54 protein-coding genes, 1 tRNA gene and 1 pseudogene (2 of these 56 cut by a window edge) are annotated in these 54,905 nt (G+C 58.3%); 25 read left to right on the top strand and 31 right to left on the bottom strand.

Features of this window, described 5'->3' with window-relative positions; all coding sequences use genetic code 11:
- The 3 genes from ACQQ2Q_RS20530 to ACQQ2Q_RS20520 form a co-directional block, all read left to right on the top strand.
- Positions 1-112 carry the 3' portion of a hypothetical protein gene (locus ACQQ2Q_RS20530; protein WP_428188994.1) on the top strand. 812 nt of this gene lie to the left of the window's left edge, so the window shows 112 of its 924 coding nt (coding positions 813-924); its start codon lies beyond the left edge, outside the window; it ends in the stop codon at positions 110-112.
- Positions 109-645, top strand: a complete 537-nt coding sequence (locus ACQQ2Q_RS20525) for a hypothetical protein (RefSeq protein WP_428188993.1) — start codon at positions 109-111, stop codon at positions 643-645. Before ACQQ2Q_RS20530 ends, ACQQ2Q_RS20525 begins: the two co-directional genes overlap by 4 nt.
- Before the next feature lie 862 nt (positions 646-1,507).
- Positions 1,508-2,653 (top strand): reverse transcriptase domain-containing protein, encoded by a 1,146-nt coding sequence (locus ACQQ2Q_RS20520; protein ID WP_428188992.1) that lies wholly within the window; start codon positions 1,508-1,510, stop codon positions 2,651-2,653.
- Between the two features lie 129 nt (positions 2,654-2,782).
- On the opposite strand, the gene ACQQ2Q_RS20515 is transcribed toward ACQQ2Q_RS20520, so the two are convergent.
- The 4 genes from ACQQ2Q_RS20515 to ACQQ2Q_RS20500 form a co-directional block, all read right to left on the bottom strand.
- A tRNA-Met gene (locus ACQQ2Q_RS20515) sits at positions 2,783-2,859 on the bottom strand.
- 242 nt (positions 2,860-3,101) lie between these two features.
- The gene (gene mnmA, locus ACQQ2Q_RS20510; RefSeq protein WP_428188991.1) at positions 3,102-4,298 is read right to left on the bottom strand and encodes a tRNA 2-thiouridine(34) synthase MnmA; all 1,197 of its coding nucleotides are present in this window, start codon (positions 4,296-4,298) and stop codon (positions 3,102-3,104) included.
- Between the two features lie 316 nt (positions 4,299-4,614).
- Positions 4,615-5,949, bottom strand: coding sequence for a PQQ-dependent sugar dehydrogenase (locus tag ACQQ2Q_RS20505; RefSeq protein WP_428188990.1), 1,335 nt, complete (start codon positions 5,947-5,949; stop codon positions 4,615-4,617).
- A complete protein-coding gene (locus tag ACQQ2Q_RS20500) occupies positions 5,946-6,422 on the bottom strand; it encodes a DUF2231 domain-containing protein (protein ID WP_428188989.1) in 477 nt (158 codons plus the stop codon). The genes ACQQ2Q_RS20505 and ACQQ2Q_RS20500 overlap by 4 nt, the downstream gene beginning before the upstream one ends.
- 257 nt (positions 6,423-6,679) lie before the next feature.
- Between ACQQ2Q_RS20500 and dgcA the strand changes: the two genes are divergently transcribed.
- Positions 6,680-7,669 carry an N-acetyl-D-Glu racemase DgcA gene (gene dgcA / locus ACQQ2Q_RS20495; protein ID WP_428188988.1) on the top strand — a complete coding sequence of 330 codons (990 nt, stop codon included), beginning with the start codon at positions 6,680-6,682 and terminating at the stop codon, positions 7,667-7,669.
- A 67-nt stretch (positions 7,670-7,736) separates the two neighbouring features.
- On the opposite strand, the gene ACQQ2Q_RS20490 is transcribed toward dgcA, so the two are convergent.
- The 9 genes from ACQQ2Q_RS20490 to ACQQ2Q_RS20450 form a co-directional block, all read right to left on the bottom strand.
- The gene (locus ACQQ2Q_RS20490) at positions 7,737-8,426 is read right to left on the bottom strand and encodes a spermidine synthase (protein WP_428188987.1); all 690 of its coding nucleotides are present in this window, start codon (positions 8,424-8,426) and stop codon (positions 7,737-7,739) included.
- An 86-nt stretch (positions 8,427-8,512) separates the two neighbouring features.
- Positions 8,513-10,093: an FGGY-family carbohydrate kinase gene (locus ACQQ2Q_RS20485; RefSeq protein ID WP_428188986.1), complete on the bottom strand. Its 1,581-nt coding sequence runs from the start codon at positions 10,091-10,093 to the stop codon at positions 8,513-8,515.
- A 24-nt stretch (positions 10,094-10,117) separates the two neighbouring features.
- Positions 10,118-10,798 carry an HAD family hydrolase gene (locus tag ACQQ2Q_RS20480; protein WP_428188985.1) on the bottom strand — a complete coding sequence of 227 codons (681 nt, stop codon included), beginning with the start codon at positions 10,796-10,798 and terminating at the stop codon, positions 10,118-10,120.
- A 19-nt stretch (positions 10,799-10,817) separates the two neighbouring features.
- Positions 10,818-12,299 (bottom strand): mannitol dehydrogenase family protein, encoded by a 1,482-nt coding sequence (locus ACQQ2Q_RS20475; protein ID WP_428188984.1) that lies wholly within the window; start codon positions 12,297-12,299, stop codon positions 10,818-10,820.
- 191 nt (positions 12,300-12,490) lie between these two features.
- On the bottom strand, positions 12,491-13,489 hold the full coding sequence (locus ACQQ2Q_RS20470; RefSeq protein WP_428188983.1) for an ABC transporter ATP-binding protein: 999 nt from the start codon (positions 13,487-13,489) through the stop codon (positions 12,491-12,493).
- 11 nt (positions 13,490-13,500) lie between these two features.
- Positions 13,501-14,340, bottom strand: a complete 840-nt coding sequence (locus ACQQ2Q_RS20465) for a carbohydrate ABC transporter permease (RefSeq protein ID WP_428188982.1) — start codon at positions 14,338-14,340, stop codon at positions 13,501-13,503.
- Between the two features lie 3 nt (positions 14,341-14,343).
- A complete protein-coding gene (locus ACQQ2Q_RS20460) occupies positions 14,344-15,216 on the bottom strand; it encodes a carbohydrate ABC transporter permease (protein ID WP_428189008.1) in 873 nt (290 codons plus the stop codon).
- A gap of 228 nt (positions 15,217-15,444) precedes the next feature.
- Positions 15,445-16,758: an ABC transporter substrate-binding protein gene (locus ACQQ2Q_RS20455; RefSeq protein ID WP_428188981.1), complete on the bottom strand. Its 1,314-nt coding sequence runs from the start codon at positions 16,756-16,758 to the stop codon at positions 15,445-15,447.
- 152 nt (positions 16,759-16,910) lie between these two features.
- Entirely contained in the window at positions 16,911-17,864 is a 954-nt protein-coding gene (locus ACQQ2Q_RS20450; RefSeq protein ID WP_428188980.1) for a sugar-binding transcriptional regulator, read from the bottom strand.
- Positions 17,865-18,252: 388 nt separating this feature from the next.
- Between ACQQ2Q_RS20450 and ACQQ2Q_RS20445 the strand changes: the two genes are divergently transcribed.
- The 3 genes from ACQQ2Q_RS20445 to ACQQ2Q_RS20435 are packed head-to-tail and all read left to right on the top strand — an operon-like array spanning position 18,253 to position 20,474.
- The gene (locus ACQQ2Q_RS20445) at positions 18,253-19,020 is read left to right on the top strand and encodes an HpcH/HpaI aldolase family protein (protein ID WP_428188979.1); all 768 of its coding nucleotides are present in this window, start codon (positions 18,253-18,255) and stop codon (positions 19,018-19,020) included.
- Between the two features lie 32 nt (positions 19,021-19,052).
- Complete coding sequence (locus ACQQ2Q_RS20440; RefSeq protein ID WP_428188978.1) at positions 19,053-20,045, top strand: Ldh family oxidoreductase; 993 nt, start codon at positions 19,053-19,055, stop codon at positions 20,043-20,045.
- A 33-nt stretch (positions 20,046-20,078) separates the two neighbouring features.
- Positions 20,079-20,474, top strand: coding sequence for a VOC family protein (locus tag ACQQ2Q_RS20435; RefSeq protein ID WP_428188977.1), 396 nt, complete (start codon positions 20,079-20,081; stop codon positions 20,472-20,474).
- Between the two features lie 26 nt (positions 20,475-20,500).
- On the opposite strand, the gene ACQQ2Q_RS20430 is transcribed toward ACQQ2Q_RS20435, so the two are convergent.
- The 3 genes from ACQQ2Q_RS20430 to ACQQ2Q_RS20420 form a co-directional block, all read right to left on the bottom strand.
- On the bottom strand, positions 20,501-21,700 hold the full coding sequence (locus tag ACQQ2Q_RS20430; RefSeq protein ID WP_428188976.1) for a ceramide glucosyltransferase: 1,200 nt from the start codon (positions 21,698-21,700) through the stop codon (positions 20,501-20,503).
- Positions 21,701-21,795: 95 nt separating this feature from the next.
- Positions 21,796-22,404: a DedA family protein gene (locus tag ACQQ2Q_RS20425; RefSeq protein WP_428188975.1), complete on the bottom strand. Its 609-nt coding sequence runs from the start codon at positions 22,402-22,404 to the stop codon at positions 21,796-21,798.
- Positions 22,401-22,754, bottom strand: coding sequence for a hypothetical protein (locus ACQQ2Q_RS20420; RefSeq protein WP_428188974.1), 354 nt, complete (start codon positions 22,752-22,754; stop codon positions 22,401-22,403). The genes ACQQ2Q_RS20425 and ACQQ2Q_RS20420 overlap by 4 nt, the downstream gene beginning before the upstream one ends.
- Positions 22,755-22,893: 139 nt before the next feature.
- On the opposite strand from ACQQ2Q_RS20420, the gene ung reads away from it, so the two are divergent.
- The 5 genes and pseudogenes from ung to ACQQ2Q_RS20395 all read left to right on the top strand — a co-directional run bounded on the left by ung (position 22,894) and on the right by ACQQ2Q_RS20395 (position 26,432).
- On the top strand, positions 22,894-23,595 hold the full coding sequence (gene ung, locus ACQQ2Q_RS20415; RefSeq protein WP_428188973.1) for a uracil-DNA glycosylase: 702 nt from the start codon (positions 22,894-22,896) through the stop codon (positions 23,593-23,595).
- 104 nt (positions 23,596-23,699) lie between these two features.
- Positions 23,700-24,983, top strand: coding sequence for an NAD(P)/FAD-dependent oxidoreductase (locus ACQQ2Q_RS20410; RefSeq protein WP_428188972.1), 1,284 nt, complete (start codon positions 23,700-23,702; stop codon positions 24,981-24,983).
- Positions 24,984-25,068: 85 nt separating this feature from the next.
- Positions 25,069-25,458, top strand: coding sequence for a RidA family protein (locus tag ACQQ2Q_RS20405; RefSeq protein ID WP_428188971.1), 390 nt, complete (start codon positions 25,069-25,071; stop codon positions 25,456-25,458).
- A 176-nt stretch (positions 25,459-25,634) separates the two neighbouring features.
- Positions 25,635-26,030, top strand: a pseudogene (locus tag ACQQ2Q_RS20400) (DUF1236 domain-containing protein).
- A gap of 84 nt (positions 26,031-26,114) precedes the next feature.
- Positions 26,115-26,432 carry a hypothetical protein gene (locus tag ACQQ2Q_RS20395; RefSeq protein ID WP_428188970.1) on the top strand — a complete coding sequence of 106 codons (318 nt, stop codon included), beginning with the start codon at positions 26,115-26,117 and terminating at the stop codon, positions 26,430-26,432.
- Between the two features lie 17 nt (positions 26,433-26,449).
- Here the strand turns inward: ACQQ2Q_RS20395 and ACQQ2Q_RS20390 are convergent, their stop codons facing one another.
- Positions 26,450-27,031 carry an NAD(P)H-dependent oxidoreductase gene (locus ACQQ2Q_RS20390; RefSeq protein ID WP_428188969.1) on the bottom strand — a complete coding sequence of 194 codons (582 nt, stop codon included), beginning with the start codon at positions 27,029-27,031 and terminating at the stop codon, positions 26,450-26,452.
- On the opposite strand from ACQQ2Q_RS20390, the gene ACQQ2Q_RS20385 reads away from it, so the two are divergent.
- Positions 27,024-27,188: a hypothetical protein gene (locus ACQQ2Q_RS20385; protein ID WP_428188968.1), complete on the top strand. Its 165-nt coding sequence runs from the start codon at positions 27,024-27,026 to the stop codon at positions 27,186-27,188. The two genes, ACQQ2Q_RS20390 and ACQQ2Q_RS20385, sit on opposite strands and share 8 nt — an antisense overlap.
- 49 nt (positions 27,189-27,237) lie before the next feature.
- On the opposite strand, the gene ACQQ2Q_RS20380 is transcribed toward ACQQ2Q_RS20385, so the two are convergent.
- From ACQQ2Q_RS20380 to ACQQ2Q_RS20360, 5 genes are all read right to left on the bottom strand, one after another.
- Positions 27,238-28,644 carry an FAD-binding oxidoreductase gene (locus ACQQ2Q_RS20380; protein ID WP_428188967.1) on the bottom strand — a complete coding sequence of 469 codons (1,407 nt, stop codon included), beginning with the start codon at positions 28,642-28,644 and terminating at the stop codon, positions 27,238-27,240.
- Between the two features lie 4 nt (positions 28,645-28,648).
- A complete protein-coding gene (locus tag ACQQ2Q_RS20375; protein ID WP_428188966.1) occupies positions 28,649-29,962 on the bottom strand; it encodes a cytosine deaminase in 1,314 nt (437 codons plus the stop codon).
- On the bottom strand, positions 29,962-30,795 hold the full coding sequence (locus tag ACQQ2Q_RS20370; protein WP_428189007.1) for an ABC transporter permease: 834 nt from the start codon (positions 30,793-30,795) through the stop codon (positions 29,962-29,964). Before ACQQ2Q_RS20370 ends, ACQQ2Q_RS20375 begins: the two co-directional genes overlap by 1 nt.
- Positions 30,796-30,806: 11 nt before the next feature.
- The gene (locus ACQQ2Q_RS20365; RefSeq protein ID WP_428188965.1) at positions 30,807-31,631 is read right to left on the bottom strand and encodes an ABC transporter ATP-binding protein; all 825 of its coding nucleotides are present in this window, start codon (positions 31,629-31,631) and stop codon (positions 30,807-30,809) included.
- A 99-nt stretch (positions 31,632-31,730) separates the two neighbouring features.
- The gene (locus ACQQ2Q_RS20360) at positions 31,731-32,747 is read right to left on the bottom strand and encodes an ABC transporter substrate-binding protein (RefSeq protein WP_428188964.1); all 1,017 of its coding nucleotides are present in this window, start codon (positions 32,745-32,747) and stop codon (positions 31,731-31,733) included.
- Between the two features lie 183 nt (positions 32,748-32,930).
- Between ACQQ2Q_RS20360 and ACQQ2Q_RS20355 the strand changes: the two genes are divergently transcribed.
- A complete protein-coding gene (locus ACQQ2Q_RS20355; RefSeq protein WP_428188963.1) occupies positions 32,931-33,917 on the top strand; it encodes a LysR family transcriptional regulator in 987 nt (328 codons plus the stop codon).
- Here ACQQ2Q_RS20355 and ACQQ2Q_RS20350 read toward each other — a convergent pair.
- The gene (locus ACQQ2Q_RS20350) at positions 33,902-34,702 is read right to left on the bottom strand and encodes a creatininase family protein (protein ID WP_428188962.1); all 801 of its coding nucleotides are present in this window, start codon (positions 34,700-34,702) and stop codon (positions 33,902-33,904) included. The two genes, ACQQ2Q_RS20355 and ACQQ2Q_RS20350, sit on opposite strands and share 16 nt — an antisense overlap.
- Positions 34,703-34,826: 124 nt before the next feature.
- Positions 34,827-35,717, bottom strand: coding sequence for a DMT family transporter (locus ACQQ2Q_RS20345; protein WP_428189006.1), 891 nt, complete (start codon positions 35,715-35,717; stop codon positions 34,827-34,829).
- Between the two features lie 193 nt (positions 35,718-35,910).
- On the opposite strand from ACQQ2Q_RS20345, the gene ACQQ2Q_RS20340 reads away from it, so the two are divergent.
- The 3 genes from ACQQ2Q_RS20340 to ACQQ2Q_RS20330 all read left to right on the top strand — a co-directional run bounded on the left by ACQQ2Q_RS20340 (position 35,911) and on the right by ACQQ2Q_RS20330 (position 41,638).
- A complete protein-coding gene (locus tag ACQQ2Q_RS20340) occupies positions 35,911-37,209 on the top strand; it encodes an adenylosuccinate synthase (RefSeq protein ID WP_428188961.1) in 1,299 nt (432 codons plus the stop codon).
- 60 nt (positions 37,210-37,269) lie between these two features.
- A complete protein-coding gene (locus ACQQ2Q_RS20335; RefSeq protein WP_428188960.1) occupies positions 37,270-39,612 on the top strand; it encodes a hypothetical protein in 2,343 nt (780 codons plus the stop codon).
- Positions 39,613-39,721: 109 nt separating this feature from the next.
- On the top strand, positions 39,722-41,638 hold the full coding sequence (locus ACQQ2Q_RS20330) for a TIR domain-containing protein (protein ID WP_428188959.1): 1,917 nt from the start codon (positions 39,722-39,724) through the stop codon (positions 41,636-41,638).
- A 144-nt stretch (positions 41,639-41,782) separates the two neighbouring features.
- Here ACQQ2Q_RS20330 and rpoH read toward each other — a convergent pair whose 3' ends face one another.
- Together rpoH and ACQQ2Q_RS20320 are read right to left on the bottom strand one after the other, a co-directional pair.
- On the bottom strand, positions 41,783-42,685 hold the full coding sequence (gene rpoH, locus ACQQ2Q_RS20325; RefSeq protein ID WP_428188958.1) for an RNA polymerase sigma factor RpoH: 903 nt from the start codon (positions 42,683-42,685) through the stop codon (positions 41,783-41,785).
- A gap of 360 nt (positions 42,686-43,045) precedes the next feature.
- The gene (locus tag ACQQ2Q_RS20320; RefSeq protein WP_428188957.1) at positions 43,046-44,071 is read right to left on the bottom strand and encodes an RluA family pseudouridine synthase; all 1,026 of its coding nucleotides are present in this window, start codon (positions 44,069-44,071) and stop codon (positions 43,046-43,048) included.
- Positions 44,072-44,233: 162 nt separating this feature from the next.
- On the opposite strand from ACQQ2Q_RS20320, the gene ACQQ2Q_RS20315 reads away from it, so the two are divergent.
- Positions 44,234-44,620, top strand: coding sequence for a hypothetical protein (locus ACQQ2Q_RS20315; protein ID WP_428188956.1), 387 nt, complete (start codon positions 44,234-44,236; stop codon positions 44,618-44,620).
- A 9-nt stretch (positions 44,621-44,629) separates the two neighbouring features.
- Positions 44,630-45,460: a TrmH family RNA methyltransferase gene (locus ACQQ2Q_RS20310; protein WP_428188955.1), complete on the top strand. Its 831-nt coding sequence runs from the start codon at positions 44,630-44,632 to the stop codon at positions 45,458-45,460.
- A gap of 34 nt (positions 45,461-45,494) precedes the next feature.
- Here ACQQ2Q_RS20310 and ACQQ2Q_RS20305 read toward each other — a convergent pair whose 3' ends face one another.
- Together ACQQ2Q_RS20305 and ACQQ2Q_RS20300 are read right to left on the bottom strand one after the other, a co-directional pair.
- Positions 45,495-46,670: a hypothetical protein gene (locus ACQQ2Q_RS20305; RefSeq protein ID WP_428188954.1), complete on the bottom strand. Its 1,176-nt coding sequence runs from the start codon at positions 46,668-46,670 to the stop codon at positions 45,495-45,497.
- Positions 46,671-46,818: 148 nt separating this feature from the next.
- A complete protein-coding gene (locus ACQQ2Q_RS20300) occupies positions 46,819-47,352 on the bottom strand; it encodes a DUF1134 domain-containing protein (protein ID WP_428189005.1) in 534 nt (177 codons plus the stop codon).
- Between the two features lie 246 nt (positions 47,353-47,598).
- On the opposite strand from ACQQ2Q_RS20300, the gene chpT reads away from it, so the two are divergent.
- Both chpT and ACQQ2Q_RS20290 read left to right on the top strand, forming a co-directional pair.
- Entirely contained in the window at positions 47,599-48,246 is a 648-nt protein-coding gene (gene chpT / locus ACQQ2Q_RS20295; RefSeq protein ID WP_428188953.1) for a histidine phosphotransferase ChpT, read from the top strand.
- Between the two features lie 180 nt (positions 48,247-48,426).
- Positions 48,427-48,795 carry a response regulator gene (locus ACQQ2Q_RS20290; RefSeq protein ID WP_428188952.1) on the top strand — a complete coding sequence of 123 codons (369 nt, stop codon included), beginning with the start codon at positions 48,427-48,429 and terminating at the stop codon, positions 48,793-48,795.
- 204 nt (positions 48,796-48,999) lie between these two features.
- Here the strand turns inward: ACQQ2Q_RS20290 and ctrA are convergent, their stop codons facing one another.
- A complete protein-coding gene (gene ctrA, locus ACQQ2Q_RS20285; RefSeq protein WP_428188951.1) occupies positions 49,000-49,701 on the bottom strand; it encodes a response regulator transcription factor CtrA in 702 nt (233 codons plus the stop codon).
- A 445-nt stretch (positions 49,702-50,146) separates the two neighbouring features.
- Here ctrA and ACQQ2Q_RS20280 point away from each other — a divergent pair, with 445 nt between their 5' ends.
- Both ACQQ2Q_RS20280 and ACQQ2Q_RS20275 read left to right on the top strand, forming a co-directional pair.
- Positions 50,147-50,497 (top strand): flagellar export protein FliJ, encoded by a 351-nt coding sequence (locus ACQQ2Q_RS20280; RefSeq protein ID WP_428188950.1) that lies wholly within the window; start codon positions 50,147-50,149, stop codon positions 50,495-50,497.
- Positions 50,498-50,747: 250 nt separating this feature from the next.
- The gene (locus ACQQ2Q_RS20275) at positions 50,748-51,203 is read left to right on the top strand and encodes a paraquat-inducible protein A (protein WP_428188949.1); all 456 of its coding nucleotides are present in this window, start codon (positions 50,748-50,750) and stop codon (positions 51,201-51,203) included.
- A 12-nt stretch (positions 51,204-51,215) separates the two neighbouring features.
- On the opposite strand, the gene ACQQ2Q_RS20270 is transcribed toward ACQQ2Q_RS20275, so the two are convergent.
- Complete coding sequence (locus ACQQ2Q_RS20270) at positions 51,216-51,491, bottom strand: DUF1153 domain-containing protein (protein ID WP_428188948.1); 276 nt, start codon at positions 51,489-51,491, stop codon at positions 51,216-51,218.
- A 415-nt stretch (positions 51,492-51,906) separates the two neighbouring features.
- On the opposite strand from ACQQ2Q_RS20270, the gene ACQQ2Q_RS20265 reads away from it, so the two are divergent.
- Positions 51,907-52,635 (top strand): helix-turn-helix domain-containing protein, encoded by a 729-nt coding sequence (locus tag ACQQ2Q_RS20265; protein ID WP_428188947.1) that lies wholly within the window; start codon positions 51,907-51,909, stop codon positions 52,633-52,635.
- 50 nt (positions 52,636-52,685) lie between these two features.
- Here the strand turns inward: ACQQ2Q_RS20265 and ACQQ2Q_RS20260 are convergent, their stop codons facing one another.
- Positions 52,686-53,726, bottom strand: a complete 1,041-nt coding sequence (locus ACQQ2Q_RS20260; protein ID WP_428188946.1) for a DUF2793 domain-containing protein — start codon at positions 53,724-53,726, stop codon at positions 52,686-52,688.
- Positions 53,727-54,005: 279 nt separating this feature from the next.
- On the opposite strand from ACQQ2Q_RS20260, the gene ACQQ2Q_RS20255 reads away from it, so the two are divergent.
- Positions 54,006-54,905: the 5' portion of a sarcosine oxidase subunit beta family protein gene (locus tag ACQQ2Q_RS20255; RefSeq protein ID WP_428188945.1), read on the top strand. The gene runs 354 nt beyond the window's last position; 900 of the gene's 1,254 nt are visible here — the first part of the coding sequence; its start codon is at positions 54,006-54,008; the stop codon falls past the right edge of the window.

Genomic DNA, 54,905 nt, shown 5'->3' with positions numbered 1-54,905 from the left:
AGAGAGCGTTCAATATGGCTCAGATGGCCATCCGTCATTCGCCTCGATTAAATACGAGACTGAACAGATATTGAAAGATTTCCAAACAACTCTATCAAAGCCGAAAAAATGAAAGCCAACGTTTTTCATATAATCCAAGCGCATCTCGCCACCTTGAAAATTGATGGTGAAGCTCGGTATCATCGGCCTGATATCTTATTGTTTTTCATTCTGCCCCTTTTGATAGCTGTTATGGCATGGGCCTTTGGGGGATCAATAGAAAAAGATACCTTCAGCGTTTCAATTTCAGTTTTTGCTATTTTCTCGGCTCTGCTTCTCAATGTGCAGATCGCATTGTTTAGCATTTCGCAACGTGACTGGAAGCCCGAAGCTGATGCGCTGTCCAATGATCTCCGAAAGAAAAAGCTGGACGAGAGGCGCGAACTGCTTGGCGAATTGAATACCAATATCTCGTATCTGATTGTTGTATCGTGCTTGGCCGTGACGGTTTTTCTGATCTTCTATGTCATAAAGAAGACCGACTGCATAGAAACACCAATTTCCATTTGGCTATATGTACACTTTTTCCTGACGCTTTTGATGATAATTAAGCGCGCACACGCTCTCTTTCAGAAAGAGTATGAAGTCACCGGTCACCCGGAATGACTAGCCGGGCACCCTATGCACATGGACCAGCCAATGCTAACGCTCTGCTAGGCACGCGCACCATGGTGAGTAATCAACAGTTATTTTCCGAGGAAGCTTGCAACCAGCATTCCAATACTTATGTTTATTTCGTCCATGATTGTTTCGGGAAACCTCGAGAAGTTAGAAATAACAACTCAGATCGTGACCCGGAATCGTCTCGCCACCGTGGCTTTTGCCGCAGAGGTGTCTGTAGTCACAGCCTATCCGTGCGCAGTCGATGACCTGAGCCTGACCGTTGCTCGAACAGCTGTGAATACTGCACCTTGCGGTGTCCCCAAGGCAGCTAACAAGCAATTTTGTCGTCGGGCTGGGCCGGGGCCGAAAGCGCTTGACATTGCCAAAAACCAGCTATGCTGAAAGGTAGAGAAATGCGTGATTCAGCCCCCAAAAACCGGCTCGACTGAGCTGGCGTTCCGTCGCGGTCGCTTGCGCCCTCGTCGCCGCGTCCATGATTGTTTCGGGAAACCTCGAGAAGTTAGAAATAACAACTCAGATCGTGACCCGGAATCGTCTCGCCACCGTGGCTTTTGCCGCAGAGGTGTCTGTAGTCACAGCCTATCCGTGCGCAGTGGATGGTTTCCCCTCAACGGTCGGGATATGTATGAACTGGGGGCCCGAACGTAGAACCTATGAGAACACTTTTTGAAGAAGTCCGTTCCGAGCAAAACTATTTTCAGCTTGGCGCCATGTTAGGCGAAGCGCGCTTAACTCGTCCAACGACGAGATAAAGGGCTTTGCTGCCGAATTTGAACATCAGCACCAACGTCATCTTAAACGCATCGCACGGCAATTACGTGAAGAAACATTTAAGTTTGATGAAGTGAAAGGCGTTCTAAAGGACAGAAAACAACGAGAAAAGGTCGGCAAAGACCCGCGGCCTATTGCAATCGCCACCCTTAAAAACCGCGTGGTTCAGCGCGCAATTTTGCAGGTTCTTCAACCGCGAAAAGCTTCGGACGAACGTGATATCAACACAAAGTTCGAGCCGATTGAAGGCCCACGTTTAGGCACAATCAACCAAGTAAACAGATCCCGTTTCGGGGTTGGTGGATTAATGCGTCCATTTGGTGGAGTTCGTCCAGCGATCAAATTGATCATGGACGCAATGACCAATGGTGGCGATTATTATTACCAGTCAGATATCAAAGCGTTTTTTACAAAAATTCCTACTGCTGGCATCGTCACAAAAGTGCGATCAGAAACGGGGGATGAAAAACTAGCTGCTCTTTTCGCGAAAGGGTTAGAGGTCAATTTGGCGAACGAAGACGAGCTATTTTCGTATTCAAAACTTTTCCCTTCCAATGGAACCGGTGTAGCACAAGGCTCATCCTTGTCAGCCTTCGCGGGAAATGTTCTTTTGTTCGATTTTGATCATCAACTGAACGATATGGGCGTCACTGCGGTTCGATACATTGATGATTTGCTAATCGTTTCTAGTTCGGAAACATCACTAGATGACGCGATCTCGTTCAGCGAAAAATACCTAGCTTCGTTTGGCTTCTCGCTTTACCCCGCTGTAGCTGGCTCTGACAAAGCTGCCCGTGGCAAATGTAAGACGGGGTTCAATTTCTTGGGCTGCATGGTCCAAACCAACCGATGCGTCCCTAGTTCCGCATCAAGGAAAAAGGTGAGCGCCGACGTCAGTGAAGCAATATCCGCCTCAAGAAAGGCCATCAACGAACTGGTTCAGCAAGGAAAACAATTTAACCCGAAACACTCGCGAAGCACAGTAATACACACATTGGGGAAAAAGCTATTTGGCTGGGAAAAGTCTTTCGCCTTCTGCACTGACGCCCAAGCGTTCAAACTGGTTGACGCAGATGTTGCTGCAAAGGTTATAGATTACGAGCAATGGGTCCAGAGAAAGATAAAGGGGCTGTCTCCCGACATGATCATGCTCATTTTAGGAATTCCTATTACTGAACAGCTTTTCCACGCCGATATTGCTAAGCGGAAAGCCAGTTAACCGCATCCAATTCCACCCCACCGCATTCAAGCCCACGCTTTTGTCACCCAGAATGACACCCCGGACGTTCCACACGCCAGCATGCCCACTGGGCACGAGACCTAACCATCTACAATATTTAGGAATTTTTGGTAGCGGGAGAGGGACTTGAACCCCCGACACGCGGATTATGATTCCGCTGCTCTAACCACCTGAGCTACCCCGCCACATGCGCCGGATCATCTGGTTTTTCAACCGTCCGGCGTCAGGATGAGCGGCTTATAAAGGGCGGCTCCCCGGCCTGTCAAGCGCAAGATCGGCATTTTGCTGTGCTTTTGCCAAGCCTTTGTAAAAGGAGGCAAATGAGGCCGGAAAAGAGGAGGCAATAGCGGCAGAACAGCCGTCAGGCGGGTCACCGTCGCAGGCAAGCAGGGCCGGCAAGTGCGGGCGATGATGCCCGCTTTGACGCTCAGGCAGCGGCAGGGGTTGCCAGAAGCGCCCGCAAGGCCAGTTCTGCATCTTCCGCGCGCTTGGAGCTTTCAATGAAGCCGCCGCCATAGACGCGGGCATCTGCGCCTTCGCCGGAATAGAGCACGCAGGCCTGTCCGGGGGCGATACCGGCTTCGCCGATGGCGAGATCGACATAGATACCGTTCTCATCGGCATGAAGGGTGGCCTGTGCCGGCGGGCGGGTGGAGCGCAGCTTGGCATAGCATTCAAAGCCTGTGCGGGCAGTGTCCTTTATGGTTTCGTCGCCCAGCCAGTTCATGTCGCGCAGATAGACGCGGCGCGTGTCGAGCGCTTCCTTCGGGCCGACCACGACGCGGCGCGAGCGGGCATCGAGATAGATCACATAGAGCGGATCGCCGGTGGCAACACCCAGACCCTTACGCTGGCCGATGGTGTAATGCAGGATGCCGTCATGGCGACCGAGCACGCGTCCGTCCAGATGGACGATATCGCCGGCCAGCGCCGAATCCGGCTTCAGCTTGGTGATGATGTCGGCATATTTGCCCTGCGGCACGAAACAGATGTCCTGGCTGTCGGCCTTCTGGGCGACCACCAGTCCCATGTCTTCGGCCAGTTTCCGTGTTTCCGCCTTCGACATCTCGCCCAGCGGAAAGCGCAGATAGTCGATCTGTTCCTGCGTCGTGGCAAAGAGGAAATAGCTCTGGTCGCGTTCGCTGTCGATCGGGCGGAACAGGGCGCGGTGGCCCGGATCGTTTTCCAGCGGCACGGATTTCGAGCGGATGTAATGACCGGTCGCCAGCGCGTCGGCGCCCAGTTCCTTCGCCGTTGCCAGAAGGTCGGCGAACTTGACCGTCTGGTTGCAGGCAACGCAGGGGATCGGCGTTTCGCCGGCAATATAGCTGTCCATGAAAGGGTTGATCACGGTATCGCGAAAACGCTGCTCGTAATCCAGCACATAGTGCGGAATACCAAGCGTTTCGCAAACCCGGCGGGCATCGTCGATATCCTGGCCGGCACAGCAGGAGCCGGCACGATGAACGGCTGCGCCATGATCGTAAAGCTGCAGCGTGATGCCCAGAACGTCATAGCCCTCGGCTTTCAGGATGCCGGCCACAACGGAGGAATCCACGCCACCCGACATGGCAACGACCACGCGGGTGTCTTCCGGCTTCTTGTCGATATCCAGCGTGTTCACGGGGTCTCTCGCCAATTCTGCTTGTTGAACGTCACATTTATCATATCGGGCGGCATCGGGGCATTCTCTGCGCGGCAATGCGGCATATCATGGTGACAAGGCGTTTCTCGCCTCGACCGAATTGCTGAGGGATATAGAAAGGATTTGATGGCCGGACAAGGGGCTAGGCACGTCATTGACGGGCGAAGACCAAGGGAAATGACGAAAATCGCCGCGTCAGCGCCATCTTGGGGCGACGATGACGGTTCTGCGCGGCAGAAAGGAGCACGGTGCTGCTGCAAGCCGTACTCCTTCGAGCAATGCTGCCCATTCGCTTTCAATGCACGTTCTGGGCCGAGACGCGCCAGACCGTGTCTCCCAAATCGTCAGCCACGATCAGCGCCCCTGTCTTGTCGAAATCGACACCGACCGGACGCCCTCTCGCCTCGCTATCCTTGTTCAGGAAGTCGGTGACGAATGGCTCTGCCTTGCCAGCAGGCTTGCCGTTGGCAAAGGGCACGAAGGCGACCTGGTAGCCGTTGAAATCACCCCGGTCCCAGCTGCCGTGTTCGCCGATAAAGGCGCCGCCCTTGTATCTGGTCGGGAAACTGTCGCCAGTGTCGAAGGTGAGGCCAAGCGGGGCAACATGCGAGCTCAGCGCATAATCCGGGGGGATGGCCGAGGCCACCAGATCCGGTCTTTGCGGCTCGACGCGCGGATCGACATGCTGACCGTAATAGCTGTAGGGCCAGCCGTAAAAGGCACCGTCCTTGACCGAGGTCATATAGTCCGGAACGAGGTTGGGGCCGAGTTCGTCGCGCTCGTTGACCACCACCCACAGCGTATCGGTGCCGGGATAGAAGGTCAGGCCGTTGGGATTGCGCAAACCGCTGCCATAAATGCGATGGGCGCCGGTTTTGGCGTCCACTTCCCAGACGGCTGCCCTTTCCCGTTCAACGCCTTTGCCATTTTCCATGATGTTGCTGTTTGAGCCCACGCCGACGTAAAGCTTGGTGCCATCCGGGCTGGCCGTCAGGCTTTTCGTCCAGTGGTGGTCGATCGGCCCGCCGGGCAGGTCCGTCACCTTGGTTCCCGGACCGGTGATTTTCTGGTCGCCGTCATGATAGGTGTAGCGCATCAGGCTGTCGGTATTGGCGACGTAGAGATCATGGCCGACCAGCACAATGCCGAAGGGCGAGTGCAAGCCATCCAGAAACACCGATTTCTGGTCGTAAGTGCCATCGCCATTGCTGTCGTGCAGAATACTGACGCGATTGCCGCCTTTGGCACCTGCGCCGGCATATTTCTGCACCCAACCCATGATCAGGTCCTTCGGACGTTCGACCGGCTCAACGCCCGGACCGTTGGATTCCACCACCAGAATATCGCCATTCGGCAGAACATAAGGTTGGCGCGGATGTTCAAGCCCTGTGGCGATAGCGTCTATCTTGAAGCCTTGCGGCACGGTCGGATGTTCGCCCTTGGACCAGCCGATATCATGGGCCACATGCATGGGTGGCACGAGATAGGCATTGGGTGCTGGCAGCACCGGGTCGGGGCCTATCTGCGACTGTTTGTCGAAGGCTGCCGCCATCGCCGGCGCGCTTGCCATCAGCGAAGCCAGCAGCAGGGCGGTGGTCCCTGCCAAACGATTTGTCAGGTGACGGCTCATGACACATTCTCCCTATAGGCAAGGCTCACGTTCCGATAATGGAAGAACGCAGCGGCGATCATCAGGATGACGGTGAGGGCAGACAGCATCAGTCCGCTTGGCACCACCGAGGTCCAGGCATCGCGGCTATGAACCAGATTGTTGAAAAATGCGGTTGTCAGCGTGAGTGCGATGGCTGCAACAAACAGCCAACTGTTGACGTTGAGGGCAGGCCTTGGACCGCTGAAATAGGCAATGATGCCTGACAGTGCAGCCAGACAGGCAAACAGCATGCCGAAGGCCAAGAGCCACGCCGAGAAATTCGTCCATTGCATGTCGGGCGCGCTTGCATAGGTGAGATCTGTCAGAAAAGCGCCTGTAAAACAAACGGCTGGAACGGCTGCGAGTGCGGTCGTCATTCGGTCGAGAACGCCGAGTTGATAATAGACATGTGTCGAGGGATACGGCGCAATTACATCAGGTTTTGAATGCATGATTTTGCTCCTCCAAGAAAAACGATGCTCGTCATTCCATAGTCAAGTAAAAACGTGTGCGTGCGCCGGCCGTTCCTTGGAAATATCTTAAATCTTTGTAAGGTTTGACCTTGCTTGCACCGTGCGCTGATGCCGGTCCACAATTGAGCGCTCGACCGTCTTCGCCCTTGACCCCTCTGGTACGTGGGGTCAAAACAGGGGTGCTTACACACCGGACGATTTCCGAAAATCTCCCTTGCGCATTTGAAAGATAGGGCATGCCTGCTGCAATCCTTCTCGATGTCCGCGATGAGCGCTTTGCCGTCGCCGGTGCCTTTACCATTTCGCGGGGGTCTCGCACGGAAATCCGGGTCGTGACGGTCACGCATTCGCATGACGGCTCCAAGGGCCGCGGCGAATGCGTGCCCTATGCGCGCTACGGCGAAACCGTGGAGGGTGTGATGGAGGCAATCCGTGCGGTTGAGGGGGATCTGGCGGCGGGGCTCGACAGGCAAGGCTTGCAATCTTTGATGCCGGCCGGGGCTGCCCGCAACGCCCTCGATTGCGCGCTCTGGGATCTGGAGGCCAGGCGTGCGGGCATGCCCGTATGGCAACTGGCAGGATTATCGACGCCCAGACCGGTGGAGACGGCCTATACGCTGTCGCTCGGAACGCCGGAGGAGATGCGCGCGGCCGCCGCCCGGAATGCGACGCGCCCCTTGCTGAAGGTCAAGCTCGGCACCGATAGCGATCTGGAGCGGATCGAGGCCGTGCGTGCCGGGGCACCCGCTGCCCGCATCATCGTCGATGCCAATGAGGGCTGGACGCTTGCGCAGTATCAGGCGCTTGCCCCGGTCTTCGTGCGGCTGGGCGTGGCGCTTGTCGAGCAACCTCTGCCGGCGGGGGCCGATGATGCGCTGGCAAGCATTTCCCGTCCGCTTCCGGTCTGCGCCGACGAAAGCTGCCACGACCGGGCCTCGCTGTCGTCGCTGAAGGGCAAATACGATGTCGTCAACATCAAACTCGACAAGACTGGCGGACTGACCGAGGCGCTTGCCATGGCGCGGGAGGCAGAGGCCATGGGTTTCGAGATCATGACCGGCTGCATGCTGGGCACATCCCTTGCCATGGCGCCGGCCTTTCTGGTGGCGCAAGGGGCAGCATATGTCGATCTCGACGGACCATTGCTTCTGGCAGCCGACCGCGATGTGCCCGTGGAATATGTGGGGTCTCAGATGCAGGTGCCGCAGCGGGGGCTTTGGGGGTAGGCGTTTTTGGATGTGCGGTGCCGTCAGTCAGGCCAGGATTTCGTCGCTCTATCCGCATCGATTGCGACTAGAGCTTTTTCATCGTCCCATTGCCGGCAAGCCAGATCACATGCCGGGCGCCGCCGCGTTTGCCGTTGGCGCGGGTGTTGACTTCGCGCACGGTGTAACCGCTGTCCTTCAGTCTTCGGGTGAAGCGGGGATCGGGGCCGGAGGACCAGACGGCGAGCATGCCGCCCTTGCGCAGTGCTGCCTTTGAATATTGCAGGCCGGAGAAGCTGTAGAGCTGGTCGTTGCTTTCACGCGTCAGCCCGTCCGGGCCATTGTCGACATCGAGCAGGATGGCATCGAAAGTGTCGCGCGATGCCTTGATGAGTGCTGCGACATCGCCTTCGTGGATCGTCACGCGCGGATCGTCGAGGCAGCCCTTGAAGACCTCGGCCATCGGGCCGCGAGCCCAGGCGATGACGGCCGGCACCAGTTCGGCAACCGTGACGGTGGCATCTTTGGGAAGCACGGCAAGGGCTGCCCGAAGGGTAAAGCCCATGCCCAGCCCGCCGATCAGCATATGCGGTTTTCGGGTCGCTTCGATCTCGGCAAAGGCAAGTGTCGCCAGCGCCTCTTCGGACCCGCTCAGGCGACTGTTCATGAGCTCGTTTGAGCCCAGCATGATCGAGAATTCGGTGCCACGCTGCTTGAGCCGCAGCTCTCCGCCACCGCCTGGAATGCTGGCGGAATCGATCTGGGTCCAGGGGATCATTCGAGCTCTCACTATGTCAATGAACGGCAGCGCTCCGGTAGCATGGACGCGCGCGGGGTTCAACAAACGGCAATGGCCCTCGGTGCTCAGATGCTGTTGAGCTCGGCCCGGTGGCGCTGCATGGCGAGAAAGCGGGCATAGTCTCGCTGGTAGAGCCTTGCTGTTTCGGGGTTGGGCGCGCGGCGCTGTCCCTTTGGTCCCATGGCGCTTCCGGCGGCCGTGAGCGAGGGGTAAAGGCCAGCGGCGGCGGCGGCATTGATCGCCGTCCCCAGCAAGACCGCGTCATCGCTCTGCGGGATCACCACGTCGATGCCCGTCACATCGGCATAGAGTTCGACCAGCAGCGGGTTTTTCACATGGCCACCGGTCAGGTGCAGGCAGTCGCATGAGAAACCTGCTTTATCCAGCGTGTCGAGGATCTGTTTCAGACCCAGTACTATTGCCACGCAGGCGCGCCAGTAGATGCGGCACAGACCGTCGAAGCTCGTGTCGAGCGTCAGGCCGGAGATGACACCGGTGAGGTTCGGATCGGCAAAGGGCGAGCGGTTGCCGTGAAAATCGGGCAGGATATGAATGCCCTCGGCAAACTCGTCGCCTTGCTCCTTGCGCAGTTCCTGAATGCGCGCAATGACGGCGCGATGGTTGGCGACAGCCGATCCGCCGCCGGCGCTGTGCAATTCCAGCAGATGGCCGAGCAGGCCACCGGTTGCCGATTGCCCGGCCTCGACCAGCCAGAGATCGGCAAAGACGGCCTCGAAGTAAGGCCCCCAGATGCTTGTCCCGTGATGGGGTTCGGCGGCAAAGCCGATGATGCAACTGGATGTGCCGCCGATCATGGCGACCTGTCCGTCTAGCTGTCGCGGATCGCCTGCGGCATTGCCCAGTACACCCAGCGCACCGGCATAGGCGTCGATCATGCCCGCTGCGACCACGACGTCTGTATCGAGGCCCAGAGCTTCTGCTGCGTAGCCGCAGAGCGTCGCGATCGGTCTGCCGACCGCGACGGTGTCATCGGGCAGGCTGCCACGCCTTTTCAGATCTTCCAGACCGATCTCAGCCAGAAAATCATCCTGCCAGCCGGAGGGCTTGTGGGCGAGGAAGTTCCATTTGGCAGTCAGCGTGCAGCGCGAGCGGCTTGTGGTGCCGGTTGCCTTCCAGGTGAGGAAATCGGCAAGGTCGAAGATGTAGCCCGCCCGCTGCCACAGATCCGGTCGATTGCGCTTCAGCCACATCAGCTTTGGCATCTGCATTTCCGGCGACATGATCCGCCCGGAATGCTTGATGGCCTCGTGGCCGGTGGCTGTGCATTGCTCGGCTTCTGATCCGGCGCGGTGGTCCATCCATGCGATGGTGTCAAAGGCGGTCTCTGCCTCTTTAGCCAGTGGCAATGGCGCGCCATTGGCGTCGCGCAGCACCAGCGAGCAGGTGGCATCGAAGCCGATGGCGGCAATGCGTGCCGAATCCATGCCTGCCTCTGCCAGAGCCATGCGCACGGCCTTGCAGCAGGCGGCCCAGATGTCTTCAGAGGCGTGTTCGGCCTGTTCGGCATCCGCTCGGCGCATCAAAATGGGATGTTCGCAGCGTGCCAGAAGTTTGCCAGCGCGATCCACCAGGCCTGCGCGCGCGCTGCCCGTTCCAACATCGACGGCAATCACGTGATCGCGCATTCTTGCTCGTTTCCGTCCCTGTTTTTAGTTTTGCCTGATAAGGTGGAGCAATTCGCCCATCGCGTCAAATGTCGCATCGGCACCCAGCGAAGCAATGGCCGATCGATGTTCGGGGGCCGCGGCGTGACCGCCGCCGGTGAAGGCCAGAACCCGCATGCCGGCGGCTTTGGCTGCCTGAATTCCAGCGGGGCTGTCTTCGATCACCACGCAGTCTTCGGGGGCACGGCCCATGCGCTTGGCGGCAAAGAGGAAGAGATCGGGAGCGGGCTTGCCGTTGGCCACCATGCTGGCCGAATAGATTGGCGGATTAAAGCGAGGCTTGAGCCCGCAGACCTTCAACGACAACTCTATGCGCTCGATCTGCGAGGAGGAGGCGACGCACCATTTCAGGCCGGCCTGCTCCAGTGAGGCGATGGCATCTCCAACGCCGGGGACAGGTTTGAGATCCGTGCGGAAGCGCTCGTATAGGGCCATCCGCATGGTTGTCAGAAAGCTATCGCCAAGGGCCAGTCCGTGTTCTGTACGGGCCGTTTCAATGACGGTGGAGAGGCTGCGGCCGAGAAATCGCTCTTTGGCCGCCTCTTCATCGATCTCGATGCCCACGTCGCGCAAGGCCTTTACCAGCACCTCCAGCGAGATCGTTTCGCTGTCGACCAGAACGCCGTCGCAATCGAAGATCACTAATGGTCCCGTTGCCGCGTTCATCGTTCCGCATCCTCTCGCTTCAGGTCAGCCCACCGGAAAGGTAGAGCTTCAGCGTTTCTGCTGTGCCAATTTCATGAAGCGATTGCAAGGCGTTGGTGAAGCGCTTGACGAACAGCGGGTTGGAACCGACGCTGCCGAAAATGTCGACGATGCCGATAAAGGCGTTCGGATCATCCTTGGCCTTGAGTGCTGCCGCCTGCAGCCGCTCGGCATTGCCGTCGTTGAATTCGATTGCCTTGCCAGTGTCGGACACACCTTCGAAATAACGGCACCACAGTGCCGAAACGAGGGCGAGGCCGACAACGTCGAGGCCCTTGGCCATGCGGTCGGATGTGGAAGGCAGGATGAATTTCGGCTGGCGGTTGGAGCCATCCTGAGCGAGGCGCGGAATGGTGTCGCCGATCTTGGGATTGGCGAAGCGATGTTCGATCAGATTGAAATAGTCGGCAAGATCTGTGTCCGGCACAGGCGGTACGATGGGGATGATCTCGTCCTCTTCCAGCTTGCGGAGGAAGTCACGGATCAATGTGTTTTCCATGGCTTCATGGACGAAGTGGATGTCCATCAGGGCGGCTGGATAGGCAATGGCGGCATGGCCGCCATTGAGGATGCGCAGTTTCATCAGTTCATAAGGGGCGACATCGTCGACGAAAGTCACACCGACCTTTTCCAGTGCCGGACGACCCAGCGGAAACTTGTCCTCCAGTACCCACTGCTTGAATTCCTCGCAGAAGACCGGCCAGTTGTCCTCGATGCCATAGGTGTCCCGGGTGATGGTGAGCTCGCGTTCTCCGGTGGCCGGCGTGATGCGGTCGACCATGGCGTTGGGGAAAGCGACGTTTTCGTGAATCCAGTGCGCGAAATCAGGGTCCGACAGTTTTGCCAGTCCGCACACAGTCGCCTCGGTCACTTCGCCATTGCCTGGAATATTGTCGCAGCACATGACGGTGAACGGAGCCAGATCCTTCTCGCGGCGGGCCTTCAGGCCGGCGATGATCAGGCCGAACACGGTCTTCGGGCTTTTCGGGTTTTCCGCATCGGCGACAATGGCCGGATGTTTGGGGTCGAATTTTCCCGTTGCCGGATCGATAAAGTAGCCGCCCTCCGTGATCGTCATCGAAACGATTTTGATCGCAGGGTCCGCGAGGGCGGCAATGATCTTGTCGAAATCCGGGGCGGCGATCATGTCGATCATCGGGCCGGTGACGGTGGCGCTGGAGCGGTTATTGTCCTGCTCGACAACGGTCGTCAGATAATTCTGGGCCTCTAGCTTTTCCTTCATCAGGTGATCGTTGGGCATGACGCCGGCGCCCAGGAGCGCCCAGCCGAGATCCAGTCCCTGGTTGAAGAGTTCATGCAGATAGACGGCCTGGTGGGCGCGGTGGAAATTGCCGACGCCGAAATGCAGGATGCCGGTCGACAACTGGTCGCGCCGGTAAAGCGGCACGGCTGCGGTCTTTGCGGCATCGTCCAGGGTTGCGAGTGAAAGTTTGCAGGTCATGTCATCGTCCTCGATGGGGAGAGCGTGCTTGGGGTCAGCTCATCCGGTTGCCGCCGTCGACTTGCTGAGTCTGGGCGACGATGTCGTCGGTCCCGCCGACGAGTGTGTTCCGCTCGCCGGCCGGAGTGTTTTCATGTTCGGCAAAAAAGCGCGCTCGCACCCGTCCGTCGATTGTGCGGACAGGCACATGGTCATTTCGCCATGCCTTTTTCGTCAAAGCGGTGCATGCGCTCTTCGTCCGGGGTAATGTAGACGGTGTCACCGTGGCGAACCGGCAGTTCGCCGCCGACGCGCGCAGTCAACAGGCCCACACCCTCGGTCTGGACATGCAGGAAAGTGTCAGAGCCCAGGTGTTCGGCGACCACGACCTTGCCCTTCCATGTGCCTTCCGTCGTCGACAGCGCCACGTGTTCAGGACGAATGCCGATGGTCGTGGCACCGTATTTCGCCGCAGGTTCACCCGACAGCAGGTTCATCTTCGGCGATCCGATGAAGCCGGCGACGAACAGGTTGCGTGGATTGTGATAGAGATCGAGAGGCGACCCCACCTGTTCGATATTGCCCTTGTTGAGCACCACGATCTTGTCGGCCATGGTCATGGCTTCCACCTGATCGTGGGTCACATAGATCGAGGTGGCACCGAGCTTGTGGTGCAGTTCCGTGATCTCCAGACGCATGTTGACGCGAAGAGCCGCATCCAGGTTCGACAGCGGTTCGTCGAACAGGAAGCATTCGGGGGAGCGCACGATGGCGCGGCCGATGGCGACGCGCTGACGCTGACCGCCAGAGAGATTGCGCGGCTTGCGCTCCAGATAGTCGGTGAGGTTGAGGATTGCTGCCGCATCCTCAACCTTCTTGTCGATCTCCGCCTTGTCCATGCCGGCCATCTTCAACGGAAAGCCGATATTGGAGCGCACGCTCATATGCGGATAGAGCGCATAGGACTGGAAGACCATGGCGAGACCGCGCTGCGACGGCTGTTTTTCGGTCGCGTCGACGCCATCGATCATGATCCGTCCGCCGGAGACGTCCTCCAGCCCGGCGATCAGCCGGAGAAGGGTGGATTTGCCGCAGCCCGACGGGCCGACGAAGACGACGAATTCGCCATTGTTGATCTCGAGGTCGATCGAGGGGATGACGACGGCTTCGCCGAAAGCCTTGGAGACCTGTTCAAGCTTGATGCTGCCCATTGTCTAATTCCTTACTTAACAGCGCCGAAGGTGAGGCCGCGTACGAGTTGCTTTTGGCTGAACCAGCCGAGAATGACGATTGGCGCGATGGCCATGGTCGATGCCGCCGAAAGCTTGGCATAGAACAGGCCTTCGGGGCTGGAATAGGAGGCAATGAATGCCGTCAGCGGCGCCGCATTCGAGGTGGTCAGGTTGAGGGTCCAGAAGGCTTCGTTCCAGGCCAGGATCACGTTCAGCAGAAGTGTCGAGGCAATGCCGGGAACGGCCATCGGGGTGAGCACGTAGATGATTTCCTTGATCAGCGATGCACCGTCCATGCGGGCTGCCTCCAGGATCTCGCCCGGAATTTCCTTGAAGTAGGTGTAGAGCATCCAGACGATGATCGGCAGGTTGATCAGGGTGAGGACGATCACCAGACCGATGCGGCTGTCGAGCAGGCCCATGTTGCGGAAGATGATGTAGAGCGGCACGAGCACGCCAACGGGCGGAAGCATCTTGGTCGACAGCATCCACATCAACACATCCTTGGTGTGCTTGGTTGGCGAGAATGCCATGGCCCATGCTGCAGGGATCGCGATGATCAGGCCGCAGATGGTGGAACCGAGCGATATGACCACCGAGTTGGTGAAGTAGTGGAGATAGGTCTCGCCACGGGTGCTGGTGAGGATGTCGTGGTAGTTTTCCATCGTCCAGCGGAAGAACAGGAAGGAGGGCGGGGAGGCAATCGCCTCGCCCTCGGTCTTGAAGCTGGTGAGGAAGGTCCAGAGGATCGGGAAGAAGATCAGGAAGCCGACAAGCCAGGCTATGACGGTCCACATGATCTTGCGGTTTGTGGAAATTGCGCGTGCCATGGTTCAGCTCTCCAGATTCTTGCCAATCAGGCGGATCAGGAAGAAGGCGACGATGTTGGCCAGGATGACGGCGACGATGCCGCCTGCCGATGCGCCACCCACGTCGAACTGCAACAGAGCCTGGGCATAGATCAGATATGTGAGATTGGTGCTCTGCGTGCCGGGGCCGCCATTGGTGGTGACCAGAATTTCGGCAAAGACGGAGAGCAGGAAGATGGTCTCGATCAGGATGACCACGGTCATGGCGCGCGATAGATGCGGCAGGATGATGTAGATCAGCTTGGAGATCGGACCGGCGCCATCCATTTCGGAGGCTTCTTTCTGCTCCTCATCGAGCGACTGCAGCGCGGTGAAGATGATCAGCGTGGCAAAGGGCAACCATTGCCAGGCCACGATGATGATGATCGAGGTCAATGGCGCCGTGGCGAGCCAGTCGATCGGCTGCATGCCGAGCGATTTGGCGATCCAGGCAAACAGGCCGTTGACCGGGTTCATCAGCATGTTCTTCCACACCAGGGCGGAAACCGTCGGCATGATGAAGAACGGGGCGATGACGAGAATGCGTACGAAACCCTGGCCGAACATCGGCTGGTCCAGCAGCAGTGCCAGCGCGATGCCGCCGATGACGGTGATCGCAAGCACGGAGCCGACCAGAATCAGTGTGTTCTTCAAGGCCGCGAAGAAGGCGGGATCGGTCAGGAAGTACTTGTAGTTCATGAAGCCGGCAAATTCTTCCATGCCGGGCATCAGCAGATTGTATCGCAGGAACGAGAAGTAGATGGTCATCGCCAGTGGCACGATCATCCAAGCCAGAAGCAGGAGCACGGATGGTGCTATCATCAGACGTGCCGCAGAATGTGTGTGGGTGGTCGCCATTGGGACTGCGCCTTTCGTCATCAACTGTTGATGAGGCTGCGGTTTTTGCGGGTGGCGAATATTCGCCTGACCCTTGAACCTGACCGGCACCGCAGCCGATCCGGCCATTGTAATTTCAAAGAAAAAAGGGGGCGGCAACCTGCTATGAGCTTGTGATCAAGCCGGCTCCCGCCCCAGTTGGGACAGGGAAACAAATGCTTCCCTGTTCCGTGTCTTCGAGGAGAACTGTTACTTGATGTAACCGCCCTTGGTCATCTCACGGGTGGTGAGCGCCTGAGCATTCTGCAGAGCCTGGTCGACCGAGACCTGACCGGCGAGGGCTGCAGAGAACTGCTGGCCAACCGCTGTGCCGAGACCCTGGAATTCAGGGATCGCGACGAACTGGACACCTGTGTAAGGCACCGGCTTGACGGTCGGGTTCTTCGGATCCGCCGAGTTGATGCTGTCGAGCGTCATCTTGGCGAAAGGAGCGGCTTCCTGGTATTTCGGGTTCTCATAGAGAGAGGTCCGCGTGCCCGGAGGAACGTTTGCCCAGCCATCGGTTGCGGCAACAAGCTCTGTGTAGTGCTTGGATGTTGCCCAGCCGATGAACTTTTCGGCAGCTTCAATCTTCTTGGAGCCAGCCGGAATGGCCAGGTTCCAGGCCCAGAGCCAGTTACCGTTCTTGTCCACGCCTTCCTTGTGGGGAGCAAGCGCAAAACCAACCTTGTCGGCAACCTGCGAGTCCTTCGGGTTTGTCACGAAGGAGGCCGCAACCGTCGCATCGATCCACATGCCGCATTTGCCGGTCTGGAACAGAGCGAGGTTTTCGTTGAAGCCGTTGGATGACGCACCGGGAGGTCCGGATTCGTTCATCATGTTGACGTAGGTCTCAAGCGTGTCCTTCCACTCTGGCTGATCGAACTGGGGCTTCCAGTTCTCGTCGAACCAGCGTGCGCCGAAGGAATTCGACATGGCGGTGAGGAACGCCATGTTTTCACCCCAGCCGGCCTTGCCGCGAAGGCAGATGCCGTAGACTTCATTGTCCTTGTCGGTCATCTTTTTCGCCGCTTCGGCGATGAAGGACCAGGTTGGGCTGTCAGGCATTTCAAGCCCGGCCTTTTCCATCAGGTCCTTGCGGTACATGATCATCGAGCTTTCGCCGTAGAACGGTGCTGCATAGAGCTTGCCGTCTTCGGTGAGGCCCGACCGGATGGCCGGAAGCAGGTCGTCGACATCGTAGTCAGCGCCGAGATTGTCGAGCGCAACCAGCCAGCCCTGCTTTGCCCAGATCGGCACTTCATAGGTGCCGATGGTCAGGACGTCGTACTGTCCACCCTTGGTGGCAATATCGGTCGTGACCTTCTGGCGAAGCACGTTTTCCTCAAGTGTTACCCACTCAAGCTGGATATCGGGATTGTCCTTGGTGAAGTCGTCCGTCAGCTTTTGCATCCGGATCATATCGCCGTTGTTGACGGTGGCGATGGTGAGGGTTTCAGCGGAGGCCATACCGGCCATCGCCAATGCCGAGCAAGCGCCCAGCAGAACGGTTTTCAAATTCATGATCTTCCTCCCAGAAGAGAAGTGAGCATTCGCTTTGCTCGTGGGCAATTACTCATTTTCTAGCGTCGAAAGTCAATGGCAAAAGAATGCTGCAGTGCCGAAGACCTGTGTCATCGCACGGAAACTTAACGATAAAAACTGATGTTAAGAGTTTATTTAGACAACAGGAAACGGGCTGTGTCTTCATCGGTAATGAGCGCATTTACGCGTTTACCGTGCAGTGCGGCACGAATTGCCCGGTGTTTGCGGCGACCTTTGGCAAGGCCGATCACGCAGGACGTGTCCCTCGAGGGGATGGCGATACTGGCAACCCGCTGGTTGACGTCATTGTCCAGAAGCTCGCCTTCGGCATCGAAGATCCAGCCGCAGATCTCGCCTATGGCGCCGGCGGCCAGAAGGGCATCCATTTCCTGCGCGTCGAGAAATCCATCGAGCAACAGGGGCGCTGTCTGGTCGAGTTCGCCAATACCGACGAAGGTGACGTCGGCGCGGGCGCCCAGCTCCAGCGTCGGCAAAACCAGCGGCTGTTCGTGCAAGAGGTCGCGCTCGGCTCTGGTCGACACCAGAACCGGAAGCGGCATGGGAAAATGGCGCGCCTTGATGGCGTCGGCCATGGAGTAGATGACGTTGTAATAGGCCGCTGATCCGTCCGGACTGATATTGCCCGTCAGCGAGACAATGCGGTGCTGGGGACACTCCATCGGCTGAAGCTGATCGACTGCCGCGCGAAGGGTACGTCCAGTTCCCATGGCAACCACCAGCGGTTCGGAATGCATCAGCCAGCGCTCGATTTCGGCGGCGCCCGCTTCGGCAATGCCGGCAGCGCTCGAATCGGAGCCGGGATCTGCGGGCACGACCTCGACCTGCCGGAGGTCGTATTTCTCCTTCACGGCCTCGGCCAGTTCCAGACATTCGGCGATCGGATGCTCGATACGCACCTTGACCAGCTTTTCAGCGACGGCAAGCGAGACGAGACGCTGGGCGCTCTGGCGTGAAATGCCCATGGAGGAGGCAATCTCGTCCTGGGTCCGTCCGGCGACATAGTAAAGCCAGCCGGCGCGCGCTGCGTCGTCAAGCCGTCCGGTGCTGCCTATACGTCGTGCCATGGTCTCTCCTCTGCGAAATTGAGTAGCCGCGAGGGGAGGGAGTGTCAATTGTCACGCAGGCATGGGCCTGTCAGTACCGCTATCCCTGACGACAGGGAGCATGCCATGGGGGTGAAGGGACACAATCGTCTTCCAAACCCTGCATGTCCGTTCTCGTGCCCGGCTTCCGTCCAGACCACCGATTCCCGATCGGTTGCGAGATATCCTTGCGCTGATCTGAGCCATAGGTGACAGGATGAAGACGGCATCGCCAGCTGCGCATTGTTTCAATTCAAAAAGAGCCGTCACATCGACCGCAAATGGTACTTGTCAGACAACTAAGCATACTGCATCAATGTCTGCTTTCAGGCGCCTGATCGAAAAGGCGCACCGCAGGAGAGGAGACACCATGCCCGCACCCGTCAACACGTTTAAGAAGGATCTTCTGGAGGGGCAGACCGTCTACGGTCTGTGGGTCGGTCTCGCCAATCCCCACGCGGCGGAAATTTGTGCCGGTGCCGGTTTTGACTGGGTGTTGATCGATGGCGAACATGCGCCGAACGACATTCCGATGATTGCGGGCCAGCTTCAGGCGGTCTCCGCACAGCCGGCCCATGCCGTGGTCCGTGTGCCGGTCGGCGAAAGCTGGCTGATCAAGCAGGCGCTCGATATTGGCGCGCAGACGCTGATGTTGCCGATGGTCGAGACAGCCGAGCAGGCAGCCCAGCTTGTCAGGGCTTGCCGTTATCCGCCGCACGGCATTCGTGGCGTGGGCGCTTCGCTTGGTCGCGCCAGCGATTTCGGTCGCGTCTCCGATTACACCACGACCGCCGATGAGCAGATCTGCATCGTGGCGCAGATCGAAAGCGTCTCTGCAGTCGAGAATATCGAGAAGATTGCCGCTGTGGAGGGGGTCGACGTCCTCTTCATCGGTCCCGCCGATCTGGCAGCGGATATGGGCCATTACGGCGATGTCAGCGTGCCGGACGTCATGGCTCTGGTGGAAAAGGCGATCAAGACCATTGTTGCGCTGGGCAAGCCTGCCGGCATCATGACAACAAACACGGAATTGCAGCGTCGGGCAAAGGCAGCGGGGGCGACCATGCTTGCCAGCGAAAGCGATGTCGGGCTCCTGATGCGGGCAGCGGCTGCGCATTGCGACAGCATGAAGGGGTAAGCCTCGATCGACTGCGTAGAGAGGATATGGCGATGACAAAGCTGACATTGGAAGAAGCGCGCGAACTGGTGATCGGCGCGCTTCTAAACAGCGATGTCTCGCGCGAAAATGCTGGCATTGTTGCCGATGCACTGGTCGCAGCAGAGGCTGCCGGACAGGGCGGACACGGGCTTCGTCGAGTTCCCGCCTATGCCGCCCAGGCCCGTGCGGGCAAGATTGCGGGGCACGCCAAGCCTTCGTCCTTTCGTGTAAGACCCGGCGTGTTGCGCATCGATGCCCAGAACGGTTTTGCTTATCCTGCATTCGATCTGGCGCTTGAGGAAATGCCGGGCATTGCACGGGAACAGGGGATTGCTCTTGCTGCCATCAACCGCTCGCATCATGCCGGTGTGATGGGGCTGACGGTCGAGCGTTTTGCAGAGGCAGGGCTCGTTGCCATCATGGTGGCCAATGCGCCAGCGGCCATGGCACCGTGGGGCGGCCATCGTGCACTCTACGGCACCAATCCGCTGGCCTTTGCTGCGCCGGTCGAAGGCGATTTGCCGATTGTCATCGATCTGGCGCTCTCCAAAGTGGCCCGCGGCAAGATCATGGCCGCACAGCAAAAGGGTGCGGCCATTCCCGATGACTGGGCCTTTGACGTCAACGGCAATCCGACGACGGATGCGGATGCTGCAATGGCCGGCACCATGGCGCCTCTTGGCGGTGCCAAGGGAGCGGCGCTTGCGCTGATGGTCGAACTGCTGGCTGCAGGACTGACGGGTGCCAATTATGCTTTTGAAGCGTCTTCCCTGTTTACCGATCAGGGACCTCCACCGTCACTTGGCCAGACCATTATTGCGATCGATCCCGGTGCGAGTGCGGATGGGGTTGCCGGGCGCATGAAAGAGATGGCCGAGGCGATCTCCAATCAGGAGGGAGTGCGTATTCCCGGACGGCGCGGACAGGGCCAAAGAGCTTCAGCCTTGCGCGACGGTCTGGATATCGACGACGAGGTGGTCGCGGCCATCCGTGCGATCGGCTAAGAAGCCTCAGACGAAAATTTGCAGGAGGTCCCCATGGCCAAGATGATCCACTCGATGATCCGCGTGCTTGAAGAAACGCGTTCGGTCGATTTCTACAGGAAAGCCTTCGGGCTGGAGATAGCCCAGCGGCTCGATTTCGAGACGTTCACGCTGGTTTATCTGAGCAATGCAGAGACGCCGTTCGAACTGGAACTGACCGTCAACAAGGGGCGGGAAGAAGCCTATAATCTTGGCGACGGCTACGGTCATCTGGCAATCTCTGTCGATGATCTCGACGCGGAGCATGCCCGCTTTGCCGAGCTTGGCCTTTCACCCAACAAGATTGTCGAGTTCAATCGAGATGGCACGTTGTTTGCCCGCTTCTTCTTCGTCACCGATCCCGATGGATACAAGATTGAAGTGCTGCAGCGTCATGGACGCTTTCTCTGACATTCCTGCCTGGTGCTTGGTGCATTTCAGCGCCAGTGAGCTGCCATGATCCGTGCCTTGGCCCGGGTTCGTTCATAGGCATGGCGGATGCGCACTGCCGCCGTGCCTGCGCCGTGGTGCTGTTCGACGGCCATCTGGTTTCCGCGCCAGACGAAGCCGTTGCCGAACCAGGCTGCGGTCCACAGTGCCGGTAGTGCCAGATCGCGCAGCATGATCGCGCCGGGTGTCTTGATCGACAGGGGCCAGCGATAGGCGCGGATCAATAAGAGTTCTGCGCCATACCACAGTGTGACATAAGCGAGCATCGACCACGGAGACCAGTCGCCGGCCAGTGTCAGTGCAAGTGTCGTTGCGATGGGGAAGAACCCGCCGGAAAACAGTTCCGGCACGAAGAACAGCGGGAAGGATACGCGTCGCAGCCGTGCCCAGCGTAGTTGTCTGCGCCAGATGCTTGCGAAATCGCGTTGACCCAAAGGCTGAGGGAAGGGGCGTTCGACCAGACGCACCGACAGGCCTGCCGCGCGCACAATCTTGGTGGACGCTGCATCTTCGGCCACTTCGTCGGCCAGCCGCTCAATGCCGCCGGCATTGTCGATCAGATGCCTGTTGACCAGCATGGTCTTGCCCTGGGCAAAGCCCATTCCGATTTCGTCGGCCAGCAACTGCCAGCGGGCCTGAAAACTGTTGAGCCAGGCGCATTCCAGTTCGGCCGCGAAGCCTTCAGGCGCGGAACCCACAGGCGGAGAGCAGACCATGCCGGTTCCCGGCGTCATGCGTTCAAACAACAGGCTCAAATAGTCTGCGGGCATCAGCACATTGCTGTCTGCCATCACGATCCAGTCGTGGCGTGCGGACTTCCAGCCCTTGACCAGATTGTTGAGCTTGGGATTGATGCTGACCCGGTCGTCGCCGACCAGAAGCCGCGCCTCCATGTTTGGATGGCGGTTCATCAACTTTTCGACCAGCGGAACAGCCGCATCGGTCGAGCTTGCGACGCAAAACAGGATTTCGATCTCGGTTGGCCAATCGAGCTGGAAGGCGCTTTCGAGCGTCGCCTCGAGATTGTTTTCAAGGCCGCAGACCGGACGCAGGATGGTCACCGGTGGCGAGATCGTCTTGGAGGTTTCGGACACTGCCCGTCGTTTCAGCACACGTTGAATGGTAATGGCGATCGTTGCGAGCTGGATGAACAGAGTGGTTGCGCAGAAGGCCGTAAAAGCGACCATGGCCGAGGTCTCCTAATGTCTGCGCACTAGGTGACAAGTCTGTGTAACAGGCGTGTGACGGTGGACAGGGCTTGCCGCCCCTGCGGTCGTCGCTCCTACCGCTGCTTCTTGCTGTGGCGCGTCCTGCGGGCGGAGATCAGTTGCCATCCGAGCAGGCCCGCAATCGTCGCGGCAACCAGAAAGCCGGTGGCGTTGCTGGCGAATTTGGCGATGGCGATCACATGGTCGCTGAAGAAGAAGCCGAGGCCGACATAAACCATCACCCAGATGGTGTTGCCAAGGCAGCTCAGCAGGAAAAATGCGGGCCAGCTGAACCGCGTGACGCCGGCAATGAGATTGACATATGGCGCGAGCGGGCTGAGCAACCAGTGGCACAGGAATATCGCGAAACTGCCATGCCTGGCCATGGTGTCTTGGGCCTTGGTCAGGGTCTTTTGTCGGGTCGGATTCTGGCCGACGCGCTTGAGGATTGCTGCACCTCCGACGCGCCCGACGACGAAGCCGATCTGATCTCCGAAGAAGGCGGCGGCCAGCGCCGTCAGGAACACAGAGGTCAAAGAGAACTCGTCTGCGGCGACGAGCGAGCCCATGACCAGCAGCACAAGCGAGGAGGGGACCGGCAGTGCCAGGCAACCCAGAACAGTGACGAGGGCGAGCAGCGGTAGGCCGTAGGTCGGAACGAGTGCCAGGAAAGCTTCACTCAACGGGTCGCACCTCCCTGCCGGATGCCGGCGATGGCACCGTCTATGCGAGCCTTCATGGCGTCGAGCGCGATACCGTTTTCCTTGGCGATTTCGCTGATGGTTCGTCGCTTTTCCGGCAATGGCTCAAGGTCCAGCTGTTCGGCCAATGCCTGCGGGGGCACATGATAGGAATGCGCGATGTAGCGCATGGTCATCCAGCCTTCGAGCGGTTGATCGCGATGGGCCGGATCGTGCCAGTAGAAAGCGAATAGCAGAAAGCGGATCGCGAAGATGGCCGCTACAATGCATGCCGCCAGGAAGGCTGGAAAAAGCAGTCGGTCAAGTCGCCAGCGTTTGATACTCTTCGTCATTGTCATCCCGTTCTTGTTTCGACCTGACCCACATGATGTGTTGTGTCCGATCGCATGTTGCGGGTGTGTCGGGCTTGACTTCGATTGGTGTGCGTTTTCAATCACAATGAGCTTTAACCGGAAAAGGCACAGCGCGGCAATGACGATCACAGATGTAAGGCTCGACGAAAGCTGGAAACAAGCCTTGGCAGCTGAATTCGAGAGCGCCTATATGCGCCAGCTCAAGGCGTTCATTCTGGCCGAAAGAGAGCAGGGCAAGCATATCTTTCCCAAGGGGGCGGACTATTTCAGGGCGCTGGATCTGACGCCGCTTGCTCAGGTGAAGGTGGTGATCCTGGGGCAGGATCCCTATCACGGCGCCGGACAGGCGCACGGGCTTTGCTTCAGCGTGCAGCCGGGCGTGAAGGTGCCGCCGTCGCTGGTGAATATCTACAAGGAGCTCCAGGGCGATCTCGGCATATCACCTGTCCGTCACGGCTTTCTCGAAAGCTGGGCGCGGCAGGGGGTGTTGTTGCTCAACAGCGTGCTGACGGTAGAGGAGGCGCGTGCCGGTTCACACCAGGGGCGCGGATGGGAGCGCTTTACCGATGCCGTCATCCGTGTGGTCAATGACGAGTGCGATCATGTGGTCTTCATTCTGTGGGGTGCCTACGCCCAGAAGAAAGCGTCTTTCGTCGACGGCATACGGCATCTGGTGCTCAGGGCGCCACATCCGTCGCCCTTGTCGGCGCATGCCGGTTTCTTCGGCAAAAAGTACTTTTCCAAGGCCAATGCTTTCCTCGAAAAACACGGAAAGTCTCCGATCGACTGGCAACTGCCTGAAGTTCCTCCGCAAAGTTGATGCGACGTCGTATTTTCACTTGACCCTAAATTTCTATTGGTTTTGATTGCAGCGGTATTCTGGTTGCAAATTGACACTTATCAACTCATTCAAGGCACTCTTTCATGTCGCCGACGTTCAGCGAGCCGGTCTGGATAAGCCCTGCGCGCGCCTATACTTTCGATGCCAAAATCGACGCAGACGAGGCCGTGGATCTTGCTGTCATCGGCGGCGGGCTGCAGGGTCTTTCGACCGCTTTTCATGCTGCCAGTGCCGGGCTCAAGGTCCGGGTCGTCGAGGCCAAGCAAATCGGCAGCGGTGCTTCCGGGCTGAATGGCGGTCAGGTTATCCCTGGCCTCAAATACGATCCGGAATGGCTCATCCAGCATTTTGGCGAAGAACGGGGCGGCAAGCTTACGGATTTCGTGGCGTCGGTTGCCGATTTCACGTTCGGCCTGATCGAGCGCGAAGGGCTTGATGTCCAGCATAACAGAAGCGGTTGGATACAGGCCTGTCATACAGCTGAGGCCATCAGGCGGGCTGAGGAACGGCACCGTCAGTGGTCTGCCATGGGTGCTGATGCGCAACTCCTGAACGATGCCGATATAGCCTTGATGACGGGGGCGAATGGCTATGTCGGCGGCTGGCTCGATCGGCGCGCAGGCGTGGTCAACCCGCTGGCCCTGACAATGGAACTTGCACGCCTTGCCTGTCAAAGCGGCGTGCGCATTCTTGAAGGCAAGGCGGCGACACGACTTCGCAGCAGCCTCGGTGAATGGCAGGTGGAGCTTGCCGACGGTTCGACCCTGAAGGCGAAGAAGGTTCTGGTTGCCACCAACGCCTATTCCAGTGATCTGGTGCCCGGATTGGCACAGAGCCTTGTTACGCTTCATTCCTTTCAGATCGCCACCGCACCGCTGCCGGCTGACCTTTCAGATGCCATCCTCCCGCACGATCAGGCGGTTTCCGATTCCCGTCGCATTCTCGTCTATTACCGCAAGAGCCCGGACGGGCGCCTGGTGCTCGGCGGGCGTGGACGCATGGGGCATCCGAAGGGTCCGCAAGACTGGGCGCATCTGCATCGCGCGATGCTTCGGCTCTATCCCGCGCTGGAAGGCGTCGCAATTGCAAAACGATGGTACGGACGCGTTGCCATGACCCCCGATCACCTGCCGCATCTGCACGAACCGGAACCGGGCCTGATGATGATGGCCGGCTGTCAGGGACGCGGCGTGGCGCTGATGACCGCCATCGGTGCGCCACTTGCCGCTTATGTACAGAGCAGCGACAAGGGCCGACTTCCCTTTCCGGTCTCGCCGATCCGGCCCATCCCGTTCCACCGGTTCCGTAAACTCGGTGTGACGGCCTTGATCACCTGGTACAGAATGCTCGACAGTTTCGATCGCTGATCCAGGCGCTCGGCTTTCCATATGTGCATGGTGGCGATAGGGTTTCGGCGGGAGAAACCTCTCGTGACAGGAGCATCGAATATCCGTGAAACGCAGCTTCAATCCGCCATCGGTCCGCCGTCCGTTCGGGCATTATAATCATGGTCTGCTGGTGCCGCCGGGCGCAAGCCTTCTGGTCACGTCCGGCCAGCTTGGCATTGGAACCGATGACAATATTCCAGAGGATGTGACTGGCCAGGCCGAACTCTGCTTCGAGGCGATCAAGGCGATCCTTGAAGAGGGCGATATGAGCTTTGCCGATGTGATCCGTATTTCAGGCTTCGTGACCAAGCGAGAGGATTTTGCCCCTTATATGGCTGTGCGCGATCGCTATACGCTCGATCCGAAGCCCGTCTCCACGCTCCTCATTGTCGGTGGCTTCACGCGCGCCGAGTTTCTGGTCGAAGTCGAGGTCACTGCGGCAAAGGTGTTTTGAAGAACCTGTTTTACGCAGAAAAATTAGCACCTTAAAGTTCTAATATGCTAACTTTAACATGTCCTTGAAGTATCCAGTTCGCCGGTCAGGTGAGCTGGATACGCTTTGACGTGTGGAACAAATCGCGTCTGACTTTGTTTTCCTGCCGAGATTATTCGACAGGAAAGGCAATCGCCATGAAGACGAAGATTATTGCACTTGCAGCTCTTGCCGCTGCTTCCCTTTCAAGCGTTGCTTTCGCCCAGGAAGGCACTGTGACCGGTGCCGCCGGCGGTGCCGTAACCGGTGCGATTGTGGGCGGTCCTGTCGGGGCTGCCGTGGGTGGTATTGCTGGCGCCATCGCCGGTACGGCGATCGATCCGCCGCCGCCGCGTGTCGTTGAATATGTTCAGGTTCAGCCAGCTCCAACCGCACCTGTTGTCATTTAGCAGCCGATCGCAGTGGGTGAGCCCTTGCCGCAGACAGTCGTTCTGACGCCGGTGCCGGAAGATCCGAGCTACGCCTATGCCATTGTCAACAATCAGCGCGTGATCGTCGATCCGCAAACCTATGTGGTCGTTGGCGTTTACTGATTGCCATTCGATATCGTGGGGTCGCTGGTGGCGACCCCGTTTCATCAATGCCAACCATCCTTGAATGAACAAGGGGAAGTGAAAATGAAAACCGTCCTGCCTGCCATTGGAATGTCTGCTCTGTCCGCCCTGATCATGGGTGGGGCACTTTACCTCGCCGTTGACAACGCAAGCACGGATGCGACTGCCTCTGAAGTGTCCGATCATGCGACGCCGCAGCAGGTGGCGATGGTTTTCGATGAAAGTCCGGCAGTCGATCCGGTAAAGCATGACGAGACCGCTGAGGCCATCGTGTGGAAGCCGCATGATATTCCAAAAAACCGGCAACATGTTCGCCGCGTCGGTGCCCGTTTTTATCCCGATCCCGACAACAAGCTCAATCTGATGCTGACCGGCTTTTAAGGTAAGTCACGGTCTGATCAGAAATTCTCCATTTCCTTGCGCACCTTTTCCATGAAGGCAGCGCGCGTTTCGGGCGTGCAGTTGTTCATGTCGTAATGCGCCATGAAGCGCACCGGTGCGCCGATCTTCACCTGTCCACGGATGACACGGTGAATGACTTTCTTCGGCGGGTTTCCAGCCAGTGTGGCACGCCATCTGGTCGCACCATAACTCATCACGGCCGCCACCTTGCGGATATGGCGCAGTGTCGGCGTGAGCTTTCCGTCCTCCAGGTCGAATGAGACCCCCATGGTCCAGACGCGATCGAAATACCCTTTTAGCATGGCCGGAAACCCGAAGTTCCAGACAGGTGTGACGAAGACCAGTGCTTCTGCTGCGCGCAGGCGATCGACATAGGGCTTCACCAGTTCGGTATTCTCGGGATAGCTGTGATAGATGCGCCGATCATGGGCTGACATCACCGGGTCGAACCCCTCGGCATAGAGATCGCAGGCGTCGACGTCGTGGCCGGCCTTTGCAAGGCTATCGCACACCAGCTTGAACAGCGCCTTGTTGAAGCTTTCTTCAACGGGATGGGAATGGATCACGAGTATGCGCATTGCTGAAAAGCTCCAGGGCAAGGCTTCGCAGCACGCCCGCGAAGCGAAGTTGAAATTTTTCCGCGCCGTTTGTCCCACTGATTTCAATATCGCCGCCAAGCCGATGTCGAAACCATCATCGCGTTTAAGGCGATGGGCCGGCGCAAACCGCATTTGACTTGCGCCGGACGGGAGTACCTTCGGAACTCGTTTAGTCTTCTGGCGGGTCAGGCCTCCGTAAAGGACTGAAGGCCGGGGAAGAGATAGTTCTTGCCAGCCTTGAAGTCGAAATCGGGATTGTCCCAGGCAATCATCTTGCCGGGATTGAGCAACCCCTTGGGATCGGTCTCTTTCTTGAACGCCAGCTGAACCGTGTCGGTCTGCTTCATTCCGCCTTCTTCCAGCGTATAGCGGTGCGGGTTGAAGATCGGGCAGCCGTTTTCCTCATGCAGACGGATGATCTCGTTCAGCCGCTCTTCTGTGGTGTAACGCACCAGCGGCAGGCCGGAGCACTGGATCTGGCCATCGAATTTCAAAAATTCGAGGTGGCCGAACACTTCGCCGGGGAACATCTCGACCATCTTTTGAACCTTGGCAACGTGATCGGGACCCGGATATTGCACCTGAAGATAGGTAAAGCCGGTGTCGAGCTTGAGCGCGCGCAAGGTCGTGTGGTTCCAGGCAAGTTCATAGGCATGCGGGATGCCCTTCATGCTTTCGACAGTGTCGGAGCGGAAGCGAAGATCGGCCTTCATCTTGTCGGCATAAGCAAGGAAGGGTTCCATGGAATGGGGGGCGACCATGAGGACTACAATCGACTGGCCTTCCTTCAGCCACGGCTTGTGACGGGTGAAGTAGTCATAGGGGATCGGCGCGGTGATCGGTGCGACTTCCTTCAGAAGAATACCGTTGCGGCGGCAGATGCCATCGGCGAAGCGCACCGCGTCCATGTAGTCGTCAAAGCCGACAATCACATCCACCCAGTCATAGGCGGGCGCAAGCGGCATTTCGATCTCGGTGATGATGCCGTTGGTGCCATAGGCGTGGGAAACCTTCTGCAGATCCCAGGCCGACAGTTCCAGCACGCGCGGTTCGGCTTCCATGGTGACGACGCGCAGGCGCAGGATATTGCCGAGATCGCGCAGTCCGCCCCAGGTGATGGAGCCGACGCCGCCGGAGCCGCCTGCAATGAAGCCGCCAAGCGTTGCCGTCTGGGCAGTCGAGGGATGGAAGCGCACCTCCTGTCCGGAATGCTCTTTCAGATATTTATCGAGCTGGGCGATGATGATGCCGGGCTGGCAGATCACGCGACCGGGATGCACTTCCTTCACCGCGTTCATCTGCATCATGTTCAAGATGATGCCCCCCGACAGCGGCATGGCCTGGCCGTAATTGCCGGTGCCGCCGCCACGGGCCGTCACCGGTGCACCGTGGGCATAGGCGACTTTGAGAACCTTGATCAGCTCTTCCTCGGTTTTCGGCGACACCACAATGTCAGCCGTCACATGGTCGAGCTGTGCCTTTAATATCGGCGAATACCAGTAGAAATCGCGGCTCTTCTGCTTCACCAGTGCCGGATGGTCTTCGATGTCGATGCCGGCAAGTTCTGTCTTTATCTGGTCGTAATCGGGCATGGCTTCAGTCCATCATCAGCGGGTCAAGGTCACGGTAGTCCGGCAGGCTGCGGTCGATGCCCATGCCATTCCGCATGACAATGCGGTCGGCCTGCGGACGGGACAGGAATTCACTCCAGCGGCGGGCGCTGAACAAGACGAGATCGGCGGGGAGACCGGCCGCGATACGGCCGATATCGGGACGCCCGAGAATTTCGGCAGGCGACCGGGTCACGACGCGGGCTGCGTCGTCCAGCGGATGGTCGAGATGGAGAATGCGAACCGCTTCGCGGAAGACTTCGACCGCATCGAGATCGCCATAGGCATAGAAGGGGTCGCGCGTGTTGTCGGAGGATACCGCTGTGGCAACGCCGGCGGCAGCCAGTTCTTTCAACATGGTGACGCCGCGATAATGGGGCGTGCGCCCCGGTTCGCGGTCCTGCAGATACATGTTGCACATGGGGAGAGACACGACGGAGATGCCGGCTTCTGCCACCTTGTCGATGGTGTATTTCGCGACATCGGCATCCTGCCGTGCCAGCGAGCAGCAGTGACCGACGGTGACTGCACCTTCGAACCTGTTGCGCAGCTTTGCCTCGGCGATGGATTTCAGCGTCAGGACTTCCTTTTCCTGGGTCTCGTCCACATGGAGGTCTATGTCCAGACCGTTGTCGGCTGCCGTGCGAAACAGAAGATCAAGGCCGTTATCGAGTGCGCCTTCCATGCGGGTCACGCCGCCGAGCAGGCCCTTATGGGCGACGACGACCTCGACCAGATCCTTGAAGAAGGCCTCGTTGTCGATTTCATCGAATGGGAAGAGGGCGACGGCCTGCAGATCGACCTTGCCGGCCCAGGCATCGCGGACCTCGGAGAATACCTCGAAGGAAATACGGTGCTGCGGGGCGAGGCTATCCAGATGGGTGCGGATGAGTTTGGTGCCATGGGCATAGGCGCATTTGAGCGCAAATTCCATGCGGGCACGCACGTCTGCCGCATTCCAGTGGGCCTCGCGGTCGGCACGCACGGACGAAAGTGCGCCCATGAAATCGCCGGTCGGGTTGGGGCTGCGCGGCCAGATATGGCCCTTGTCGAGATGCGTGTGCATATCGGCGAAACAGGGCCAGACCATTCCCTCGTCCAGATTGGCAGCGGGCAGGTCGGCAGGCGCTGTGCCGGATGGCAGGATGGCCTCGATAATGCCGTTGGCAATCACGATATCGGCGGCGACAAGCCCTTCCTTTTGCGGCGCTTCAAATCCATCCACCGTGACGGCGGGAAGCGTGGCATTGGTCAGGGCATAGCGGTCTGCAACCGGCAGGCTTGGAGAATGGAATGACATCAGTTTTCTCGTTTCAGGCTGCTTTCATGCCAGCGATGCAGGGCAAGCCATGAAATGAAGGAGGTAATGGCGAAGATCACCACGCCGAGCAGCGACAACAGGAAGAGGGCTGCAAACAGGCGCGGGATGTTCAGGCGGTATTGGGATTCCAGCAGGCGGAAGGCGAGGCCCGAGCCTGCCCCTGCCGAACCGGCTGCAAATTCCGCAACAACGGCTGCAATCAGTGCCAGACCGCCGCCGATGCGCAAGCCGGTCATGAAATAGGGCAGCGACGCCGGAAGCTTCAGATAGATCAGTGTCTGCCAGCGCGAGGCGCCGTACAGGTCGAACAGATTGAGCAGGTTGTGATCGACGCTCTTCAAGCCTTGCGTCATGTTCGACAGGATGGGGAAGAAGGCAACCAGAAAGGCGCAGATCAGCAGGGCGATCTGGGTCGTTGGCGTGTAGATCAGGATCAACGGCGCAATCGCCACGATCGGGGTCACCTGCAAGATCACCGTGATCGGGTAAAAGGCCGTCTCGATCCATTTCGACTGGATGAGGAAGATGGCAATGCCAACCCCGCCGATCAGGGCCAGTGCCAGTGAGGCCAGGGTAATCTTGGTCGTGACCAGCAGAGCCGGCCAGAGAATGCTCCAGTCATTGTAAAGGGCGCCTCCAACATCGACCGGGCTTGGCAGGATGTATTTCGGTACTCCTGTCACGACGACGCCGATATACCAGAACAGGATCAACAGGACGATCACCAGGATCGGGATGGCGATGCTCAGGATCGTGTCGCGGTGGCGGGAGAAGACGGTCTGTTTCGGAGCTGTCGGCAATGTGCTCTGCATGTCGTTGCTCATCAGTGTTCCTCCCCGCCCATGGCGTCCAGCAAAGTCTTGGACACCGTTTCGCAGGCCTGTCGGTATTCTTCGGACGTGCGGTAATAGGCGTCGCGCGACAGGCTGGTCACCAGCGGGAAATCGGCATGAACGCGTCCGGGCCGGGCCTTCATGACGACGATGCGGTTGGAGAGGTAGGCGCTTTCGAACACGGAATGGGTGACGAAGATCACGGTGATCCCGGTCTCCTGCCAAAGCCGTAGCACATCGTCATTGAGCTTTTGCCGGGTGATTTCGTCGAGGGCGGCGAAGGGCTCGTCCATCAACAGAAGCTTCGGCTTGGTCACCAGTGCGCGGGCAATGGAGACACGCATTTTCATGCCGCCAGAGAGTTCGCGGGGATAGGCATCGGCGAAGTCTTCAAGGCCGACGGTGGCCAGTGTTTCCATGATGGCGTCGCGACATCCCGATTTTGGCACGCCGCGCAGCTTGAGCGGCAGATAGACATTGCCGAACACGGTCTGCCAGGGCATCAGGGTGGGCTCCTGGAACACGAACGAGATATCGCCGTCCGGCAGGCCCTTGGAATTGATGCGCGAACTTGGCCAGTCGATCGTGCCGGTCGAGGCATCACCAAGACCTGCGATGATGCGAAGTGCTGTGGACTTGCCGCAGCCGGATGGGCCGAGCAGGCTGACGAATTCGCCGCTTTCGACCTTGAGCGACATATCCGCGAGCGCAAGGGTGCCGTTCGAGAAGATTTTCGAAACGGATTTCATGTCCACCAGCGGACGCAGTCGCGTGTCGCCTTTCGGGGTGGTCGACGGACTAACCGTGGTCTGCATTGCGAGCCTTGATTGTTTCACTTGAAAGATTGCCCCTCGTCACAATCAGACGCGGAAGGTTGGAAACCGCGGCCACAGAGACGAGGGGCAAAAAGCGTCTTACTTTTTGAGGTCCATGCCAACGCCCTTGCAGACGAATTGCGTGGTGTAGGCCTTCTTGTAATCGAGGTCGGCTGGCTCGATGCCGATCTCAACCATGTTGTCGAAGAAGGATTTGTACTTTTCGTCGGTCATGCAACCGATACCCTTTTCAAGCGTCGTGCCGGAATCGACGATGCCGTATTCCTTCATCTTCTCGAGCGAGAAGGCGAGCTGGCCATCGGTCATTTCCGGATTGTCTTTCTTGATCAGGTCATTGCCGGCGGTGTTGTCGCCATAGAGATAGGTGTACCAGCCTTCCAGCGAGGCATCGACGAAGCGCTGCACGAGATCCGGATGCTCTTCCACCATCTTGGTCTGGGTGGTGATCATGGTCGAATAGGGATCGTAACCATGGTCCGCCAGAAGGAAGACCTTGGGTGCCCAGCCAGCCTGCTTTTCGATCTCATACGGCTCGGATGTCAGGTAGCCCTGCTGAGACGACTTCGGATCGGCCAGGAAAGGAGCGGGGTTGAAGGTATAGGGCTTGAACTGGGCGTCGCTGAATCCCTTAAAATTCTTCTTCATCCACTCGAAATAGGTGACATAGCCGTCCTTGCTCATGAAGATGCTGTCGAGCTTGGCGAGATCCTCGAATTTTTCGATGCCCTGGTCCGGGTGCGCGATCAGGATCTGAGGGTCTTTCTGGAAGATGGCTGCAACGTCAACGAGCGGGATGCCCTGCTTGACGGCATCCATTTCGCCCAGCGGTCCGCCCATATAGAAGTCGACCTTGCCGGCAATCAGGAGCGAACGGTTGGCTGACTGCGGACCACCCTGAACGATGGTGACCTTCAGGCCGTATTTTTCATAGGTGCCATCGGCGACGGCCTGATAAAAGCCGCCATGTTCGGCCTGGGCCAGCCAGTTGGTGCCATAGGTGACCTCGTCCAGAGCGAAGGCGGGTGCGGATGCCATGACGGCGCCTGTCAGGCTGAGCGCGGTGATGAACGTCTTGATCTTTGAGGCGTTTTTCATGGATAGCGGTTCCCCTGTTAAACCTTTACGGCATCGTGAGATTGTTCTTCTTTTGGCATTTGAGCGGTTGCGTTGCGCTTTGAAAAGCATCAAAATTCGTTCGCATTGATGCCTTTCAGGCATCGCTCGGTACTTTGTTTGTGCATTGTGCGTTATGCGTAAAAATTAGGCAATGATGACGGTATGCTTCACTCTCGCAAGCTTCAATATATTGACGAAATCGCCCGTTGCGGTTCGATCCGAAAGGCAGCTGCGCGGCTGAATGTTGCCTCTTCCGCCGTCAACCGGCAGATCCTGGCACTGGAGGAGGAATTCGGCGCGCCGATCTTCGAGCGATTGCCGCGGGGCTTGCGTCTGACCGCTGCCGGAGAGCTGTGTGTCGAACATATCCGTGAGGTGCTGAAGAACTACCAGCGGCTGGAATCGCGTATTCGCGGCCTGAAGATGCCGCAGGTGGGAAAGGTCTCGCTGGTGGCAACGGTCGGGCTTGCCGCCGGTCCGCTGCCCTCGATCGTGGCGCGGTTCATCGAAAAGCATCCGCGCGTCCATATCTCCATGCGCAATGATGGCGGCACCACAACCATCAATGCTGTTTTGACCGGCGAAGTCGATATCGGCCTCGGATTCAATATTCCGGCGACACCGGGCATTCGCACGCTTGCCAATTTCGATATCCCCGTCGGGGTAGTCTTTCCGCCCGGTCACCGCCTGGCCAAGGAGGAGGGGCCTGTCGATCTGGTCGATGTCGTGCAGGAGCCGCTGGTGCTGGCGCAGCAGGGGACGAGCTTGCGCAATGTCATCAATCTGGCACTGGCGCCTGTGCCTTTGCCGGTGGAGCCGATGCTGGAGACCAATTCATCGGAAATGCTGAAACAGCTGGTGATGCTGGGCACGGGGTTGACCCTGCTTAATCCGCTGGATGTGATCACCGAGTGTCGGCGCGGCGATCTGGTTTTTCGACCCATCGCCGATCCCTATACGCGCCACCAGCCGATGAAGCTGTTTGCCCGCGCCCGTGCGCCGCTCGATGCCACCACCAGCATGTTTGTCGAATATCTGATGCAGGAGATGATGGTGCTCGTGGGCGAGCTTCAGGCAAAGGGCCATCTGCCCAGCCCTGAACGGGCAATGGGTATCACGCAGCCGGAAGGCTATCAGGAGGGTGTGTAGAGGTTTGACAGGGGGTAGGCTTGCAGATCGCGCAGCAATTCGATGAAACCTGCCACCTGATGCTTGCAAATCGCCTCGCCCTTTTCGACCGTCCCCTTGGAGGCATCGCCAACGACACCGTCCGGGTTGAGGTCGTGGGCGATCCAGGCCAGTGAATGTGGGGGCAGCGGGGTAAGGAATTTCGAGCTGGCCTTCATCTCTTCGGCCTTCGACTTGAAGTTCTTTGCATTTTCCATCCGCACCAGTTCCGGGCGGAAATACAGCATCAGCGATGTTTCCACTTCGCCGCCATGAATGCCGAACTTCGTCTCGTGCTCGGAGATCATGCCGTCCGGATTGCCAAAACGACCCCACTGGGTGGAGACGACCGCCATCTGGTGGCGTACGCGCAGTTCACGGGCAACGATGCTCATGATGTCGACATTGCCGCCATGGGAATTGACGATCAGCATCTTGCGGACACCAGCTTCGGCCACTTTTGCGCCGATTGCGGTCCAGGCCGGGATCAGGACCTCGGGGGGGAAGGAGAGGGTGCCGGGACCGAAGACATGTTCATTGGCCTTGCCGATTTCCTGGACGGGGAGCACGAGAAAGTCGATGTCATCCGGGCGCTGACGCTTCAATTCGTCCAGCATGCCTTGCGCAATCGCTACATCGGTTGCAATCGGCAGATGGGGGCCATGCTGTTCTGTTGAGGCAATCGGAAGGATCGCGATGGTCTTTTCCGGGTCGAGCTTCGCAAAGTCCGCCGTGTTGAGTTCGTTCCAGTAAAACGGCTTGGACATGCATGCTCTCCTTGTTTCCAGACCTATCGATTAGGCAATTCTGCAAACGTGGAAAAGCATCAATTTGTGGTCGGCCTGCTGCCTAAAAGCGTTCAGTCTGGCGAGGCGACGAGGGCGGTGGCGCTCAGCGGTCCTTTGTCGGCTTTCCCCGTTCGGCAATGGCAATGCCGCCCAGCACCATTGCGAGCGCGAGGATGTGGAAAAGCTCCAGATGCTCTCCCAGGACGACGATGGACAGCAGTGTGCCGAACACAGGTACCAGATTGATGAACAGGCCCGCCCGGTTGGCACCGATGATCTCGACACCCTTGATGTAAAGGATCTGCGAGATCAGCGAGGGGAAGAGCGCCGCATATATGATAATGCCGAGGCCTGTGGCGTCCGGAAGAATCAGGGCGTTGCGGCTTGCTTCCCAGCCGATCAGGGGGATGGCGGCCAGCATGGCGCCGAGTGCTGCCCCCGCCATCATGCTTTTCCAATGGATCTGCGGTTTCCAGCGCAGGGCGACGGAATAGAGCGAGTAGGCCAGCACGGCCAGAAGCAGAAGCCCGTCACCGAAATTGAGATGCAGGTTCAAAAGCGTGGCCAGATCGCCATTGGAGACCGTCAAGGCCACGCCAATGAAGGAAATGATGAAGCCGACGATCTGCACGATGGTCACGGGTATGCGGAAGATCAGGAAGTTGATGATGAAGATCAGGACGGGAATGCCGCCCTGTTCGATCGCGCCATTGACCGCGCTGGTATATTGAAGGGCCGAATAGAGAAAGGCGTTAAATGCCGTATAGCCGATGGCACCGAAGGCCAGCAGGCCCAACCAGTTGGCGCGGATAAGCGGCCAGTCCTTTTTCAACTGCGGCACGGAAATGGCCATGATCAGGCAAAAGGCAATTGTCCAGCGGCTGACATTCAGCATCATCGGGCTGACATGCCCCACAGCCATCTTGCCCACCATCGTATTGCCGCCCCACAGCATGGTGGTGATGACGAGGTAGAAATAGGCTTGGAAGGGCATGACGGGGACCATAATACTGAACTCGGCGTGACAGCGAGCGCTGTGCAATGCCTCCGCAATAGGCAACGGCCACAGTTTTGTCACGCAAAAAGCCTAAGCGCCCGGACAAACGGGTCGCTTTCCGCAAAACAACACAGTATAGATGCGCGGGTTTTTTGTAGGCGCGACAACCGCGCATAGACGGGATTTGGAAATGACGAATGTAGTGGTGGTCGGCTCACAGTGGGGCGATGAAGGCAAAGGCAAGATCGTGGACTGGCTGTCCGAGCGCGCCGATATCGTCGTGCGCTTCCAGGGTGGCCACAATGCCGGTCATACCCTGGTAATCGACGGTATCAGCTACAAGCTTTCGCTGTTGCCCTCCGGTGTCGTGCGCCCCGGCAAGAAGGCCGTTATCGGCAATGGTGTGGTCATCGATCCGCATGCGCTGGTGGCTGAAATTGAACGGCTGGCAAAGCAGGGCGTTTCCGTCACCCCGGAGAACCTGCGAATCGCCGACAATGCCACGCTCATTCTGTCGCTCCACCGCGAGCTCGACGGCATGCGCGAGGATGCCGCCTCCAATAGCGGAACCAAGATCGGGACAACCCGTCGCGGCATTGGCCCGGCTTATGAGGACAAGGTCGGTCGCCGTGCGATTCGCGTGATGGATCTTGCCAATCTCGATAGCCTGCCGGCCAAGGTCGATCGTATCCTCACCCATCACAATGCTCTGCGTCGTGGTTTTGGTGTGGCCGAAGTCAGCCACGAGACGATCATGGAAGAGCTGACCTCGATTGCCGATCGCATGTTGCCTTTCATGGAAACCGTCTGGGCCATGCTCGACAAGGAGCGTCGCAAGGGTTCGCGGATCCTGTTTGAAGGTGCGCAGGGCTCGCTGCTCGATATCGACCATGGCACATATCCGTTCGTGACGTCGTCGAATACTGTCGCTGGCCAAGCATCTGCCGGGTCTGGAATGGGTCCGGGTGCGCTCGGTTATATCCTGGGAATCACCAAGGCCTACACGACTCGCGTGGGCGAAGGACCGTTTCCGACTGAGCTTCATGACGAGATCGGTCAGTTCCTTGGGGAAAAAGGTCATGAATTTGGAACCGTTACAGGGCGCAAACGTCGCTGTGGCTGGTTCGATGCGGCGCTGGTTCGCCAGTCGGTTGCCACCAACGGCATCACCGGTATCGCGCTCACCAAGCTCGATGTTCTGGATGGTCTGGATGAGTTGAAAATCTGTGTCGGCTACAAGCTGGACGGTCAGGAAATCGAGCATTTGCCGGCCAGTCAGGGTGCGCAGGCAAGGGTTGAACCTATTTATGTCACGCTTGAAGGTTGGAAGGAATCAACCGTCGGCGCGCGCAAGTGGGCTGATCTTCCGGCACAGGCCATCAAGTATGTTCGTCAGGTCGAAGAGCTGATCGGAGCGCCGGTTGCGCTGCTTTCGACCAGCCCTGAGCGGGATGACACCATACTTGTGACTGACCCGTTTGAAGACTAAGCTCAGGATTTGTTAAGGATTGTGTAATCGTCGTGTTGCGGCGATCAAGAGAAAGTGCTGATGGCTGATTTTATCGCTGTTATTCGGCGGGCGGTGTCCGGTCTGTCGAACAATTCTCCGGAAATGCGGGTCAAGGTCTATGAAAAGGCCCGGGGCGCAGTCATGCGGCAACTGGAGAATATGTCGCCGCGTCCATCCGAAGAGATGTTTCGGCGTCAGATCGATAAGCTGGAAACAGCTATTCGCGAGGTCGAGGCGGAATATGCGCAGGCATTGCCCGCCGAGGACGACGTGCCGACGGAAGCCCCCGTCATCCTAGAGGATGCTGCGCCGGAAGATCCCGTCGCCGTGCAGAGCGAAGCTGTGGCCGAGGAACAGCCGTTCCCGGCCGAGGCGGATGCTGTCGAGGCGCCTGAAGAACCTGTCGCCGATTGGCAGGAGCCGGCCGCCGTTGCGGAAACCTCCGCATGGCAAGCCGATCAGGCCGAGCCGGACGCGCCTTTGGAAGACGATGACACGTCCGAGCCGGAAACGGTCGAGGCCGAGCCCGTCCATGAAGGCCCACAGGAGGAGATTTCTGCTGCGGCGGATCCTCTGTCGGCCGAACCTGTGGACGCGCCCGTCTATTCTGAAGAGCCGGTTTACTCTGAAGAGAGCGGCTACGAAGACGAGGGCGAAACCCTGCCGGTGGAAGAGCCGACATGGGCCGATCAGCCTGCTTCGCTCGATCCTTCCGGTGCGCCGATTGCTGAAGACTACGAGTATAACGGCGAGCCGGAGACCACGGATGATGTTGTGGCGCTGCCGCAGGATGAGGCTTTGCCTTATTCGACCGAGCCCCATGTCGAGCCAGATGCTCCCTATGTGGCACCTGTTGCGTCCGATGCGAGTGTCGATGAACAGGTCTCGTGGTCTGCGTATGAACCCGGCACGGTCGAACCTGTTGCGGGCGATGTGTCGTCCTCGCTGGATGATGTTGTGACGGCTGATGAACATGCGCGCGCGCTTGATGACGAGGGTGCGCGCGATGAATTCGTGGCCCTTGCGCGTGGCGATCATGCGGCAGCTGAAACCTCCGATACCGAGGAGCTCCTGCAGTGGGAGCCGACAACGCCGCCTTCTGCCGATACATCTGGGACGGGTGAAGCCGATGACGGTTTCGATGCCTGGCTCACAGGTGGAGAGCCGTCACGGGCCGAGCCAGAGGATGTCGATCAGGCGCCACCGCGTGCGCCTAGGGTCGACGATACGGATCTGAGCGCATTGTTTGCGGGCGTGGAACCGTTTGTGCCTGCAGCGCAACGCGATGCCGAGCCGGACAGCGAAGAGCCGCGCGACGAGACCGCTTTCGACGAGTTTCCTGTCGGGACTCAGACCAAGGCCTATCGGGTGGAACCGCGCCAGAAGCGCAGTTTTGCGCCTCTGGTTCTGGGCGTTGTCGGCCTGCTGGTGGTTGCCGGCGGCGGATATGCGTTGTGGATGAACAGAGATAGCGTGAGCGAGCTCGTCGACGATGTCGTCAGCCCCGTGGCTGAGGTGACGCCGGCTGCGACGGATGAGCCCGCGACGGAGACGCCGGAGACGGAGGTTGCCGCCACGCCGGCTGTTGAGGAGCCTGAAGCAGAAACACCTGCGCCCGCTGACGGAAGCGCCAGCGGCTCCAAGTTTACCCAGCGTCTGTTGTCCGATGGGACAGAGGTCGATCCCGGCGAAGCGCCGGCGTCCGACGGGTCTACAGGCCGGTCTGTGTCAGAGCAGAATGTCGCTGCAGCCGGAGAGGCGGCCAGCGCCGGTACGGCGGCCGAGCAACCCGCCGCGTCCGCGTCAGCCGATGCGGCCCTCCCGGCCGGTGGCGAGAAGGCCATTGTCTATGAAGAGCGTCTCGGTCAGGCAACGCCGACGGCGATCAATGGCAATATCGTCTGGGCGCGTGTGGAAGAACAGGCGGATGGAAAGCCTGATCCGGCAATCCAGGGGCGTCTGACGATCCCGAGCAATGGGATCACTGCGCTGATCACGATCAAGCGCAATGCAGACAGTTCTTTGCCCGCCAGCCATCTGATCGAGATCGTGTTCTCTGTTCCGGCTGATTTCGAAGGCGGTGCCATCGACAGTGTCGAGCGCGTGACGATGAAGCGGACGGAGCAGGAGCGCGGCGAGCAGCTGGTCGCGGTGACCGCCAAGGTCACCGACGACACCTATCTGGTGGCGCTCAACGACTTTACCGACGTGGTGGCCCGCAATCTCGATCTGCTCGACACACGCGAGTGGATCGATATCCCCGTGACCTATCGCAACGGCCGCCGCGCCCTCATCACCATCGACAAGGGCACGACCGGCACACAGATCTTCGACACGGTCGTCAAGGAATGGCGGGCTGCGGCCAAGACCAACGGCGGCTGATGCCGGCGCTTGCCGTTAGTGGAGAAAGTCGGGAAAGGGCGAGGGGGTTCTCTCGCCTTTTTCTCTGCGTGTGTTGCGGGTAAGGTTCGACTATGGAATGTTTCCTGTAATGGCTACTCGTCCGACCCAAGTGTTCCTGTCCTATGCTCACGCGGACCGCGTGCATCTTGATGCGTTCCGGACGCATTTTGGCCCGGTGGAGCGCGGGCAGAACCTCCGCGTCTGGTTCGACAACAATCTCACTGGCGGACAGGTATGGGATGACGAAATCAGGCGCGCGCTCAACGGCTCCGATATCTTCGTGTGTCTGATTACCGCGAACTTCCTCAATTCAAACTACATTCGCGACACAGAATTGCCCGCAATCTGGCAGGCCGTGCACGGCCGCGGGGCGCTAATAGTCCCGGTTGTGCTCGAACAATCCTTCTGGCGCGATGAGTTCGGGCAAGTTCAATGTTTGCCGAAAGATACCAAGGGGCAATTGAAGCCCGCCGCCGACTGGAGCCCCAAACGCAACGGGTTCTATTCTGCTGCTGAGCAGTCCGCAGATGCGATCAGGGAGTGGCTTTCCCGCATTCCTCCTCCGCCTTCCGACCCTGGGCCAGGCCTTTCCCTTCAGGTGACTGAAGCAGGTTTTGATCTATCGCCGGATACTCCCGGCCCAAGCGAACGAGTTGACCCATTGCAGGAACAGTTGCTGCGAGGCTTGCGACGACGCTGGGAGCAATTGCTGGAGGATGCGGGACGATCGTGCCGCAATACCCATCCGATACTCTATCGCAATCTTGAGGAATACGGTCGGCTTCTCTCCGCGGAATTACCTGAGCTGGAGGTCGCATCGCTGGTGGCCGAAGGCTCGGCATTGGGGGGCTTGGTCGAGGCTCTACGCGCGCCGCCGCGTGGCAGCATGAGCGAGCCGATGGGGCCGGAACTTGCGGCGAGTTTCGAAAGCCTGCTGCGGGAGCACGCGCGATTGATCACCGGCTTTGCCGAGGGCCGGGAAATCATCGCCCGCGACCGGTTGTTGGAGAGGATGATCGACCAGCCAGAGGAAGCTGGTGTTACGCTGCACGGCGTGCTGCAACCGATGATCAGGGAGAAGGATCTTCTTACGTCGCGCGCGGCTGCGGTGTTACAGGCGATAGACAACGGTTTGATCGAGGCGGGTGTACGCTCGACGGATGCGCTCATGGACGCGTTGCGGCAGGGTGGTCGCGCGATCAGCTTTATTACCCGTGCCGTCTCGTCTAAGATCAGCCCGGCGGATGCGGCCACTCTCGCCACCTTCGGTGCGATCCTGGCCGGCGATCCTAATTTGGAAACTTACAGGGCAGCATTTCGATTTCTCGAAGGGTACGCACCGCAGATCTCGGCCTTTGCTTCCAATCAGCCTGAACTAAGGCGTCTGATTGATTGGACCATGGAACAGATCGGTGTGCGAAGCAGGCCATCCCCCGTGCCGGGCGAGGTGCCGCTCTCCAAGCAATTGGACTTCGTTGAGAGTTCAGCAAATTTGTTGAGTAAGTCGCCAGAAGATTTCACATTAGCTCGGGCCGAAAATAAGTTTCAGCTTGGTGAAAGCCTACCTATTGGATGGAGACCGCTGATTGATGAACTTCATTTTCTTGGTAAGAAAGAGTTGCGGAGTATCAAGGTTGCCTCATCGTTGCCAAACCTTAAAAAGCTGGATTGCTCCCGCACGTCCATAAATAGCGTTCAGCATCTTAGGGGGCATCCGAGCATTGAGTTCTTTGATTGTTCTTATACTGCTGTCGATGATCTTTCACCGCTTAGTGATTGTAAAAGCCTCAAGAATTTGTACGCCGCATTCCTTACAGACTCTCTTTCCGACCTCAGTTTTGCAGCGAGCCTTGGGCTCAACGAACTCGTTCTCTTGGGAACTAAAGTGAGGAGGGGGACAGTGCGCCAATTTGCGAATTTTCAGATCAATCCCGACGGAACGGTTTTTACTTCTCGCGGCGAGCCCTCTGGCTGGTTCACCTACTACCTAGCCAAAAGGAAATAGTGGCGCTGGTAATCACTGCTGGTCGCCATTCTCAATGTGCTAATCGACGGCTGAGCAAGTTACTATCTGCCAATCCTATCTCCAAAGCAAAAAAGGGCCGGAGAGATCCGGCCCTTTTTGTATTCATACTGCGACTGCCTGCGATCAGGCGTCGACCACTCTTAGCGCTTCGGCCTGTTCAAGGGCCTGCTTCTGCACGGCGTCCTGCACCTTTTCAAAGGCGCGAACCTCGATCTGGCGGACGCGCTCGCGGCTGATGTCGAATTCGCTCGACAGATCTTCCAGCGTGATCGGATCTTCCGACAGGCGGCGGGCCTGGAAGATGCGGCGTTCGCGGTCGTTCAACACGCTCATGGCGCGCGACAGCATGGAGCGGCGCTGTTCCAGTTCGTCCTGCTCGATCAGAACGTCTTCCTGGCTGTCATGATCGTCGACCAGCCAATCCTGCCACTGGCCGGATTCGCCTTCGGTGGCGCGGATCGGTGCGTTCAACGAGGCGTCACCGGACAGGCGACGGTTCATCGATACCACTTCTTCCTCGGACACCTTCAGCTTGGTGGCGATTTCACTCACCTGATCCGGCTTCAGGTCACCGTCATCGATGGCCTGGATCTTGCTCTTCATCCGGCGCAGGTTGAAGAACAGCCGCTTCTGGTTGGCGGTCGTGCCCATCTTCACCAGCGACCATGAGCGCAGGATATATTCCTGGATCGACGCCTTGATCCACCACATGGCATAGGTTGCCAGGCGGAAGCCCCGTTCCGGATCGAATTTCTTGACTGCCTGCATCAGGCCGACATTGCCTTCGGAGACAACTTCGCCGATCGGCAGGCCGTAACCACGGTAGCCCATGGCAATCTTCGCCACGAGGCGCAGATGGCTGGTCACCATTTGATGTGCGGCATCGCGATCCCCATGTTCATGGTAGCGCTTGGCCAGCATATATTCCTGCTGCGGCTCCAACATCGGGAATTTGCGGATTTCGTCTAGATAGCGGTTGAGACCGCCTTCGCCGGCTGTAATAGACGGCAATGAACCACGGGCCATAAAGCACCCTCCTTGATCGAATGCGGCTTCCTCATCAGTAAGCTCGTCGAGGCAAGCCTGTTCCGCATGAATTTAAAAATCTCACACAGAACCATATCCCAAATAAGTGTGGCGGTCCTGTGTTTCAAGAAGACGCAGTGTCGCTGAAATGCGAACACAGTATTGTACAAATGGCCGGTAATTCGTCGCGTATCTCGCGGTTGTTTGGGGTTTTCAGGCAAATGTCGCCTGACGCTTCAATCTTTTCTGACTAAAACGTGATCCATGCCTCCATCGCTCGTGATCGCGTCTCGCAACATAGAGGGCTTGTTGCTGTCGGGCCAGAACGTCTCTTGCGAGGTGGTCTCGCGAAGACTTGTCTCAGATGGTCCTTAGCGCTTCCATGACTTTCACCATGTCATCCGGGATCGGGGCCTTGAAGGACATGGTCTCACCGGTCACGGGATGCTCAAAGGCCAGGAGATAGGCGTGCAGTGCCTGGCGGTGGTAGCCGTTGACGATGGCCTTCACGTTATCGGGCAGAAGATTGGCCTTGGTCTTGAAGGCGGCACCATATTCCGGGTCGCCGATCAGCGGGTGGCCGATATGGGCCATGTGCACGCGGATCTGATGGGTGCGGCCCGTTTCCAGCCGGCATTCGATCATCGAGGCCAATGAGGTTGCATCCGGCTTTTCGCCAAAGCGTTCCATTACCAGATAATGGGTGATCGCCTCGCGGGCGTCGTCGGTGCCTTCGCGCTTGACCGTGCGCTTGGTGCGGTCGCCGGCGCGTCCAAGCGGTGCGTCGATGGTGCCTTTCAGGCCATTGGGGCGTCCCCAGACAATGGCGAGATAGGCGCGCTCCAGCGGACCGGTGCGACCGTGGTCGGCAAACTGGTCGGCCAGATGGCGGTGGGCGATGTCGTTCTTGGCCACCACCATCACCCCGGAAGTTTCCTTGTCGAGCCTGTGGACGATGCCCGGGCGCTTGACGCCGCCGATGCCGGATAGCGTGTCGCCGCAATGGTGGATCAGCGCGTTGACGAGCGTGCCCGTCCAGTTGCCGGCGCCGGGATGGACGACGAGGCCGGCGGGCTTGGCGATGACGATCACGTCATTGTCCTCATACAGAACGTCGAGCGGGATATCCTCGCCCTTGGGTTCTGGATCTTCAGGCTCCGGCATGATGATGTCGATGGCATCGCCGGGCGTGACCTTCTTCTTCGGCTCCGTCACCGCTTTGCCGTTCAGGGTGACCGCTCCTTGCTCGATCAGCGCCTTGACGCGATTGCGCGACAGGTCGCCGCCAAGGGCGCCCGCCAGCCAGGCATCAAGCCGTCCTTCAGCGTCTTCACCTGCGATCAGGGCTTTCCTTGACGGGTCGGCTTGTTTAAAGGGGTCGTTCATTCTGTCATCCTGCGTGTATGCCACTGGCCGATAGCCGAAGGCGTGGGTGCCACTTGGCACAGGTTTTCGCCTTCGACAATCTTTAGGCGCGCCGGAGGACTGTTTTTCTTGCCCCGGCTTCGTGTGGCGGGAGCATATCGCAAACGGAGATGAGACGCCCAGATGGACAATCTCAACCACGACGAACAGGAAGACAAGCCGCTAGATCCGGCGATGGAAAATGTACGCCGGAAGATGGTGAAGCTCCAGCTCGTCTCCGGGGGCATCATGCTGGTGATGTTCATGGCCGTCCTGGCTGCCATCGTCTACAAGGTCACGCGCCCAGACGGCAAGGAGCCAGTCCTGGCCGGTGCCGGTTTCGCCATTCCTTCCGATCAGCCGATTTCGGCCACAGCCAATCTGCCGGCAGGTTTCAATGTTCTTTCGACATCGCTTTCCGGCGGCCAGATCCTGTTTTACGGTAAAGCGGCTGACGGTGCGCGCAAGGCGCTGGTCTTCGATATCGGCGTGGGTCGCATCGTGGCCGACATTACCCTTTCGGCCAACTGACAGCGGTCGATGGAATTTCTTGCGCCAATCGAGATTACGGATGCCGAAGATCCCCGGATTTCCGAATTCAGGGATATTCGCGAGCGCGATCTGACCGGCCGCGAGGGGCGTTTCATTGCCGAAGGCACCGTGGTGCTCAGGGTTCTTGCCGAGGCGCATGCCGCGGGCCAGGGGATCCGCGCCGAAAAGGTGCTGCTGCTCAAGAACCGGGTTGCGGGGCTTGCCGATATTCTGGCGATGCTCCCGGCAGAAATACCGGTCTATGTGGCCGAGAGCAGCGTACTGGATGCGATTGCCGGTTTTCACCTGCATCGCGGTGTCTTGGCGCTTGGATGTCGCTGCGAGGAGCCGGCGCTTGCCGATTATCTCGCACGGCTACCGCAAAAGGCGCTGCTTTTGTCTGCCTGCGGAATTTCCAACCACGATAATGTCGGCTCGCTGTTTCGCAATGCGGCTGTGTTCGGCGCCGATGGCGTGATCCTCGATCGGACCTGTTGCGATCCGCTTTACCGGAAATCCCTGCGCGTCTCGGTCGGCTCGGTGCTGGCGTTGCCCTATGTGCGGCAGGGTACGCCGGTGGAGACACTGGAAGTTCTGGCCGCTGCCGGTTTTGCCATCTGGGCCCTTTCGCCGCGCGGGGAAACCGAAATGCGCGATATCCCTGCCTCCGATCGCATGGTGCTCGTCATGGGGACGGAAGGCGAGGGGCTTCCCGACAATGTGCTGACACGCTTCCGGACGGCCCGCATCGCGCAGTCGCCCCGGCTTGATAGCCTGAATGTAGGAACGGCCAGCGGCATCGCTCTCTACCACGCCGCGATGGCGCAGGGACGGTTGTAGACGAGGCGCGACCGCGTCCCCCTCGGTACTGCATTTACTTCGAGCGTTCGAACAGCCCTGGTTCCAGCTTGCGGGCGCGCTCGGCGAGCGTGATACGGTTTCCGGCACCCTTGGAGGCGCTTTGGGAGAGGATCTCGCGAACAGGCGACGCCGTTCCCTCATTGGCGGCTGTCAGGACCACCATGCGGGCTGCGATATCGGCGATCTCATCGCGCAGGGCGTCGTCGTTTGTGGTGTTCTTTGCCTTGATCAGCCGCTCGGCGAGCGCTGTCTGGCGATTGCGCAAGTCTTCGGCAATGCGACCGGTGTCGAGTGTGTTTGCCTTGCGCGGTGTGTCGGCGGGGTCTGGGCGGTCCATCTCTTGCAAGTCCTCCTCCAGCTTTTTCGGCAGACGAAGATTGGCTGCCCGCATGGCACGCTCGGCCGCACGCCCCACGGAGCGGGCTTCCTTGAGCTTTTCCTTCAGCCGGGCCACTTCGTCGGTGCGACGCTCGATCAGCGCTTCCTTGTCGGCATTGCTGGCCATTTCGCGCACCAACCGGTCGTCTAGGCGGATACGGGCATGCTCAGCCTGGGAGAGGCGTTGCTCGGCATCCTTGGCCCGCTGCCCGGCAAGCTTGGTATCGTGTCTCAGTTCTTCACGCTCGTCACGCAGTATCTGGATGCGCTGCTTGAGATTGTCGATCTCGGTCTTCTGGGACGCGCTTTCCATGTTGAGGCCGTCGATCTCGGCTGTAAGCCTTGCCGCCTTTTTCTGCAGCGATTCGATTTCGAGATCCTTGGCGGCTGCGGATTCCTCCGTTCGCTTCAAGGTATCGCTGACCCTGAAGAACTCGCCGTCTTCCCGGCGCAGTTGCGAGCGCAGTTCGCCGGCCTCCACCTTCATGTCCTCGATCAGGGCCTCGAGATCGCGGCTCCTGCCCAGCAGGCGACTTGCCTCTTCCGCCAGCTTTTCGTTCTGGAACTGCAGGCCTAGCGTTTTTTCCCGTTCCTTGCCGAGCGCATGGGTGGTCTTGGCGTTTTCGGCTGCGAAAAGTGCGCGGGCCATGTCCTTCTGGGCACGGATCTCCTGCGGCGAAAGCGGCATGGTTGCCTTCAGCCGGTTTTCGGTAAACCGCACGATGCGCTGATGAATTGCAGGCGTCAGCAGAAATGCGATGAGGGCTGCGGAAAGGAATCCAAGTCCAAACAGGAGGGCGTATTCAATCACGGTCGCGCCAAATCACAGTTGAAGTCCACTTTAACGAGTGGCCATTAGACACGGTTTCGCCCAAAGGACAAGCACCCGAGACAGATCGGGCCGCCGAAGAAGACTTCGCGGCCCGATGAATTTTATCCGGTGTTGCAGGCGGTCTCTATCAGAACGGGTTCCAGGTCGGTTTATGCGTCAGCTTGAGATAGCCGACATTCACACCCAGTCTGGCGCCAACGCCTGTGCGAATTGGAACGAGAACCATATTGCTGTTCTTCAGGGCCGTCATGCCAACCCCGGCCACGATATAGGCTGAGCCGCTTACGCCGCCGAAACGCCTGTAGAGGCTTTCGATGTCGGGGAGATTGTAGACCAGCATCATGGCGCGGGTGCCGTTCCCGCCGTAATCGATGCCGAGGGAGGGACCCTGCCAGAACACCTCGTGCTGGCCGGCATTCTTGGTATAAAGAACGCCTTCTCCATAGGTGAGGCCGGCAATGAACGCACCTGAGCCTTCCTGACCGAGAATATAACCGTTGGGCAGTCCGTAGGTGGCGAAGGCCTGTTCGACCACTTTGGCCAGACCGCCGCTGGTCGAGCCGAACAGGTTATGACCGGCATCGACGATCTCCTGCGCCGTATATTCGTCTGCAGCGTTCGCGACATGCATCGCGGGCAACAGGGCCGCGATAGAAATCATGAGGGCCAGAGCCCCTTTTCTAACGCGCGCAACGTCAGTATTTCTGAGAAAGCGCATGTTTTCTTCCTTGGTATGCAGTGCACACAGTGCGAAATCGAGTATTCCGATCATTTTGCGACGATCAGATTAACAATCGGTTTACCAAATATGGTGTCATTATGACGACGAGGAAACGGTGTAGGCACAACTATCGGCGCAGTCGTGTCCGGAAGTCGTCGCGGCGTTGCCCAATTGCAGGAGAATTTGATGGATAAAAATCCCACCCTCACGCTCGCTGGCCCTGATCTGGCTGCCCTTTTGTGCAGTCGTGTCTGCCACGACGTGATTTCGCCCGTCGGCGCCATTGCCAATGGCCTGGAACTGCTGGACGAGGGTGGGGCCGACGCTGATGCGATGGATCTGATCCGCTCCAGCACGCTGAATGCTTCCGTCCGATTGAAGTTTGCACGTCTCGCTTTCGGTGCGTCGGGGTCTGTCGGCGCGTCGATCGACACCGGTGAAGCCGAAAAGGCTGCCAGAGATTATATCGATGCGGAGAAGAAGGCAGAGGTTACCTGGAACGGTCCACGGGCGATCATTGCCAAGAACCGCGTCAAAATGCTTCTGAACCTGTTTTTGGTCTCCTACGGTGCGATCCCGCGCGGTGGCAAGATCGACGTCATGCTGGAAAATCCTGAATATGACGCCAAGTTCACCATCACGGTTTCCGGTCGGATGATGCGCGTTCCGGCAAAGTTTGCGGAAATCGTCGGTGGGCAGCTGGAAGAGGCCGTCGACGCTCATTCCATCCAGCCCTATTACACTGTGCTTCTGGCGCAGGAATGCGGCATGGAGCTGAAATATGTGCAGACGGAAGAGAACATCGTCTTTACGGCGGAAGTCGTCCCGGCCTGAGGCTGCGGTCCATTATGTGCATCCATTTTCGGCCGCCGGGCAATCGGCGGCCGAATTGTTTTTGGCACAGGCCGTATGGCGACAGCTTTAGAATGCGCCAATCTACGGTAACCAATCCTTAGGGGAACGACGTTAAGTTGCTGGAGAGGCGATGGTGGCCTCGGCCATTTTTGAGGGGAAATGTTGATGCGACGTCTGATGATTGCGGATAGCTCCGATATCGTTCGCAAGGTCGGCCATCGCATCCTGACCGAAATCGGCTTTCAGGTTTCCGAAGCTGCCAATGCGCGCGATGCGCTGCGCTTCTGCGAAACCGACCTTCCCAACATCATGATCGTGGATGCAGGCCTTGAAGGCGCTCTCGACCTGATCACCAATGTTCGCGCCTTGCCCGAGGGCAAGAGCGTAAAGATCTACTATTGCGTCATCCAGGCTGAATTGAAGGTCATGATGGCTGGCAAGCGCGCCGGCGCCGACGATTTCCTGTTGAAACCGTTCGACCGCAAGATCCTGACCAAGATCTTTACCGACCAGGCGATCGCCGCCTAGCAGAAATCACCCGTGATATTTTCGATGGCTTCACTCGACAGAGATACGAGATGGCGAAATCGCGTGCCGATATTTCGGCCGATATTTCGTATGCCGTGGCGTCCCGATCTTTTGGAAATGCCGAGTGGCAACGCCCAGACGTAAAAAAACCTGCCGCAAAAGAGGCAGGTTTTTTTGATTCGGCTGATGTCCGCTCAGAAGACGTCAGGCTGTCTCGGCGAGGATCCCGCCATCCGGTTCGCGCAGCACATAGCCACGGCCCCAAACGGTTTCGATGTAGTTTTCGCCACCGGCAGCATTTGCGAGCTTCTTGCGAAGTTTGCAGATGAAGACGTCGATAATCTTCAATTCGGGTTCGTCCATACCGCCATAAAGGTGGTTGAGGAACATTTCCTTGGTAAGCGTCGTACCCTTGCGGAGCGAAAGAAGCTCCAGCATCTGGTATTCCTTGCCCGTCAGGTGAACGCGCTGACCGCCAACTTCGACAGTCTTTGCATCCAGGTTCACAACCAGTTCACCGGTGATGATGATGGACTGGGCATGTCCCTTTGAACGACGGACAATGGCGTGGATGCGCGCAACCAGTTCGTCCTTGTGGAACGGCTTGGTCATATAGTCATCTGCGCCGAAGCCGAGACCGCGAACCTTATCTTCGATACCGGCCATGCCGGACAAGATGAGGATCGGTGTCTTGACCTTGGAAAGACGCAGCGTTCGCAGCACTTCATAGCCCGACATGTCGGGAAGGTTGAGATCGAGCAGTATGATGTCGTAATCATAGAGCTTGCCGAGATCGACACCCTCTTCGCCCAGATCCGTCGTGTAGACGTTAAAACTCTCTGATTTGAGCATCAGTTCGATGCTCTGTGCCGTAGCACTGTCGTCCTCGATGAGAAGAACCCGCATTAAATATCCCCTTTACCGCCGCCGAAAGGTCGAAAGGCCCCTACGCGAAACGGATCCAGTCGTTGCCTGATTTGAAGGCTGCCACCAAATGGTTAACAAATTCTAATCTCCTCTGGCAAGGTGTATCGAATTTATTAAGCAAAAAGGACAGACTCCTGTTTTTCCGAGATTTTCAGACATCGCCGAACTTGAATCTTATTGTCAGAATTTGACGCTAACAGATTCATTTGACTCATCATTGTCAAAGTTCCCTTTTCAGGGGCGGCATTTACTGACCCTTAAATGATCGTCCCTATCATTAACGATGCCCGTAAATGAAAAGTTACCAACGGTAGTTTTTCGTTAACACCGCCGACTTTTTTAGGGACAAGTGATTCGTCCGGGTGGTGTGGGAGAGTGAGTAAACTGTGACGGCGGGAGGTCTCGCATCACCGGAGTATTGCGTATGAAGTCGCGTGAGAGCCTAGTTCGCCTGAAGGAATTTCAGGTAACTGAAAAGCGTCGCCAGCTGCAGCAGTTGCAGACGATGATGTCCGAATTCGATCGAATGGCGAAGGAGCTGGAAAACCAGATCTCCATCGAGGAAAAGAAATCTGGAATTTCTGATCCAAGCCACTTCGCTTACCCAACTTTCGCAAAGGCAGCACGCCAGCGTGCCGACAATCTGCAGGTTTCAATTCGCGAATTGAAAGTCCAGCAGGACGCCGCCGAATTGTCGCTCGAGGAAGCCGAAGCCGAATATGAAAAGGCTGCGGCGCTGGAAGAGCGCAACGGTCAGCAGCGCCTTCGCGCCTAAAAACAATCCGGGGCCGCAAGCTGCGGCCCTAAACTGAGTGGGGAACGGCACGTTTTTGCTGGCAAATTGCCAGAGCAACGGGCCTTTTTCGCTTGGGTTCAATTTGGGAGTCCTCCTCATCGGCCGACGAGAAGCGCGTTTTGCCCGGGCGGGTTTTCTTTTTTCCGATTTCACGGCAAAGATCGGTCCCATTCGATCCTTAGCTCACGCGCTTTGCGGGAACCGACAATCGGACAGGAGTTCATTTCAGATGATTTGGGTGAGGGCCGCCTTGCTGGCATCGGCGGGATTTTGTCTCGCGCTCGGGCTTAGCCTGCCATTGCTGCGGTTTGAAACGCTGTATTTCTTTTCCGACGCGCCATCGCTTGCGGGGATTATCGCCAGTCTTTGGCAGGAGGGCGATGCGTTCCTTGCATTCCTGGTCGGATTGTTTTCCGTCGTTCTGCCGATCTTCAAGCTGGTTGCCCTGACGGCAGAGGCCATCGCGCCCGCCGCCGACAGAGGCGGCGATGGGCTGCTTGGACGTCTGGTTCCCCATCTCACACGGTGGTCCATGATGGATGTGATGCTGGTTGCCATCGTCATATTCGCAGCAAAGACCAGTGGCCTGGCGAGCGCTTTCACGCAGCCTGGTCTCTGGTTCTACGCAGGATCGTCTCTTATTGCGGGGCTGCTGCAAGCAATGATGCGCAAGCCCCGGCAATAGGGAAGGGATCTTTTAGTGACGGTATTGCTGGATGCGTGTGGTGCGCAGGCCCGGAAGACCATGGTCGCTGATCGAAGACTGCCATGAGAGGAATTCCTCCACGGTCAGAGTATATCGCTCACAAGCTTCTTCAAGGCTCAAAAGACCTCCGCGGACGGCCGCGACGACTTCAGCCTTGCGGCGAATGACCCAGCGACGGGTATTGGCCGGCGGCAGATCAGCAATCGTCAACGGGCTGCCATCGGGGCCGATAACATATTTAACTCGAGGTCGTATCAATTCGGTCATTGGACTCTCTACACATACACAAGACCACACTCCGCAATCCTAGCTCGCGACCTTTAAAATTTGCCTAAGCTCCTCGTAACAATTTGATAATAAATGTCTCTATTTGATTAACCGGGACGAAAGGCTCTCTCAAAGCAGCCGTGTCCTTCCCCAACGTAAACTTGTAACGGATGCATAGGAGTCATGCTGAATTAGTATTATTATCGGTTTCGAATATGTGCGAAAAAGACTTTAGAAATACTCGCGCGCCTCTCGGGGCAGCTTGTTTTGCCTATGGATCAATTCTTCAGCTGCCGCACCTTCAGTCTACGACTGCGGGCGCGCGTGGGCGTTTGTTTAGCGTCATCGTGGCCGGAATGGCATGAAAGATCCGGCTCGTCGATCACGGGGCAAGACGCCCATGCAAGGAAGTTCCATGTATTATTCTTCTGACGGACTGCAGCGCCAACTGGATTCTGACAATATATTCAATGCAGAAGACGATGATCGTGGGCTTTATTCGGCCTTCGAGGCGCTTGCCTGTCGCCATGGAATGGGCGCGTTTCTTGTCACGCGCTTTCCCAAGGGCGACATGCCCGAATTCAGCGCCAATCTACTCTTGAGCAACTGGCCCGAGGATCTTCGTGAATCCTATGGTTCGGTGGATGTTTTCGGCTTCAGCAAATTGATCGCGCTGCTTAAATCCGGCATTCGCCCCACGCTGGTCGACGGTTGCGTTTTTGGTGACGCACAGTCCTCGTCGACCAAGGAAAATGTGGAGGCAATTTTTGCCGGGCGCAGCATGAATTCCAATCTCGTTTTCTCTATCCACAGTGCCGATTTGAACCACTATGTGTTCGTTTTTTCCGGAAACCGTAAGGAAATGCCCCAGGCGGAAATCCGGGAAATCTACTTTTCCACCATGGAATTGATCGATACGCGCTTCGATGAGTATCGTCCCGAAGGGCCGCGCGAGCGGTTATCCGGGCGTGAACTCGAATGTCTGCGCTGGTCGGCGGCGGGCAAGAGCAGCGAGGAAATCGCCTTGATCCTCAATATCTCCAGCCACACCGTGGTCAGCTACCTGAAAAGCGCGATGCGCAAGCTGGACTCAGTCAATCGCATGCAGGCCGTGGCACGTGCCTGTCGCTTCCGGCTGCTCTAGCCGGACGCACTTTTGTCCAAGATTTCGACCGCATGGGCCGATGATGGGCTCTAGAGCCTGATGAGGCTGAGTTCCGTGTAGCCTGGCCCGAATTCGATCTCCGCATCGCCCGAATGTTCGAGGCAGAGCCAGTCGCCGGCCGTGAGCTCGACGATGGCGGTTACCGACTGATGACATCGCGGTCCGCCGCTATTGTGGCCGGCAATGCGGGCAAGCGTCGTGCTGCCGTTTTTCAGCACCCGGGCCTCATGGCTGGTGGATGAATTGACCGCGAGGTTGAGGCAGATGAGGTAGAGACCGTCTGCGGGTATATCCAGGCGATTGCCCGTGCCGGACGGAACCGCGGCACCCAAGGCAAAACCGCCTTGCGCGACGCTCAGTGACTGAAAACCTGTCTGACTGCCATCCGCAGGCGTCACGGCTGCTGCAGTTCTGGATGCGCGTGTCAGCGGACGATTGGGCAGGTCGACGATACCCCCTGGGGAGGCCACAAATGCTGTCGCCCAGGATATGCCGTCGGCACTGACCTTGATCGAAAACCTGTCTTCGCCAGCTGTCCCGAATTCCGCTCGCCCCTGCCAGTCGGTTTGAAACAGTAGTGAGGCGGTATCGCCTGTGGATTGTTTGTTGATCTTCAATTGATGACCGTTGCCCGCATGGGTGAGCAGGCTCGCATGGGCCGATAACGACAGCCGGTTGTAATCGTCGGCGGTCGCGTTGATCCCCAGCTTTTCGAAGCTGGCTGTTAAGGGCAGGGGGAAATCTTGCCATGCACCGTCGTCAAACGATTTCACATGTCCGGCGCTATGGTCGAACGCCAACCAACCCGGTTTTGGGGTGATGAAGTTCCAGGCCCCATCCTGCCAGCAGGCGAGCTTGCCGTCGCGGCCGCTCCATTCGCCGGTCGCGTCCTCGGCCACGCCAAAGCACTGGCCTTCGCCCGGGTCTTCGGGCGGCTCCCCCAGCATATCTGCGATCGTAAGCTGCACTATCGCGTCCAGTCGCTGAAGCGCCTCGTTATGGGTGACATGCTTTTGTGCCTGTGCCGGCAGGATGTAGGGCAGTTCGAGATTGTTGGTTTCGTCGCTCATATCCGTCTCCTATTGGTTCGCTGCCTCTCTGGGCCATGACGCTATTGTCACCCGGTTTTGGAAGGTGTGGAAAAAATGATGTTGCATTTGTTGAAATCGCTGGATTTTCCGCAAATTTCTTCCACAGATTCGGCGCTGTTTCCGGCGATAAGGGCAATCAGGACAATGTGAACGGGTTCGATTGGGCGATGTCGCATATGGGCAGATTTCTGTCCCGTATCCGCTTGCTCTTTCAGCCGCATATGCCAATCTGTCGCCACGTCTTTACGGGATACCCTTATGCGATATTCAGCCCTTTCCATTTTGAAGAACGGCTTTTCCGGCAACCGGCACTGGAAGCCCGCCTGGCGGGAGCCGGAGCCAAAGCCGCATTACGATGTGATTATCGTGGGTGGCGGGGGGCATGGTCTTTCAACCGCCTATTATCTTGCCAAGGAATTCGGCATCACCAATGTGGCGGTACTGGAAAAGGGCTATCTCGGCTCCGGCAATATCGGTCGAAACACCACCATTGTGCGTTCCAACTACATGCTGGAGGGCAATGAGCCCTTCTATGAATTTTCGCTGAAGCTCTGGGAGGGCATGGAGCAGGATTTCAACTATAATGCCATGATGAGCCAGCGGGGCATCATCAATCTCTATCATTCCGACGGCCAGCGCGACGCCTATGCACGGCGCGGCAATGCCATGCGCATGCATGGCGTCGATGCAGACCTGCTCGACCGCGAGCAGGTCAGGAAGATGATGCCCTATCTCAATTTCGACCATGCGCGCTTCCCCATCATGGGCGGGTTGTTGCAAAAACGTGCTGGCACGGCGCGTCACGATGCGGTCGCCTGGGGCTATGGTCGCGGCGCAGACAGCCGCGGTGTCGATATCATCCAGCATTGCGAGGTGACCGGCATTCGCCGCGACGCCGAGGGCCGGGTGGAGGGCGTGGAGACCAGCAAGGGTTATATCGGCTGCAACAAGCTGGCGTTGGCAACGGCCGGCCACACCTCCGTCACGGGCAAGATGGCCGGTCTGGACTTGCCGATCGAGACCCATGTGTTGCAGGCCTTCGTGTCGGAAGGCATCAAGCCGGTGCTCGACAATGTGGTCACCTATGGGGCCGGCCACTTCTATATCTCGCAGTCCGACAAGGGCGGCTTGGTGTTCGGTGCCAATCTCGATTATTAT

Origin of the sequence: Agrobacterium sp. ES01 (assembly GCF_050320885.1) — a bacterium.
Classification (GTDB): Bacteria; Pseudomonadota; Alphaproteobacteria; order Rhizobiales; family Rhizobiaceae; genus Allorhizobium.
The sequence above is the reverse complement of the archived record's forward strand: the minus strand, read 5'-3'. Positions and strand labels throughout refer to the sequence as shown.

Excerpts from the sequence above, each read along its gene's own strand:
- ACQQ2Q_RS20525 (WP_428188993.1), top strand. The coding sequence starts at position 109 with ATGAAAGCCAACGTTTTTCATATAATCCAAGCGCATCTCGCCACCTTG.
- ACQQ2Q_RS20505 (WP_428188990.1), bottom strand. The coding sequence starts at position 5,949 with ATGAGCCGTCACCTGACAAATCGTTTGGCAGGGACCACCGCCCTGCTG.
- ACQQ2Q_RS20500 (WP_428188989.1), bottom strand. The coding sequence starts at position 6,422 with ATGCATTCAAAACCTGATGTAATTGCGCCGTATCCCTCGACACATGTC.
- dgcA (WP_428188988.1), top strand. The coding sequence starts at position 6,680 with ATGCCTGCTGCAATCCTTCTCGATGTCCGCGATGAGCGCTTTGCCGTC.
- ACQQ2Q_RS20490 (WP_428188987.1), bottom strand. The coding sequence starts at position 8,426 with ATGATCCCCTGGACCCAGATCGATTCCGCCAGCATTCCAGGCGGTGGC.
- ACQQ2Q_RS20485 (WP_428188986.1), bottom strand. The coding sequence starts at position 10,093 with ATGCGCGATCACGTGATTGCCGTCGATGTTGGAACGGGCAGCGCGCGC.
- ACQQ2Q_RS20480 (WP_428188985.1), bottom strand. The coding sequence starts at position 10,798 with ATGAACGCGGCAACGGGACCATTAGTGATCTTCGATTGCGACGGCGTT.
- ACQQ2Q_RS20475 (WP_428188984.1), bottom strand. The coding sequence starts at position 12,299 with ATGACCTGCAAACTTTCACTCGCAACCCTGGACGATGCCGCAAAGACC.
- ACQQ2Q_RS20470 (WP_428188983.1), bottom strand. The coding sequence starts at position 13,489 with ATGGGCAGCATCAAGCTTGAACAGGTCTCCAAGGCTTTCGGCGAAGCC.
- ACQQ2Q_RS20465 (WP_428188982.1), bottom strand. The coding sequence starts at position 14,340 with ATGGCACGCGCAATTTCCACAAACCGCAAGATCATGTGGACCGTCATA.
- ACQQ2Q_RS20460 (WP_428189008.1), bottom strand. The coding sequence starts at position 15,216 with ATGGCGACCACCCACACACATTCTGCGGCACGTCTGATGATAGCACCA.
- ACQQ2Q_RS20455 (WP_428188981.1), bottom strand. The coding sequence starts at position 16,758 with ATGAATTTGAAAACCGTTCTGCTGGGCGCTTGCTCGGCATTGGCGATG.
- ACQQ2Q_RS20450 (WP_428188980.1), bottom strand. The coding sequence starts at position 17,864 with ATGGCACGACGTATAGGCAGCACCGGACGGCTTGACGACGCAGCGCGC.
- ACQQ2Q_RS20445 (WP_428188979.1), top strand. The coding sequence starts at position 18,253 with ATGCCCGCACCCGTCAACACGTTTAAGAAGGATCTTCTGGAGGGGCAG.
- ACQQ2Q_RS20440 (WP_428188978.1), top strand. The coding sequence starts at position 19,053 with ATGACAAAGCTGACATTGGAAGAAGCGCGCGAACTGGTGATCGGCGCG.
- ACQQ2Q_RS20435 (WP_428188977.1), top strand. The coding sequence starts at position 20,079 with ATGGCCAAGATGATCCACTCGATGATCCGCGTGCTTGAAGAAACGCGT.
- ACQQ2Q_RS20430 (WP_428188976.1), bottom strand. The coding sequence starts at position 21,700 with ATGGTCGCTTTTACGGCCTTCTGCGCAACCACTCTGTTCATCCAGCTC.
- ACQQ2Q_RS20420 (WP_428188974.1), bottom strand. The coding sequence starts at position 22,754 with ATGACGAAGAGTATCAAACGCTGGCGACTTGACCGACTGCTTTTTCCA.
- ung (WP_428188973.1), top strand. The coding sequence starts at position 22,894 with ATGACGATCACAGATGTAAGGCTCGACGAAAGCTGGAAACAAGCCTTG.
- ACQQ2Q_RS20410 (WP_428188972.1), top strand. The coding sequence starts at position 23,700 with ATGTCGCCGACGTTCAGCGAGCCGGTCTGGATAAGCCCTGCGCGCGCC.
- ACQQ2Q_RS20395 (WP_428188970.1), top strand. The coding sequence starts at position 26,115 with ATGAAAACCGTCCTGCCTGCCATTGGAATGTCTGCTCTGTCCGCCCTG.
- ACQQ2Q_RS20385 (WP_428188968.1), top strand. The coding sequence starts at position 27,024 with ATGCGCATTGCTGAAAAGCTCCAGGGCAAGGCTTCGCAGCACGCCCGC.
- ACQQ2Q_RS20390 (WP_428188969.1), bottom strand. The coding sequence starts at position 27,031 with ATGCGCATACTCGTGATCCATTCCCATCCCGTTGAAGAAAGCTTCAAC.
- ACQQ2Q_RS20380 (WP_428188967.1), bottom strand. The coding sequence starts at position 28,644 with ATGCCCGATTACGACCAGATAAAGACAGAACTTGCCGGCATCGACATC.
- ACQQ2Q_RS20375 (WP_428188966.1), bottom strand. The coding sequence starts at position 29,962 with ATGTCATTCCATTCTCCAAGCCTGCCGGTTGCAGACCGCTATGCCCTG.
- ACQQ2Q_RS20370 (WP_428189007.1), bottom strand. The coding sequence starts at position 30,795 with ATGCAGAGCACATTGCCGACAGCTCCGAAACAGACCGTCTTCTCCCGC.
- ACQQ2Q_RS20365 (WP_428188965.1), bottom strand. The coding sequence starts at position 31,631 with ATGCAGACCACGGTTAGTCCGTCGACCACCCCGAAAGGCGACACGCGA.
- ACQQ2Q_RS20360 (WP_428188964.1), bottom strand. The coding sequence starts at position 32,747 with ATGAAAAACGCCTCAAAGATCAAGACGTTCATCACCGCGCTCAGCCTG.
- ACQQ2Q_RS20355 (WP_428188963.1), top strand. The coding sequence starts at position 32,931 with ATGCTTCACTCTCGCAAGCTTCAATATATTGACGAAATCGCCCGTTGC.
- ACQQ2Q_RS20350 (WP_428188962.1), bottom strand. The coding sequence starts at position 34,702 with ATGTCCAAGCCGTTTTACTGGAACGAACTCAACACGGCGGACTTTGCG.
- ACQQ2Q_RS20345 (WP_428189006.1), bottom strand. The coding sequence starts at position 35,717 with ATGCCCTTCCAAGCCTATTTCTACCTCGTCATCACCACCATGCTGTGG.
- ACQQ2Q_RS20340 (WP_428188961.1), top strand. The coding sequence starts at position 35,911 with ATGACGAATGTAGTGGTGGTCGGCTCACAGTGGGGCGATGAAGGCAAA.
- ACQQ2Q_RS20335 (WP_428188960.1), top strand. The coding sequence starts at position 37,270 with ATGGCTGATTTTATCGCTGTTATTCGGCGGGCGGTGTCCGGTCTGTCG.
- ACQQ2Q_RS20330 (WP_428188959.1), top strand. The coding sequence starts at position 39,722 with ATGGCTACTCGTCCGACCCAAGTGTTCCTGTCCTATGCTCACGCGGAC.
- rpoH (WP_428188958.1), bottom strand. The coding sequence starts at position 42,685 with ATGGCCCGTGGTTCATTGCCGTCTATTACAGCCGGCGAAGGCGGTCTC.
- ACQQ2Q_RS20320 (WP_428188957.1), bottom strand. The coding sequence starts at position 44,071 with ATGAACGACCCCTTTAAACAAGCCGACCCGTCAAGGAAAGCCCTGATC.
- ACQQ2Q_RS20315 (WP_428188956.1), top strand. The coding sequence starts at position 44,234 with ATGGACAATCTCAACCACGACGAACAGGAAGACAAGCCGCTAGATCCG.
- ACQQ2Q_RS20310 (WP_428188955.1), top strand. The coding sequence starts at position 44,630 with ATGGAATTTCTTGCGCCAATCGAGATTACGGATGCCGAAGATCCCCGG.
- ACQQ2Q_RS20300 (WP_428189005.1), bottom strand. The coding sequence starts at position 47,352 with ATGATTTCTATCGCGGCCCTGTTGCCCGCGATGCATGTCGCGAACGCT.
- chpT (WP_428188953.1), top strand. The coding sequence starts at position 47,599 with ATGGATAAAAATCCCACCCTCACGCTCGCTGGCCCTGATCTGGCTGCC.
- ACQQ2Q_RS20290 (WP_428188952.1), top strand. The coding sequence starts at position 48,427 with ATGTTGATGCGACGTCTGATGATTGCGGATAGCTCCGATATCGTTCGC.
- ctrA (WP_428188951.1), bottom strand. The coding sequence starts at position 49,701 with ATGCGGGTTCTTCTCATCGAGGACGACAGTGCTACGGCACAGAGCATC.
- ACQQ2Q_RS20280 (WP_428188950.1), top strand. The coding sequence starts at position 50,147 with ATGAAGTCGCGTGAGAGCCTAGTTCGCCTGAAGGAATTTCAGGTAACT.
- ACQQ2Q_RS20275 (WP_428188949.1), top strand. The coding sequence starts at position 50,748 with ATGATTTGGGTGAGGGCCGCCTTGCTGGCATCGGCGGGATTTTGTCTC.
- ACQQ2Q_RS20270 (WP_428188948.1), bottom strand. The coding sequence starts at position 51,491 with ATGACCGAATTGATACGACCTCGAGTTAAATATGTTATCGGCCCCGAT.
- ACQQ2Q_RS20265 (WP_428188947.1), top strand. The coding sequence starts at position 51,907 with ATGTATTATTCTTCTGACGGACTGCAGCGCCAACTGGATTCTGACAAT.
- ACQQ2Q_RS20260 (WP_428188946.1), bottom strand. The coding sequence starts at position 53,726 with ATGAGCGACGAAACCAACAATCTCGAACTGCCCTACATCCTGCCGGCA.